Source organism: [Clostridium] fimetarium (genome assembly GCF_900111235.1).
Taxonomy (GTDB): domain Bacteria; phylum Bacillota; class Clostridia; order Lachnospirales; family Lachnospiraceae; genus Clostridium_N; species Clostridium_N fimetarium.
Map to the genome: position 1 here is coordinate 1 of NZ_FOJI01000008.1, position 57671 is coordinate 57671.

The window sequence follows — 57671 nt, forward strand, 5'->3', positions numbered from 1 at the left end:
GCTGTAACAAACTCCATCCGGTGTTCTACAAATTCATCAATATCATCACGGCACGCTTGTTTATATTCCACAATATGTCTCCTCACCTATAAAATCAATAATATTTTATATTGTCTTGATTGTGAATACATAATAAATATAATGGGTAGTTCGTTGTTGGAAGAAACTGAGAATCAGATTACCTTTACAAATTATAATTTCTGGACTTAGCTTATGCTAAGTCTAATTTGTGACAACCGTATTTTTGTCTGCTATCAAAAAATAATTGGATAAGGCTTTTATAATATGGAATAAAGACACCCTCATCGTCCATAGAATTTGATTTTTTTATATTATTTATGAAGTAACCAATTCCGCTAATTTAGCCGCAACATCTTCCATTGATTCCTCAATAGTACTTAAACCACTTCGCGAGCCAAGTAACGGACTAACTTCTCGTAAAGCCTCAAAAGTCGTATTATGTAAAATAGGGACAAGTAAATCACGAGCTAGCAAAGCTGAAAGTTCTTTATCTGCTATTCCTTCACCCTTAACACGTTTAAGAAATGAGGGTGTAACCAATACAATACCGACACGAGATTTTACCAACCCTTTATCAATTTCACGAAGTAATGATGAACCTAAAAAAACATCCTTTTCACTAAACCAAGCAGTTACACCTTTTGATTCAAGTATATCGTGTAATTCTTTAGCAGCACCATTACGGTCTTCCCAAGCGTGACAAAGAAAAACATCTCGTAAATCTGGTAATTCCGGACGCTTCTCAATATTTTCACGCACAGGATTAAGTGTTCGAATTTCCGCAGGAGTATATAAAATAGTAGAACCAACCGAAGACCAACGTGCTTTCTTCCTAATTTGTCCGCCACCACTACTACGACTTGTAGAACTGTTTGATAATGAAGAATACTGTGAAGAATATGCGGGATAAGTGTTGTAACCTCGATAACTACCTCCACACGCTGGGCAGTTTGCCCTTCCACTTGCTGTGTGATGACCATGAATTGGTGCTGTGCATCTTGCCATAATTTTAGTCCTCCTATTTTTTTTAAAATTTATTCGTCTGTGTGTTATAAAATTTCAATTTCTAGTTTCGTTTCTCATTATATTGCTTATGCAATCATAATTATATGTCCTTTTTCCGGCTCTGCATCTTTCGAAAATTGCGCACCAGCAGTGATCCATGCGAATAGTGGCAAGAAGGTTTTTGAGTTGTGTTTAAACATAAGTAAACGCCCTCTTGTCGCTGTTCATTGGGTGAAGCCCGTTGAACTTTATCGCTTACTTGTTTGAATAATTCATTCCTTTCTCATACCTTTTCTAGCCTTACCATACCAGTATAGTAGTCGGGTGACAACCATTCCTACTCAGAGAGTTTTCATCGGTGCATCACTTAATTAGTATTCAAATGGAAAGTTTAAATTTTAGGTAACAATGGTAGGTTTGCTTTTTCATACTGTTCTACAATGAAATCTGCATAACTAGAATATCCATGCTCGTATAAATATTTCATAAATATTCTCCACGGTGGAATATTACTTATGTAAATATTTACATTTGAAGTAGACAATCCACCACCTTGTGATGTTGATAGCCCACCATATTGTGCCGTAGATAATCCACCATATTGTGCCGTTGACAATCCCCCGTATTGAGCCGTTGACAATCCCCCATATTGCGAAGTAGAGAGTCCTCCGTACTGTGATGTAGACATACCACCATACTGTGATGTAGAGAGTCCTCCGTATTGAGACGTTGATATACCGCCATACTGTGATGTTGATAGTCCACCATATTGTGATGTTGATAATCCACAATATTGCGAAGTAGATTGATTACGAGGCCATTTACACATCTTAACCCCAGATTGTTCATATAATTTAATCATGTTCATCCTCCTTTCATTCAAGCAATATTGCTCTACCATTTTTATTTGTCAGGTCATATTAACGTAGCACCTAATCATCCGTAAACTTTATAAGCTTCCCATTATTGCGATTATAAGTAACTCAATTCCATTTAAAATCTCAATATACTAATAACATAATGTATCAATTCATCTACAGTATTACAATTGCATTTAAATAAAATGTTAATAAAAAAACAGCAAAAAAAAACAGATTTCCTTTTGGGGAAAACTGTATTCTATCAAACTATTTTAATTATAAAATCCCCTAATAAAAACAAATAGCACTATATTCCCCAATATTTTGCACTAAATTCATTTTATTACAAATGTAATTTTATTACAAGGTAATAATAGTAAAAGCGACTTTATTCCTTATAATTAATAGCCTTCTTGACTCCCCTTGATTTGAACTTCACCGAAACACCACATTCTTTTCATTCCGTTTAATTTATCATCTTCCAATCTCTAAATCCCATTTTTTCAGCCGCCTGATATACCGGCAACATAATATTACATAAAGTATTGCAAAACTCCATTTTCTCCAGATTCGGTTGGTACAATTGTCTTCTGACTTCCGATTCATTTAGATTATTATTCGCACATTTCTCAAATGCGTCATGAACAGAATCATATTTCCAAACCATTTCATATGCGAAGTATTCTATTTTACATAATGATTTAAAATAAATATCCCACGTTGGTAAGTTATTGCTTTTGGCATTATTAATACTTCTTGTTGTTGGATTAAGATTCCACAGTTCATCATGTGTTACATAGGACCAAGGAATGAAGTGATCAATTGAAATGGTATCTTTATCAGTCAAGCGATTTCCTCCATATATTTCTGTGACCGGATGAATCATAATAATCACTTAGGATTTATAACCTCTCGTTGATATTCTCTCAAAAATATTTCAATTCCTTTTTCTAATAATGGAATTATTTTTCCAACCTTAATCTCTGAACTCAAATAGTCAAATAGTTCATCTTTCTTAAAAACAATCTTTTCATCTATTGAATCGGTTACAATTAACTAGACAGATTTTTAAGGGCATATATTCTTAATTCATATAATGAAAGGAAGTCAAAATTATGTCCGAGAAAAAACAACCTATACCACGTCGTACTTTTAATGACGAATTCAAGAATTAATTAGTTCGGCTATATCGCTGTGGCAAACGTAAATGTTTTAAACTTTGTATTCTTAATATGCATGTAATACAAAAGGCAACACCTTTAATTATAGACCTTTAATAAAATCTAAACTCAAGAATAAGTTCTTCTTTAGTTTTTTTATTTGTAACTTTCTTATATAAAGTAATATCTCCATCACTGCTTATCTTTATAGGTGACATATTCCCATAACTAACTGCAGATCTTGCCGCTGTTGACCTAGCTCCACTTACTTCCTTTATCCCCTTAGCTGTTTCAATTATTGCTCCAAACGCTTTTACATCCCCATTATTTGAATCTATTATTAATGCTCCATCTATAGATGCTAATTCAAGAAAAATATTTCTATTCTTTATTTTTCCTGTATTGATTAATGACACCTGTTGTATAGATTTCACTAGTTCTTTTCTAATACCTTTAGATGTAACATGTGTTAAAATGCTCTCTTCGTTTACAACATGCTTTTCAAAATCATTGTCTAATGCAACAATAATTAAAGCACCATGCCTTCTGTAACTTAGATCCCAACATATATCAAATAGATTGCACTTTATTCCATATACAGTATTATTTAATACATCTTTATATAAATTCTTTACGATTGAATCATCGTAAACAACAATATTTCCTTTTCGTATTGAAATAACCATCCCAGTCTGTTTGTATACTATTATATCACCGGAATGTGTTAATGATATTGCAACCTTATCAGTTCCCACTTCATTCGCAAACGGTTGTAAAAAATTAGGTACTGATGAATATGTAGCTTTATCAGTTACTGTCTCCCACATAATAGTTTTATAATCTATTATTCTTAATTCTTTATCCGCCACAAAATAAACATAATTAGATCCCGCCATTACATCTATTAACTTTGCTTCACTTTGCTCAGATAAATTCACCGTTCCTTTTGCTTTCGTATCAATTATAATATTTTTAACTATAGGAAGATTTTCATATGTTCTTCTTTGTAATTTCTCCATATTATCTAATATCTTATACCACTCTAGTTGAGTTAGGGAGGTTTCAATTTCTAACCATTTTGTTGCAATAGCCTTCTCTACATAATTTTCCTCCATTTCGGAACTATACAAATTCAAACCACAAAATGAACTTGACATATCCTCAATATAGCGAAATATATTCCCTATATTTCCTCCTCTTCCGCCTGTATTATATGTAATATATAAAAAATCACATCCATTTAAATTAAGTTTAAATAATCTTCCCCAGTCAATATCCGCTGCATTATTATTTAAAAGTAATTGTGGAATTACATTCTCAACAATTTTTGCCAATTCATATTCTTTCATCCTATATCTCTCCTTTATTTGTAATAAACTCTTCTATTTAGATTACTATTTTCCTAAAGTATTTTACTTCCCATCGGTATAGAAGTAATTATGTTATCCTCAATCTCTTCGAAAATTAATTAAAATGGGAAATTTGATTAAAGGAGTACCTGTAAGAACTAGTGTTAGCGAAGGGCAATGGGAAATAGCTCTCGTTAAGGTAGCCGATGAAGGAAGAATTGTTGGCTTTACATTTCTTGCTTATTTTCTTCTTCATCTTCTATTTATTTTTTTTATATCTTGCAATAAGATGATGGTTGAAACTGGATTGTTTCTCTAACTTTTCTACTTCTGTAAGTTTCTTAATCTCTTGGTTAATAGGACTTAATTCCGTTGAGAGCTTCCCTGCTTCTTTAAATTTCTTAATCTCCTTGTTAATAGGACTTAACTCCGTTGAGAGCTTCCCTGCTTCTTTAAGTTTCTTAATCTCCTTGTTAATAGGACTTAACTCCGTTGAGAGCTTCCCTACTTCTATAAGTTTCTTAATCTCCTTGTTAATAGGGCTTAACTCCGTTGAGAGCTTCCCTGCTTCTATAAGTTTCTTAATCTCCTGGCTATAGGAACTGAACTCCATCGCGATCTTTCCAGCTTCTGAAATTGCATTAATCTGTTGACTAATGGAACTAAACTCCATTGAGCGCTTAACTGCCTCTACATTCTCTATCATTTGAAAATTATCAAGAATATTATCAGAAATTTTCTTTGACTTTTCAGCATCAATTGCTTCTTTCAGTGTCTCGCTAAAATCATTATTACTATGATTAAATAGTGTTACCATTTTGTTATTAAGTATATCGCTAATTGCTCCATTGAGTTCTTGATTCGCAGCCAAGTATATTTTTTTTATTTGTTTATAGACATCTGCAGTAATGTTATGGGCATGCATAATGTTATTACGATAATTTTTCATAGTAACAAAATTTTTCCGCAAGATTGGTGCTATACCGATGCCTAACAATTTATCCCATAAGGCTTTTTCTTCAAAACTAAACAAATCATCTATCAGTTCACTTTTGGTGAATTTCCATGATTTTGCATTTATCTTTGTTTTAGCCATTTTTATAAAATCATCATCTGTAAATATAAGTTCAAATAATGTTCCAAATTCCATTTTCTCAAGATCACAAATCACTGCTGTATCTGTAGCACTACCTGACAGTTTGCTTGCAATGTAAAGTATTTTACGTAATTTCCGCTCAAATTCATTTATTAAAGGATACAGTATTTTATTAAAATAGAAAGCACACTCATTCGTTAGCGTAATACAATTAAAACGCTCTGTAATATCATCATTTATTTTAGACAAATCTAAGGTACTCTGTTCATTTTCTCCAACCATTATAAATTCTGCAATCCAAAAACTAGAATCTTTTATATTTTTAATTGATATATTTAATTTCCCCTCTTTATACCTCAAAATGTCTTCTTTTAATTCTTCGTCTGAAAACAAGTATTCTAAAATCATTTAGATTTTTCCTCCTCGCTACTACCTCATTACTTTTATAATGGTAAATAATTAGCCAATCATTCCGTTTATAGTATATTAATTAATTAGTTGTACATACAATATTAGAGTTGAACAAATAGTAAACTAAACTTCCTACTATTGTTAAGGCAGTTTAGAGTTATTCTGATCTATCCCAAATAAACATAACGGGAAATGTTGCATTTTTATTTTCCAAAAATTATCTTGGTATTTCAGTTGGCAAATATCCTGCAAGGGCATTAATAATATCTCCGTGTTTTTCTCCTCGTAACAGTGCAATAAGCGTTGGGCAGAATGCATTATCATTAAGGCCGAAAAAGTGCCCTATTGTTTTTGCAATGTTCTTTTCATTGAATACCTTGATGACTTGGGTATAGTCATTACCCGACAACACAGTCTGAAATTTCAATTCTTGATTTGCCCTTATTTGCTCATAATCAATAGATTCAAGAAGCGTGTCCAATGATTTCTTCGACTCTGTTTCATTTTTCTTGGAAATCTCTGCGCTCATGAGCATATATTTTATTTCTGCTACAACGGCCTGGCATACCTGACCATTAAGCTGATTTGTAAATCTTTGAATAATATAGTTCTTAACTTCAACAAATACCTCATCGGGATTTCTACCTATATGTATTGCCAATAGACGCAGTAACTCTTCCACTAAAAACAGATTTTCCACTTCGGCAACATTAATGGTAAATATATTGTTTGTCTTATACTTCTCGATTTCATAATCGGAACGAAAATCTCTATCGATAATTCCAAATACTTTGCAATGGTGAAGCACAGGATTATTCTTGAACGCTTTCGTACGTGTTATGACCTGCGTACAGCTACCACATGCAATGACTTGATATTGAGGATAAAGTTCAGTATAAAGTTGTGTATCATAACTGTTCTTTTCGCCTTCAACAAATAGTACATTATTTCTGTTACCTATGATATGCAAGAGTAAATCTTCCGGAAGGTCGTCATTTTCAATTTTTTCAAGTTTCCAATTGAGGCCATCAAATTCACGTATCCAGATTTTATCTGCATCACTATGCATAGCGGCAAATCCAGTATCATGTGTAATATATATAAACAAGCAATCAGGGCGGTGCTGTTCCAAAGTCGACCACAAACGATTCATAATTGAACGATGTAAATGAATTTCAGGCTCGTCCATTATGAGAGTTTTATTAGCAGGAACGCATAACACTTGGGCAGCAAGGTAGAGGACCGAGCGTTCACCATCGCTCATTTGAGTTGCTGAATATACATGTTCATAGCTGTCTTTTTCAAGAACAGCATAGAATTTCGAATCATCTATCCGCAATTTTCTTTGTGGAAATACTTCATTCCAAATAAACTGAAGCTTGTCAATAGCTGTCTTTGACGTTTGTGGTTTCTCCTTATTCTCATCCTCGGCTTTCTTACATTCGGCAATAAAAGTTTCATTTTCATTATTTTTCAGGGCAATCAAAGCTGCTAGTACATTTTCAAAATCGTTCATCATTTTTGTTGTATATGACGCTCCCCAATCCCAACGCACACTTTTTCCAATCTTTTGATTAGATTCATTCGATCCATAAAAAACTAAATCTTCAGCCTGTGAATAACTTCTCAGTGTAATATTTTCATTGAAATTCAAGTTCCTTTGGGCACCAATGCGATGTACATTTTCAAAACTCTGCTGTTCAATCCAAGCACCAAGTTTACTCTTGCCGACACCATTTGCGCCAATAATAATTACTGAATTTGAAGTGGTTCCATATTCTTGCTTTTGCCCTTGTTCATCGGGTAAACAGTATGTAAAATTCATATTTTTGTTCCTTCCTTATATGTAATCTAAAATTTTTCTACTATTATTTCTATTCCGAACTTATCTATATAAAAATGCAAAGTTAATCTATTTCTTTGATTTCTACTCCTAAATCACCATTTGTATTGTTCTCATTATTACAGCTTTCAACTCTTACTTTGCTAAAGTTAATATAACTATATTAACTAGAGTTGCAATTAACATTACTCCTGTCATTATTGTAATCCAAATAGTAGATCTAATCATAATTTTATTAGTATTCTCATTACTACGCCTATTCAGTTCTTCGGCGTAATAGTTTAATCCTACTGATGTATAATTTGCAGTTTGATCATATAGTTCAACTAACTCTTCATCAGGTAACTTTCTCAGTTCTTTAAGTCTTAGGCTCATAATATTTCCTCTTCATTAATAGATTTTTTCAACTGCGCATTATTGCTATAATACGTACCTCATTTCTCTAAAACATGTCTTTCTCTTAATTATTAAACAAAACCTAAATATCCCATTTAAATAACAAAGAAAAGTTACAAACTCATATATCAGGAGTCTATAACTTTAATAATTCATAATATTCAATTATCTTACATATTTTCCCCATAAATTATTATATACCATTTAATGGGAAATTCAACTATATTTTAATAATAGTTATCAGACGTTATCAGATGTTAATTCTACCTTTTAACAATTCTTTTAACAATCCATACAACTTCCTAAAAGTCTGTAATCCCCAATATATACCGCTGCATTTCCAATATATCAAAGAAGCTGACTTCTTTATCTCCTGTTACATCCGCAGCTGACAATTCGATGTTAGTAAGAATTGATATTCCAGAAATATATTTCTGAATGGAATCAATCTTTATTTTTGCCCATAATACGCATTAGCCCCATGTTTACGAAAGAAATGTTTATCTCGAATACAATCTGGTGCAGGTTTTACATTGGGATTGATCAGTTCTGTTTTTGATGCCATCTTAGCCACTTCCTCCAGAACAACAGCATTATGAACAGCTTCAGCTGCGTCTTTTCCCCATGTGAAAGGTCCATGGTTTGTGCAAAGCACACCTGGCGTATACATCGGATTCAACCCACGTTTTTCAAATGTCTCAATAATAACAGTTCCTGTGTTTTTCTCATATGCTTCATCTATCTCTTCAGGCGTCAAACTTCTTGCACATGGTATCTCACCATAAAAATAATCAGCATGCGTAGTTCCATAAAGAGGAATGCTTCTGCCTGCTTGCGCCCATGCGGTAGCTTCTGGTGAATGAGTATGTACTATTCCACCGATTTCTATATATTTTTTATAAAGTTCCAGATGTGTCGCTGTATCAGAGGATGGTTTATACGTTCCTTCGATTTTATTTCCATCTAAATCCATAACCACCATATCATCTACTGTTAGTTTATCATAATCAACACCGCTGGGTTTGATAACGAAATAACCTGTCTCACGATCAATTCCACTAACGTTGCCCCATGTAAATATAATTAGGCCACGTCTTGAAAGTTCCATATTTGCTTCATATACTTGCTTTTTCAGTTCTTCTAACAAAGTAAATTCCTCCTGGTCTTTTACGCACGTAGACTATCTACTGCAGCACGTTCAATTTTAAGTCCGTTCATATATTTTATCATAAATAAGTCAAACCCCTTCACATCTTCTGGATCTGGAATGATTTTCTTTCCCTGATCGCCACAAAACACTTTGTTTTCTAGATAAGTTGCAAGGCTTTCTTCTGTTTCTTTATTTTTCATGTAACAAGCAAGTATCGCAATTCCCCAGGCTCCACCTTCTCCAGCTGTCTCCATAACAAAAACAGGAGTGTTCATTGCTGCTGCCATAATCTTTTGGCCAACGCCTTTTGTCTTGAAAAGCCCACCATGTCCGTACATCTTATCTACACTAATATCCTCTTCTTTAAAGAGAATATCTAAGCCTATTTTTAATGTTGCAAGTGAACTGTACAGATGCGTTCTCATAAAATTAGCAAGATTAAAATTGTCCTCTGCTTTTCTTGCAAACAATGGAATGCCCTCTTTAAAACCAGTTATCGGTTCACCTGAAATATAGTTATAAGCAACTAATCCACCACAATCTCTATCTCCCTCCAACGCTTTATTATAAAGCACCGAAAAGAGTTGATTACGATCCACTGAAATTCCATAACTTTCTGCGAATTCTTCAAATAGATTTACCCATGCATTTAAATCAGACGTACAATTATTACAGTGAACCATTGCAACCGGAGCCCCTTGTGGTGTAGTAACCACATCAATCTGAGTATGCACTTCTTTCAGGGCATGTTCCATGACAATCATTGCAAAAACCGATGTTCCAGCTGATACATTACCAGTACGAACTGCAACACTGTTAGTCGCTATCATTCCTGTTCCTGCATCTCCTTCTGACGGACATACTGGAATTCCTGCTGCAAGATCACCACTTACATCTAATAATTTTGCACCTTCTCGTGTTAAATATCCAGCACTTGCACCCGCTGGCAAAACCTTTGGCAATATATCTGTGAGCTTCCACGAATATGCACACGGTCCAACTATTTCATCAAATTTTGCTAACATATCTGCATTATAATCACAATTCTTACTATCTATGGGAAACATTCCTGATGCATCACCGACGCCCAATACTTTTTCGCCTGTTAATTTCCAGTGAACGTAACCTGCTAATGTTGTAAGATAATCAATGTTTGTAACATGCTCTTCTTTGTTTAAAATGGCCTGGTACAAATGTGCAATACTCCAACGCTGTGGAATATTAAAAGAAAATTCTCTAGTTAACTGGTCAGCCGCCTCTCCCGTACTAGTATTTCTCCATGTACGAAATGGTACAAGAAGTGTATCCTTTTTATCAAATGCCATATAACCATGCATCATGGCCGAAAATCCTATTGAACCGATTTGGGTTAATTTTACCCCATATTTATTTTCTACATCTATTTTCAAATTCTGATAACAGGCTTGTATCCCACTCCATATATCATCTAATGTGTATGTCCATATGTCATTCTCATAACGATTTTCCCATTCATGACTTCCGCTGGCAATTGATATATGATCTTCACCAATTAACACCGCTTTGATTCTAGTAGAACCAAGTTCAATTCCCAATGCAGTATTCCCATTTTTTATTATTTTCTCAATTTCCATGGTTTCTCCTTTTTAGGTGCAACTTACCATATACCCATACACTCTACTTCTATTATATATAAATGGTATATTAGTAGAATGGCATTTTTATCAAATTGACTAGCAAATTTTGATTATTAAATTGACTTTTTGCAATCTAAAACATATAATTTTCATATGATGTGATTTAAATAATAGGAGGATGTAGTGTGAGAAATAAAACATTTGAATTTGAGTCTAGGAAAGATAATTTTACCTGCTATATCCTCGATGAAATAAAGAGCCTTCCGCATTTGCATAATCATGTGGAGTTCATGTATGTCATTTCAGGTAAAACAAATTTAACAATTGGTAATAATACAACATGTTTATCTGCAGGTGATATTGCTATTGTTTTTCCTAATCAGATTCATTGCGGTCAAGTTCTTGAAAAGTGCCAGATTTTGTTTTTTATTTTTACACCTGAATTTTTACCATTATTAAAAACCACCTTAAATACACAAATGCTTTCACAACCAATTGTAAATATATCTGAATTATCCAAACTGGCAAAGGAATCAATAGCAAAAGTACTAACATTACAACAAACATTTCCGAATGATAGCAGTAATTTTAATCGACAGGTACAGTATACGGGGATTTTGTTTATCATTCTAGGAGATATTTTTGATAACGGAACGCTCATTAAATATAGTAATGATAAAAATACAAATATGTATCAGACTATTTTAGAATACGTTGATACATATTGTTCAAAAGACATCTCATTAAAACAAATGAGTCGGGACTTGGGGATAAACATGTATTATATTTCGCGCATTTTCACGCACAACTTCAACATATCATTTACAGATTATATCACTCAGAAAAGGCTGTTATTGGCCTCCTCCTTGCTATTAGAAACAGAAATGAACATCACCTCAGTCATGTATGAATCTGGATTTAAAAGCGAGCGAACCTTTTATAGAAGTTTTAAATTATTTTTCAATAAAACGCCATTGGAATATAAAAAATTCAATTCATAAACTATCCAATACATAAATAATCAATACATAAGCAATCAATACATAAGCAATCAATACATAGACAATCACAATTACGCTTTATTCTAATTCTTCTAATATCTCTTTTAATTTCAATGGATCTCCATTGGACTCTTTCATCGCTTCGCTAATCAAATCATAACCATATTCAACTGTATACGCTGTGGCAAATGCATAAGAGGCTTCTAGTAGTTGTCTGCACCTTTCCTCATCCGGCAAGATGTGTTCAACGCATTTTGTACGAAAGGATTCAACCGCATCAATCAGCAGTTGTAAACTTTCGAGTAAAGAATCTGCAATCAGGGGCATAAATGCATTCAGTTCAAATTCTCCGTGAGATGCCGCCATCGTAATTGCCGAATCATTTGCAATCACCTTCATCGCTACTTGCATTACCATTTCCGGAATGACAGGATTGACTTTTCCAGGCATGATTGTACTTCCCATTTGAAGGGCTTTCAGCGTGATTTCACCAAATCCTCCTTTGGGTCCAGAGCTCATAAGCCGAATGTCATTGGATATTTTCATTAAGTTAACCGCTAGTGATTTCATCAATCCAGACACTTCCACAAACACGTCGTTGTTTTGCGTAATATCCATTGGATATTCAGCAGGTGAAAGACCCATACCTGTATATCCTCTAAGAATCTCTAATATTCCAAACCGGTATTTTCTGTCTGCGTTATTTCCAGCGCCTACTGCTGTTCCACCAAGGTTTACCTGCCTTAATCGTTCTTCCACTTTATATAGTCTCCAACGATCTCTAGAAATTGCTTGTGCATAAGCTCCAAATTCCTGTCCCAAGGTGATTGGAAGGGCATCCATTAATTCTGTACGTCCTAACTTTTGAATATGATCAAATGCATTTTCCTTTTGTTGAAATGTTTGTTGTAATTGAGAACACTTGTCACTTAATACACGAAGCTTCTCAATTGCTGCGATTCTTAGTGCTGTCGGGTAGACATCATTTGTTGATTGGCCCCTATTTACATCATCTAGCGGATGAACATACTGATATTCCCCATACTGATGACCTAGTTTGACTAAGGCAAGATTTGCAAGCACTTCATTTACATTCATATTTGTTGATGTTCCAGCTCCCCCTTGAAGGGCAGATGTAATAAATGCATCTTCATACCCGCCCGCTAGGATTAAATCACAGCATTGTTCAATTGCTTCATAAACACCAGGTTTACCAATTCCAAGCGTTTGGTAGGTATGTGCAGCCGCTTTCTTGATTTGTACGATTGCAGCAATCAGACTTTGATCTGTATTCTTATAATTCAGATTGAAGTTTTCTTTTGCCCGTGCAGTTTGAATTCCGTAAACCACACTATCCCCTAGTGATTTTTCTCCTATTGAATCCTTTTCCATTCTCATTTGGTTTACTCCTCGATTTCTGCCAAAATCTCTGGGAACATGGCAACACTTCTGGTTAAAATCCCTTGCATATAGGCAATTAGGATTCCGTAATTTGTAAATGGAACTTTCATATCTTCTGAACATTTCTGTCTATATTTCATCTCTCTATCATTAAGCATACATCCACCGCAATGCACAACTAGTTTGTATTCATCTAAATCTTCTGGATACTGCGTACCTGATGTAAAATGAAAATCGAACTGCTTCTGGGTGTAGTTTTTAATCCATCTAGGCAATTTTACAGAACCAATATCATCACATTGCTTGTGATGTGTACATCCTTCTGCAATCAAAATTCGATCTCCAGCTTTCAGTTCATCAATGATTTTTGCACCTTTTACAGCAGTTTTCAATACTCCTTTATACCTGGCCATTAAGATTGAAAATGAAGTCAAATATATATCACTCGGTGTATCTGCATTTACTTTTGCAAAGACTTGGCTGTCTGTTATAACGATTTTCGGTTTCTTTCCTAGATTTTCTAAGGTGTTTCTTAGTTCAAATTCTTTTACTACAATTGCAGTTGCATCCGATTCTAATATATCTCTTATTGTCTGCTGTTGTGGGAGAATCAATCTTCCTTTGGGCGCAGATTTGTCAATTGGGACTACCAGAACCGCAAAATCCGAAGGATTCAATATATCACCAATAATGCGGAGCTTGATTTCTTCAGTTCCTATAAGTGATGCGATCTTTTCCTTTAATTTGTCTATATGTTCCCCAGTTTTTGCACTAATCAAAATTTCATTCTCTGTAAGTTTCATTGATGTTTCAGCAATGTCGGATTTATTGAAAGCTACTAGGTAAGGAATATTCTTAGCTGCAAATAGGACAATCAGATTCTGATCATCTTTTGTCAATCCTGCTTGAGCATCAACAACAAGAATCGCAATATCTGTTTTATTCAAAACCTGGCGACTTTTTTTTACTCGTAATTCACCAAGTTCACCTTCATCGTCAATTCCTGGCGTATCAATAATAATAACTGGTCCAAGTGGAAGCAATTCCATAGCCTTATAAACAGGATCTGTCGTCGTTCCTTTTACCTGCGATACAATCGCCAAGTCCTGTCCCGTCACTGCATTGACAACACTTGACTTTCCTGCATTTCGCCTTCCAAAAAAAGCTATGTGAATTCTGTTTGCTGCTGGAGTTTCATTTAATCCCATATCAACCACCTTCCTATGGCTTGCTTTTGCAAGACACCTTATCAAAATTTGAGCCATATATATTATCCTTGTATTTTAAAAGCTATTTCAAACTTACCACTCTCAATCGAAAGTCTGGAGTCCTTAGAATCTAAATCAACGTTTTCTTAGAATCGAAAGTCTCGGTTTCCCTGACTGATTTTTACAAGATTATCAAGTACCACTTCTCTTACCTTTTCTTTTGGAATATTAGATATTTCATCTAATATCATCTTTTCTCCAACAGCCTTCGTCTCCTCAGATGCGTAATCTTCCAAATATTCTTTTAAAGTCATAAGAGCATTTGGATGACAGCAATTCTGAATCTGCCCACTCTTTAGTAACTTCATGAAACGGTCACCCGTTCTGCCTTCCCTGTAACAAGCAGTGCAAAAACTTGGTATATATCCAAGGTCCATAAGCCATTTTACAATTTCATCAAGTGTCCTGTTGTCACTTAATTCAAATTGTTTAGAATCTTCATCCTCTGCCTCTGGTTTAGAATATCCGCCAACACTAGTTTTAGATCCACCGCTCACCTGAGAAATTCCTAGATGAAGCACTTTTTCTCGGCATTCTTGACTCTCTCTAGTTGAAACAATCATCCCTGTATATGGCACACTGATTCGTATACATGCGACAAGCTTTGCAAAGGTGTCATCGTTAATTCCATTATCAAAGCTTGAAGGATCGATATCATCAGCCGGTCTGATTCTTGGAACACTAATTGTGTGTGGTCCTACTCCAAATACCGTTTCTAAATGCTCTGCATGCATCAGTAATGCTGCAAATTCATATCGATATAATTCAAGACCAAAAAGGACACCTACGCCCACGTCATCAATTCCGCCCTCCATCGCTCTATCCATGGCTTCTGTATGATACTCATAATCATGCTTAGGTCCTGTTGGATGTAACAATTCATAACTTTTTTTATGATATGTTTCTTGGAATAAAATATAGGTTCCAATCCCTGCATCCCTTAATTTTGCGTAATTTTCAACTGTCGTAGCCGCTATATTTACATTAACTCGTCTTATTTCACCGTTTTTATGTTTGATGCTATATATCGTCTTAATGGATTCTAAAACATATTCGATTGGATTATTAATAGGATCTTCTCCCAACTCTAGGGCAAGTCTTTTATGTCCCATATCTTGAAGCGCAATCACTTCTCTTTTAATTTCTTCCTGTGTCATCTTTTTTCTTGTGATATGTTTGTTTTTCAGATGATATGGGCAGTATACACATCCATTGATACAATAATTTGAAAGATATAATGGTGCAAACATTACAATTCGATTACCATAGAAATCCTTCTTTATCTGCTCTGCAAGTGCATATATCTCTTGGTTTTTCTCCTCAATATCGCAATCTAAAAGAACAGCTGCTTCTTTGTGCGTCAGCCCTTTTCTAAGACGCGCTTTCTCGATAATACTGTCAATAAGTAGGGCATTGTTTTTGTTTTTCTCTGCATAGGCTAGAGTCGTAAGAACTTCTTCATGATTAATAAATTCTCCTGCTTTTTGTGATTTTGGATTATACATATTTTTTCCTTCTTTCTTCATCGGGTCAGATTCTCTTTCCCTTCAGTCATTCACGCTGAGTATCATTCACGCTACGTAACATTCACGTAGGATGATTTTAAGATTCTATTTTTTCTTTTTTAATTTATCCTGTTTTATTGTAAGCTATGATGGTCACCACGGGAAACAACCACTTCATATCCTATGCCTTCCATTCGTTTCTGCATACAAAATCTGCATTCAGCGGCTTCATCACCGGTACATATTTTATTATCATATAACATATATTTCTCCCTGACAGTTGTCGGTGAAAGATTTGGCATTACTACATTTGCACCAGCCAAAATGCCCTGTTCTCTACCCATTGGATCAATTGTCCCAAGCGCTGTTGTCGAAGGAAGCAAAACTTGTGGTACCATCAATCTAACCAAGCCCAACATAAATAACGTTAGTTCCAAAGTTCCACCAGTTTGCCCAGCAAATGGGGTATCATGATGTGGTATAAATGGCCCAATCCCTACCATGTGAGGTTGTAATTCCTTAATGAAAATCAAATCCTCAACCAGATTATCAACCGTCTGATATGGAGATCCCACCATAAACCCGCAACCAACTTGATATCCAATCTTTTTTAGATCAAACAGACATGCTTTTCGGTTTTCAGGAGACAAATTCTTTGGATGTAACTTTTTGTAATGTTCATTATTAGCGGTTTCATGACGAAGGAGATATCGATCGGCTCCAGCATTAAAAAGCATTTGATAGCTCTCATGACTTCTTTCTCCTATTGAAAGTGTAATGGCACAGTCTGGATAAAGCGACTTGATTGCTCGTATCATATTCACTAATTTGTCATCTGTAAAATAGCTATCCTCTCCACCTTGCAGCACAAAAGTCCTAAATCCAAGTGCATGTCCAGACCTGCAACATTCAAGAATCTGTTCCTGGGTAAGTCTGTATCTATCTGCATTTGAATTGCTATTTCGAATTCCGCAGTAAAAGCAATCATTCTTGCAATAATTGGTGAATTCAATCAAACCACGTATATAGACATCATGATCGTAATTTTCAAACCGAACCTGTCTTGATTTCTCGAAAAGGTATTGGGCTAGATCTGAAGTACGTCCTTTGATTAATTGTTTGAATTCTTCCGGCAAAAGGTTCTGCGTTTCAAATAATTTGTCGATGAGATTTTTCATTTTATACCTCGCTTATATAAGATTTCCCAATCGAAACCTCATTTGTTATAATGGGGAGCTTTGAGTATACTGCCTTTGCACTTACTCCTGGTAATTTCCCAAGTTTTCCTGACAAGGCACTGATTACATCATTCGGTGCATCCACTGCAATGCTAATAATATTGATATGTTTCTCTTTATATGGAATTCCCATTCTTCCAATGATATAGCTTCCATAATCATGCAAAATTCTATTTAACTTCTCAACCGAACCTGCATCTTCCACTATAATTCCTATAATTGCAACTCTCGTTTCCATATTACCTCCTTTTATTCAATGGTAAAAAAAAATACGCCAAAAAGGCGTAGTAATTTCATAAGTAACTATGACATTGCTTAGCCTTTCACCTTATAACCTGTATTCGGTGTCAGATACAACTATTGTAGCGAATCCATCTCAACCGTCAGATAATACTTTCGGCTAGATCATTATGATTATTATAATATATAGTGTTTTATAATGCAACGCAAATTGAATTTACTAGCAATATCAATGCATAATTACCATTCCACCTTTTTCTTTATAACCAGTTTCCCAAAGTTCATTAAGTGAAAGCCAATGGGCATTGCTATATGTAGCGACTTTTATATAAAAATCTTTCTCAAATTCTTCATACCCCACGACTAAGAACCAATGCCAAGCAAAATCTTTAAAATTATGATTCTTATGTTTTAACAAAAGATAAGGTATGGGAATTCCATTATCAATTTGTGTTTTAATCTGCACTGCGGCTTCCTCTTCTTTCATATCACCATTAAATTCTTGCATAAGTAAATCCACTTCATCAACATCGTTAAAATATTCTTGTATCCCATCTATAAACAGTTTTAATGTATTGACTCCTTTCAACCGTGGTCTAAGATATGGTTTCATTTTCATAGCAAACTTAATATAATCTTCTTTATTTAGTTTTTGTATATCATATGGATACAGGTGTGTTTTATTATCATGTAATGCCATTTTCAGGCTAAAATCACATGCTGTAATTGCTGCACATCCACCCAATTTCATCATTGGATCTTTAAACCAATCCTGATTTCCACCAAATGAATTTTCTATATTAAAATAAGATAATTCTTTTCTCATTGTTTAGCCCTCCTTTAATTTTCATATCTTAATTATAAAACATTATTATGAAATATCAACCACTTATTCTATAATCCCACATAATGGCACATTTTCATTTCTCTTGATCCATAAAAGTCCATTCAGGCAGTCTTGTGTTTTACAGGCAATTATACTTTACACCTTCGGATTTCAATTGTTATATGCTTGATCGTAAAAACACATCTGACTGTCAATCTTTTGTTGATCATTCTCAAAATAAATATAAGTTCCATCAGGCTTCAGTAATCTTGATTTCACATTATCTTGAAGCATAATACGGAGCATATCCGTTAAACGATCAGCTATCTTTTCATCTAAAATAGGAGTTGCAATTTCAACTCTATGTGTAGTATTTCTAGTCATCATATCTGCAGATGAAATATAGATTTTTGTATCTTCTCCCTCGCCAAAGCAATAAATCCTTGAATGTTCAAGAAATCTTCCCACTATACTTCTCACTTCAATATTATCGGTATACATCGCTACCCCAGGTTTTAGGCAACATATTCCTCTGATAACCTCCACTAACATACCTTAATTGATTTATCATGTGAGTCTTAAACAAAATGATAAATTTACAATCTTGTATATAATTTAAACATTTTCATGAATTACTATACTAGATTGTAATGTATTTGGAGGTTTTATCTTAATAATACTATGAACGAAAATTACCATCTGAAAATTTAATCTAAATTGGTTAAACGAAAAAGCGTTATATGTAACTAAAACATCTTTTATATAATAAATAACTTAAGTCAACTCTCTATAACCCATCGTAATCATCCAAATATACGCACAGGTCTTAGGAATCATCATCATCCCTAATAGTGGATAAAACTCAGTTCCCAAGACCGTAATGACATAGAATACGAAACTGATTGCAATTGCAAGCCACATAAACCGAAAGTATCTATCCTTTATCAAGAAATTCTTCTTAAAGTATAACACGGCAATCATCCCGCCCATAACAATGAATGGAATGTTGCGATAAATCCCCCATTCATAACTACTGTCATTGACAAACCACCCATTTTGTGGAAAAACGCATAATCCGATTCGCGCAATTGCTAGTCCATATATTATGAACGTAATTATTTTACTGCTTCTTTTGGAAATATTTATATGATTATGTTTTTGCCAAAAGTGATATAGAAGGATATAGAACACTGTCATCGTAATTGAAGTGACCAGTTTTCCAAAGCCAAGTGCCACTGGATAATTTTGAGTACCTCCATTCCACATCGCATATATTCTTGCAATTAGATGGAATGAATCACCAAGTCCGAGAAGTAATGTCATACTACCAAACAAAATATATTCATTCTTCCCTTTTGCATTTTTTAGTATCAGTATTCCAAGTAACCCTGCCGTAACTAGATATGCAATGTCAAATATTGATTCCATGATTGCCTGCATTTTAGTATCCTCCTTAAATTCCCCTTGTCTTTTGTTGTCATAATGTTTACTTTTTCATTTTAGAATATCACATATTTATCTTACAAGAATAGCTTGAAATATCAAGCATCATTATTTTATATCGTAAATATTGTAATCTTATATTTGTATTATAATATTTAGAAATGGTAATGTAAATATAATTGAGTTTAATTTTTCTCAATTAAAAGGCAATCTTAAAGAGGAATTTGTACCACTTTAAGATTGCCCCAAAAATCATCTAACTTGTTGTATCGATTTAGATTTGTTTTTTCCTATTCATTCGCTTTCCTGTGTGAATTCTAACATTATCTATTATTTAAATTACTGATAACATTACTGGTCGTATTACTGATTGCTTTCCGAATAGAATTTTAATGCTTCACCGATAAATTTTGAGGAACCATTTCCATATTTCTTATCAATCACCCTTTTCCTAATAGATTCGGATAAATATTGTTGTGCTGTATAACCCCAATAATTTTCGCCATCATCTATTTCTAAAGCGTCGTTAATTTTTTGGGTTGCATCTACTATCTCTTTAACCATCTCTTGAATCTCATTTGAAGAAGGATCTTTATTTAAATCAGAGACGAGTTTCTGCATTAGTATTTCTAATTTAGGCTTGTAATCTCCCAAATATATAGTTAAAGCTTCACCTATAAATTTGGCGGCACCAACACCATATTTTTGATCAACTTTATTCATCCAATCAGGAAATACTAAAAAGCTTTGTACTATAACGTACCAATAGTCATACTCTGCATTCATTTTAAAAATTTCATAATCCGTTTTCGCTATCGTTGTTATTTCTTTCGCAATCTGCTGGATTTCGCTTGAAGAAGGATCTTTACTTAAATCCGATACAAGGTTTTTATATAATTCTTTTAATTTAGGATGTCTATCTTCCAAACAATCCTTTTTAAACTCATCGATTTGTTCCTCCCTGTTTGAAGCACATGTAGCCTGTAAATTTTTCTTCATTGCTTTTACATATTTTTCAATGCTTCCATATTGATCTATAGCCATTTTAGCTATTTCAGACTCTTTGGCTTTACATTTTTCAATAAATTCATTATATTTTTCCGTACTGCCATATGCTTTTATTATATAATCTTCGTGTTCCTTTTTAAACTCTTCCAGTGCAATATAATATTCACTCATATCAAATTCTTTAAAACTCATATCATTTTCTCCTTTTAATGTTTTATTAATCAGTTCAACCAAATCATTCAATCTATTACATTTTAATATCAGCAATTTCTTCTGATTATTTAAAGTCTGCATGATATTATAATGAGGGCTATACATCATTTCTTTCACTTCTTTTAACGGAATATCAAGTTCTTTATAAAACAAAATTTGCTGCAAAATCATAAGTGCTTCATCATCGTAAAGCCTATAGCCTACATCTGTATGTTCGCTTGGCTTTAATAACCCTATTTCATCATAATAATGTAACATGCGCACACTTATGCCTGTCAAATCTGAAACTTGTTTTACTGTTTTCATTGCAATTCCTCCATATATAATTTCAAGTTTAATCCATCTACTAAACTCTGCCGGCGATTATTTTGTAAATATTTCAAGCTCTATTATCATCTTACACTATGACATGATGTTAGAGTCAACAGTTTTATAATAATATTATATTTTTCATTGTAACACTACCTTTTTTCGCATTGATTTATTCTTTTTATTCTTATAACTCATTTATATAATAAATAAGCCACCGTATAAAAAATGGTAACCCTCAATTGGGTTACCATTCTGTCATTTAATTATATTTGCTTTTCTTTGTTTCTTTGAAATAAATTTTTCCTGTGTCTTTTCCATTTTGTAAAAAGCAAACACTTCATTAATCAAAATAATATCAACATGTCACAAAATATACAACTACTAATTAATCTTATGAAAGTATCTTTATAATAAAGCTATCAACTCTTCCTTAATTGTTTCATAGTGTTTTTCAGTAATTCCAAAATCCATTTCCTTATAACTCCAAGCTGCTCGTCCAATCCCATACTTTTCAAAAACTGCATGAATGTCCTGATACCACTTTATTGTACTGTCTAATGGAGCCTGATTGATCACTCCATATTCTCCGCAATATAGCATCGCATCATTATCCTCCGCCTTTTTAATAGCCTCTTTAAATATCGCTTCAAAAAATGACTGCCCAAGTGCATTCACACCATCCACATATAAACACTCATTAAATGAACCATCAATCATTTTACCAGCCTCCTGATAAACGCCCAATGAATCTGGATATGAAATATGAAAATCAGAAGGCATATTTAAAACCCAGTTTGCTGATTGATGCGTGAAAATCAAAGGATCATAGCAATGAAAATTATATATGACATTCTCATCATACGGAGCGTCTAGCAACTTAACCTTTGTCACACTATTATTGCACACACCACCAACAATGATATAATTTTTCTTCGATATTTTACGGATTTCTTCAATTGTTAGCCGGATAATCTTATTCCAAAGCTGAGCTACATTAGGGTCCACTACTTCATTTAACAGTTCAAATGCTAACATATCCCCCAGTTTTCCATAACGTCTGGTAAGTTCTTTCCATAGATTTACAAACCGAATTTGTAATGCTTCATTCTCAAAAAATCCGTTCTCGTTTTCTTGGAAATCAAAGGAATACCCCTTGGTCTTATGAAGATCTAATACCATATTTAAATGATATTTTCTACACCACTCGATGCAAGTATCAATATATGAAAACCCTTCTTCTATATAAGTTCCATCTTCTTCCTGAATCAATTCATAATCAACTGGAACTCGGATATGATCTAATCCCCACTCTGCAATCTTTGCAATATCCTCTTCTTGAATAAAGGTATCGTAATGCTTTTTCGCAGGCTTACACTGCGATAACCATCCACCTAAATTAACTCCCTTTTGAAAGCCTTCAAATTGTCTCATTTATTATCCTCCTCTAGATGTTTATTTTTCTTCACAAACCTAATTTTATCATGTATAATATAAGATAAATATCACTATTCTGGTATATATGTCAATATCATGGCATGAAATTCTTAGAAAGGAGGATACCAAATGTCCGAAAATATGAATCAGAAATTGGCTTCTCTGCTTTTTTTGCAAAGAGAATTTCAAACAAAACATCCTGTCTATGAAAAGGAACTTGCTTTTTATAGTCTGGTAAAAGAGGGCAATGTAAAAGCATTACATGAAATGGAAGAAGAATTTACTTTTATAGATAAACCAGAAAATGGCGTACTTTCCAATAATCCTAAGCGGAATCTTCTTTATCATGTAATTGTAACCATTGCAATGATAACACGCTTCTGTATTGAAGGTGGCATGGATAGTGAAACTGCTTATACACTAAGCGACCTGTATATCCAAAAAGCAGATAAAGCTTCAAACTATCAAGAATTGAAAAAAATACACAAAGAGGTGTCTTTTGACTTTGCATCCAGAATGAATTCTTTACGTAAAGAAAAATTCTTTTCAAAACACATCATCAAAAGCCTTGATTACATATTTGAGCACCTCAATGAATCCATTACCATTCGTCAGATTGCTGATTCCATTCACATAAACGAAACTTATTTATCGAAATTGTTTAAAAAAGAAACAAGCACGACCATTGGTGAATACATTCAAAGCAAAAAAATTGAAGTTGCAGAAAATATGTTAAAATACTCGGACTATTCCTGCGTAGATATTGCTAATTATCTGGCATTTTCATCGCATAGTTACTTTATTCAAGTCTTTAAAAAACATACCAACTTAACGCCTAGCATCTATAGAAAAATTAATTATAGGAAGAACTGGATCCAATAATCATAATTATTTTCACAACGATTGATTTCTCCTACTACTATCTTAATGACATATATCAACATTTTAGCCTGACGGTAAATAAGTTATCTGTAAAGAATCCTTTGGGTAGTTTTCCTTTCTTGTATAGTCAAATTATAAAATACGCTTATATTTTCTATATTAAGACTTACAAACTCAATAAAATAAAGAGTATTATTGAATCTCCATAATATTGGATTTTCATAATACTCTTCTAACAAGCAAACAATACAATAGACAATTGAATACACAAGCCTCAACTTGACTATGTAAAAAATGATTCTTTGTTCTGTTGTTATCAATATTCTAAAATTTTCTTAATTTGCTTCCATTTAATTCATTTAGAATAATTCCATATTTTTTTGCATAAACACATGCTTCACCGGCTATCTGACCCATATCGATGACGGTCGGGAGTATTCTTACACTTGCCTGCATTAGAAAAGTGGTTGAAATGCATCTTCCTACGGTTATGAGATTTGATACACTGCTATTGATTAACGAACGGTATGGTATTTCATAATATTCACCTGGCTTGAACTTATCCATATGCACAAGTCCTTTGCTTGCCGAATGAACATCTATATACCAATCTCCCTTTGCAATTCCATCTTCAAAGTGTTCCCTATTAATGTAGTCTTCTTCGGTTAAAACATATTTCCCTACAAGCCTATATGATTCTCTGATTCCAAGCATAGAAGCTTCCCTTGCAAGAAAACAGTTTTCAAATCCTGGCATATATGTTTTAAGAAAGCCTACAAGTCTGTGAATCATCTGACGACCTTCTATTATCGCTTTTGAACGGTTAATTACACTTGTATTATTTGTAAGTGTAGAGATGTGAGGACAGTTAAATGTCATACAACCTTCTTTTAGTGGGAGCGAAAAACATTGATAATATCTTAAATCCTCATTTTTCAATATTCCTTCCTCAACACCTTTCTGAAAGATTGGTTCAAGCTTGAATTTCTTTCCTTTTACCATTGCAGATTCAAAAAAATATCCTGTTTTCAAAGGTGAAAACTCATCATTTAAAGAAATACAGTATTCACGGTATTTATCCACATTAATTCCGCCGACCTCAAATCGCAAGGAACTCATTTGATTATTACCATCTTCATCACCTGAAGTAGTTTCAACACTGGCTAATCTTGTAAGAATGGCATCACCACTAGCATCAATAAAATTACGACCTTCAACGGCAGTTATACCTTCCACTGTCATGAGTATTAGGTATTTTATAACATTGTTTTCTTTTATGCAATCAATCAATACAGTATCATATAAAATATCTCCACCAAATCCTATGTACATTTCTTCTAAAATTTCAGCCATAACTTCCGGATTAAACCATACATATTCTGTAATCGAATCTCTTGTTGCGCATCCTTTTTCAATTAACTTTCTTTCGATTTCATAAAAGTTTTCAAAGTGTTCAACATAGGATGGCATCATTGGGCTAACAAGTGCATTTGTCGATGTTCCACCAAGTGAAATTTGCTTCTCAATAATCAATGTTTTGGTTCCGCCCTTGGCCGCACTTATTGCCGCAGATGCACCTGCACTTCCACCACCAACGACAACAGTATCATATCCACCTAATATTTTTATGTCCTTATCGTTATATTTAATACAATTTCTCATTGTCTTCCTAGCTCCTTTACGTGTTCAAATTCATCCTACATCAAACGCACACTGCATCAAGCTCACATTGCATCAAATCCATTCTATCAAAAATTGCACTCTGATTTCTTTTTTCCTGATATTCCATAAGCACATAATCCATTACCTTTGGATGTATATTAAAATCACAACTATATTTTGCAAATATATGTGCTGCTATTTCAGATGTTCTATGAACATTCGATTTTCTGTTCATTACACCAAATATCCTATATTTTACAGGTTTAAGCATTTCCTCAGTTCTACAGTTGTTAGAAAATTCATGAAAATGATAAAATTCATGAGCTAAATGTATCTCAACCAGTTCCTTCATTGAAATATCATATTGAATCCATTTCATTGCTTCCTGTATTTTTCTTAAAGATTTTAAATAAATGTCAATTTTCTTTATATTATCATCATAATATATCTGCGAATGTATATATTCAGACTCACAATCATTATGCATTACAACCACAACTCCATTTTCTTGAAGAATCTGATATAGTTTTCTTTCATTATAGAGCAAAACTGCACTTTTCCCAATATTAATGCTATTTTGAATATAGGATTTTTTGTCTGCTTTGGATATATATTGAAATATAATATCTTGCTTTAACTCACTATAACCCATCAATTCATCTGAAATATCTTCAAGATTATTCATACTTGTCGCCATTCCTGTGGCCTGCTTTTGCAAGACACCTCACCATCAATCTTTTGCTGCAACTGCAATTATCTTATCATTTTCACCAATGAATTCTAATTCCATCTGTGCTAAAGAAAGTAACTGTTCCTGACTTACTACACCACTCAAGTCAACCATCTTCTGTTTAAAAAACAAATATGCTTTTGGAAGTGTGGCCCCTGCATCTGTATATTGTGTCATATCATCGATAAATTCGACATACTTTTTCAAAAGGTCAGTTTTATTCATGATAATCAGTTTTGCATTGTTCTTTTGAAGTCTGATAACCCCTTCTTCATCTACAATACGAACCAAATTCTTCTTAGTTCTAATCAATCCAAAAATGGCTTTTGAAATCTTTTTCACTTCAAATGCGTGCCAACGACCTATTGTTGCAACATAACTAATTACATTTTTTTCAACCTGCGCTGAATCTTGAACAATATCAATAATCTCATCTATTGTTTTTGTTTGTGAATTCAAATCTTTTGTACGCAGTTCTGTTGCACCTGTTGCAATTGCACGAAGAATACTTTTCTGACTATCAATTTCTATTGCTATCTCAACTGTATCAGGATTTGCACCAGCTTTTGTTACAATTTCCATAATATCACTTCTGATTTTTCTAATATCTTCGTGGGTTGGATTTGTCACATTACGTTCGATTTGTTCTCTTACAAGGGCAAGTGCAACTCCAATTGTCGAGATATATGGTGCATTTTTTGCTATTTTTTGCCTTATTCCAAGCTTTTCACCTAGAAAGGGAGTTACTACAGATGCAGAACCACCGCCACCTACTAGGTAAATCAGGTTTTTATTTAAATCATAATCTTTAATTAAGTCTTCTACAATTACTGATATTTTTTTTATTGCAATGTTCATTGTCTGCTGACATGCTTCTTCAACCGTAACACCAGCTTTTTCAGCCAATACTGCCCACGCCTTTGTTGCTACTAACGCATTACCATGAGCATAATCACTCTCTGGAACATATCCAAGAATATTTGCTGCACCAGCCAATGTAAGCGCATACGATTTTTGACCATCACATTCAACAACCACATAATTTGCAACATCATCTTCTCTAGGTGCAATCAATTTCAATTTTGGGTTAATCATATTACTTTCGTCGGCAAAAACTTCATATCCCATATCAGCAATATGCGCAGATCTTGGACCTACATCTGAAATTTTCCCGTGTTCCATTACAATCATACTACCGCCGGCAATTCCTAGTGTTCTTACATCCAGTGATGTAAGATACAGTTTTCTTCCACCTACCTGAGCATTTTTTATCATTACTTTACCATCTTTGATTGCTGAAATATCTGTTGATGTTCCACCAACTTCAAGGAAAATGCCATCCGTTATCTTTTCATACATAAGTGCTCCAGCAACCCCTGCTGCGAGTCCGGATAGCATTGTTAATATCGGCCTTTTTCTAACTTCATCAACGCTCATTACTCCACCGTCACAGCGCATGATCATTAATGGCTTTTTAATATTTGCCTCTCTGACAGATTTTTCAGTCATATTGGCAGTTTCCATCATTTTAGGAATTAATGCAGCATTTACAACTGCAGTTCTAGTTCTTGCCTGAAGACCATATAGCTGTGATATTTCATATCCACCAGTTGCCAAAATTGCGTTTTTATTTGCAGCTTCAATGACTTTCTTTTCATTTTCTGGATTATCAACCGAATATGCTTCCGAAGCCACAACCACCTGTGCTTCACTCTCAATTAGCGTATTTATACTCTCCTGCATATTATTTTCTGTTAATTTTGAAGAATCTAAAAAAGTATGAGTCGTATACAGAAATTTTCCTGGTGCAAGTTCTATATTGCCAACGGTTGTTTCGGTTTTTGCTTTTCCAGCTTCAAATCCAGTCCCCATTCCGAGTACGCCTACTTTAGCGACATCCCCTTCAAGTAATGCATTTGTTGCCTGTGTTGTTCCGTGTGCTATAAAAATCACATCTTCTGGATCAATATTATTTTCTGTTAGGACTTTATTGATTGCCTCAACAATTCCCAATGCAACGCCCTGTTTTGCATGATGTGTAGTTGGGACTTTTGCTTTTGCAATTACCTCATAAGTCTGATTGTCAATGACAACTGCATCTGTAAATGTTCCACCGACATCAATACCAAGTCTCACTTTATTTTTCATACTTTTTCTCCATTCCCGTACATTTCAAGATTTGTGCCTATGGCACAAATCTTGTGTACTTTCTTCTCTATAACATTTAATCTAATATATAAAAATTGCTGTATAAACCAATGTAATCAATGCAATAACCATTGTATATGGTAGTGTTGATTTCAATATTTCATTTACATCAACTTTTGCAAAATCAGCAGTAATTACATTCTGTGTATTAGTTGGATCTGATACACACTGAACAATACTTGTACTTCTAAGTGCCATTCCGATTGCTGCTGGATTCATTGTTCCTGCTGCCAACAAAATATTTGCGATTCCTGAACCTAAACCATACATGTTTAATGGGCCTCTATATAAAGCCAATGGTGACAATACTGCAAACATAATAACATATGCGACTGGTGATGTAGGCAAAACTGCCTTAATAAGTGGTTGCATCAATGCAGTTGTATATGTTGATGTCACACCATTTAAGAGTATACCAATACCCATCATCAAGCCGATTACGCCGGCTACATCCTTCGTTCCTTCAACAACTCCATTTGAAATAACCTGAATAATCTTCTTTGGTGAGGTAACAAGTGTTGTAAATACAATTGCTACAAGTAAACTTGTTTCTGCATTAAACTTCAGTGCAAATACTAATATAATGGGTACAAGTGGTGAAAGCATTGCAACAACATTTACCTTCTTTGGTGCTTCCTTTTCTGGAACTGCCCATGAACTTCTTACTGATTTTTGTTTTACATTTATAAAGATATAAATCAATGTTACAACCGCACTGATTGCACCCATGATTAATGAGGTTGATTTAATCAATCCAATATCCATACCAATTGTATCTATGTACATCTGATAATTTGCTACGTTAAATAATAAACCAATACTAAGTCCCATAAGTACAAGACTTGCCGAAACAACTGGTGCCACACCAGCTGAAAGGAGCAATGGAATGACGATTGTTGAAACCATGATAACAGGACCAGCTCCACTGATTGCGGTAAATATAACTGCCGTTGCTGCTGTGAGTACAACTGCTATTGCAACTGGCTTATCTCCTGCCATCTCTGCAGCTTTTCTGATGATTGCATCTGCAATCCCCTGTTTTTGAATAATCTTTGCAAAGATCGATCCAAAAATTGTTGCCATAATCGTACTTGCTAATTTTGCTGAACCTGATGCAATGACAAAAGCCATAATGGTCTGTCCGCCAGTTCCCGCAGGGGATCTAAACGGAACTCCTGCAATCACTGCAATTACAATGCCTAAAATTGGTAGTGCCAATATCGCTGGCAATTTTTTTGTCATCATTAAAATGATGGCTCCGATAAAAACTAATAAAATCAAAACTACTTGAACATTAATAACATTTCCCATAATAACACTCCTGCTTTCTTTTATTTTAATTGATTAAATCATACAAATCATTTTTACTACTACCTATCTAAAATTGCGTTTAAAGTGGAATCGTATATCGCCTCTCTATTTTTTCTATCCTCTTGAATATAATTGGCATATATAATATCCATGATAATAAGTACAGGAAATTGAGGAGAAATCACATTTCCATATTCTAAATTCTTCTTCACTGATGCTAGTATTACCTCATCAAATTTTAATAAGTATTCACTGCTGTTTTTTGATGTAAGCAAAATCGTCGTTGCCTCTTTCTCTCTTGCACTCTCCATTGCTGATATTACTTCTTTTGTTATTCCACTTATGCTGATTCCAATCACAAGAGAATCTTTGTCAAGTCTCACTGAATTCATCATAAGCAAATGTGCATCTGTAATTGATTCAACATCTACGCCAATTCTCATAAACCGCATTTTGAATTCCTGTGCAGCCAACCCAGAACTTCCCATTCCATAAACGTAAACCCTTCTTTTCGTTGCGATAAGCTTTGTAACTCGTTTAATCTGGTCATTATTTATCAGGTTATAACTTTTATTCAATAACTCCTGATAAGTATTCAGCACCTCCTTTGTATACTCCTCAACTTTCACTTCCTCTTCCATAAAATGCTCTTGGTAGTGGTATATAAATTCACGATACCCCAAGTAACCAATCTTTTTGGAAAATCGTGATAATGATGCCTCTGAAATGAACAGGCTTTTTGCTATTTCTTTTGATGAAAAATCCACTTCTTTTTTATTTGAAATAAAAAAATCAGCAATTGTTTTTTCTACATTTGTAAAGTCATCGTAACATGATTCAATTATTGGAATTACACTTTTCTCATATTCTTTCATTTTTCCCCTAAACTTGTCTTCAATTATTATTTTTAAAATTAAGATATGCTCCTAAAATTCCAGCTTGATTTCCATTTTCTGCAAAAACTAATTTTATTTTTTTCCCAACTTCTTCTATTAAATATTTATCCATACTTTTTCTAATACGCTCATAAAGGTATTCCTTTTGTTTCGTAATACCTCCACCTAAAACTACTACCTCTGGATTTATAACATAACAAATATTTGCTATTCCATACCCTAAGTTATCACAAAACTCATCTATGGCATCCATGCATATGCTATCGCCTGTCTGTGCCATTTCAAAAATTTTAATACCATTTAATTCTTTAATGTCACATGCCTTTAACGATGCCACTTTACTAACAAGTGCACTAGTTGAAGCTGTTTTCTGAAAATTTGAACCATTCATATTCATATATCCAACTTCACCTGCACTGTGAAATGCGCCGTGGAAAATTTTATTATCAATGATAATACAACCTCCAATTCCAGTTCCTATCGTCAGACATAGGCTAACTTTACTGCCTTTTGATGCGCCTATTAGCTGTTCGGACAACCCTGCACAAGATACATCATTTTCAACTTCACATGGTATATGAAACTGGGCTTCTAATATCTTTTTTATCTCAATTCCAGTGTAATTAGGAATACTATCATTTGCATAAATTATTTTTCCATTTAGGTGGTCTACCATACCCGCTGTCGCAATACAAATTCCAGACAATGAATATTCTCTTATATTTAGTTCAATTAACTCCCGCACTTTTTGCATTATGTGCGGTCCGCCGCCTCTGGCTTCGGTTGGTGTTTCATGATTTTCAACTATTTCACCATGTTCATTCATGATTCCATATTTAATCATTGTTCCACCAATATCAAATGAGATATATTTTTTCATATGAACTCCTTGACTATTGCTTATTGTTATATAGTTTCTTAACAGAACTTTTTAATCGTTATTACCTCTAAATTCTTATCATTTCTTAATTCAATGCTTCTGCAAATTTTTTAGTGATAAGCTGTGGTCTTGTTATTGCACTGCCTACTACCACGCTATAACATCCAATTTCTATCACCCTTTTCGCTTTTTGTGGAGTATCAATATTTCCTTCTGCAATCACTTTTCCTTTTACCTTGCTAAGAATGGTTCTTATTATTTCAAAATCATTATTTTCGATTTTTAAATTTTTGCTATAATCAGTATAGCCAACCAGTGTTGTTCCTATAAAATCAAAGCCTAATTTATCTGCATGTATTGCTTCTTCAATAGTCGAACAATCTGCAAGCAAACTCTGATCTGGGTATTTATCTCTTATCTGCTTATAAAAGTCGTCAAGTGTCAGATTACTGGGTCTTAATCTATTTGTCGCATCAACTGCAAGCAAATCAGGTTCGACTTTCATCAATTCATCAACCTCTTTCATTGTTGGGGTAATATATATTTGACTATCCTGATAGTCTCTTTTGATAATTCCAATGATTGGCAGATTTACTTTATCTTTAATTTCACCAATATCTTCAACTGAATTCGCTCTTATCCCATAAGCGCCACCTTCTTTTGCTGCGATTGCCATTCTTCCCATAATAAATGATGAATGAAGTGGTTCTGTTTCAAGTGCTTGGCAGGATACTATCAGTTTTCCTTCCAACGTAGATATATCTTTTTTCATATCAATTCCCATGCGTATCACAATCAGTTATTGTGATACTATTAAAATAAAAAGTTGAAAGAATAATTATCTGCATGGCTCCTCTGTCTTTATTTTCTTTCAACCTGATACATCTTTGTATTATTTTTTCAGTCATATCAGCTTGTTAATTTCTATTATTTTCAACTGACTTGTATTGATTGTAGTTTCTTTCCATCAATATAATCTATTTTGCAACTAATTTCAATACGATTATGATTTTGGAATCTACTTTCATGTTTTTTATGCATATGTTATATATATCAGAATATTATCCGATTTAATTTTGTATATGTTTCACAATAGTATCTAAAACTACTTTCTAAATTTATTTTTCTATAGAAAATTCATTCATTGTTGTCTATACTCAGCTTAAGGCTAAACGCCAATACTTATGAAAGAAGATGATACTATGTTAATTTGTACAGCAAATGATTATAATGGTATGAGTAGAAAAGCTGCAAATATAATTTCTGCCCAGATAATAATGAAGCCAAATGCAGTTCTTGGGCTTGCAACAGGCTCTACACCCATCGGAACATATCTCCAGCTCATCAACTGGTATGAAAAAGGAGACCTTGATTTTTCTTTTGTCAGAACGGTTAACTTGGATGAATATAAGGGATTGGATCCGAATAATCTTCAAAGTTATGCCTATTTTATGAAAACAACACTATTTGATCAGGTTAATATCAGGCCTGTAAATACCAACATTCCAAATGGACTAGAAACAGATATTGACTTTGAATGTAAGCGTTACAATACTGTAATTAAATCTTTAGGTGATATCGATCTTCAACTACTTGGAATTGGAACAAATGCTCATATTGGTTTCAATGAACCCAATTCAGCTTTTGAAAAAGAAACTCACTGCGTCAAACTTAGCCCAAATACAATAGAGTCAAATGCAAGGTTCTTCGAAAATGAAGATGATGTTCCTCGCTTCGCCTATTCAACAGGAATCAAAAACATTATGCAATCGAAAAAGATTCTTCTGATTGCATCTGGAAAATCAAAGGCAGACGCACTTTACAATTCAATATTCGGTCCAATAACACCTTCTGTACCCGCATCGATTCTTCAACTTCATAATAATGTTACAATTGTAGCAGATGAAGATGCCCTATCAATCATTAAAGAAAAAGGATTATTGTAGAGCAATTTAAGGGGGTAATATAATTTGAATTAAATAATGTGATTTAAAATAAATTTCGTATCATTGATTTAAATGACTGGATTAGGAGGATAAGTAAAAATGATTATCAAAAATGGCCTTATTTACACTGAAAATTTCAATTTTGAAAAAAAAGATTTGTTTATAGAAAATAATAGGATTGTAGAATCTTACGCAGACCTTAACGACATAACAGAAATTGACGCTTCCGGCAATTACATTATTCCCGGGCTAGTCGACATTCACACTCACGGTTGCATTGGACATGATTTTTGCGACAACGACAAGAATGGCCTTATTGCAATTGCAAAATATCTAAGAAAAAATGGTATTACCTCCTTCTGCCCTACTTCAATGACTCTAGCAAAAGAAGATCTAATCGCTATATATAAAAGTGCATCCACGCCCATGTCAACAGACTGCTCACAAATAGTAGGTCTCAATATGGAAGGTCCATTTATTTCCACTGCAAAAAAAGGAGCCCAAAATGGCAAATTCATTTCGGCTCCAAACAGTGCATTCTTTTATGAATTAAATAATGCATGTAATCATTTAATTAAATTAGTAACAATTGCTCCCGAATCAGAAAATGCATTATCCTTTATTCATGAATTCAAAAATACGGTATCAATATCGTTAGGCCATTCCGAAGCTGACTACGACAAAGCTTCGGACGCACTGGATGCCGGTGCTAATCACATCACTCATCTATACAACGCCATGCCACCATATAACCACAGAGAACCTGGAATCATCGGTGCCGCCTTTGACCATGCTGATACATTTGTTGAGCTTATATGTGATGGCATCCATATCCATCCAAGTGTAATCAGAAGCACCTTTCAATTATTTGGCGACCGTGTCATTCTCATTAGTGATTCTATGATGGCTACAGGAATGCCCAATGGCATATATGAACTAGGTAAACAGACTGTCTATATGCAAGACAAAAAAGCTGTTTTAGAGGATGGTACATTAGCCGGTTCCGCCTCAAATCTTTTTGACTGCATGAGAAATGCAGTTTCCTTTGGCATTCCACTTACCGACGCCGTCAAAGCGGTAACTGCCACTCCGGCCAAAAGCATTGGTATGTATGACGAACTTGGTAGCCTTTCTGTTGGAAAAAGGGGAGATGTTGTGATTATGGATACTGAAATGAATTTAATTCGTGTGATTTAATTATAAAACCGATTTAAATTTCCAGTCTCATAGAACCTACTCAATCAACTTGCAAATAGCTTTTCAATAAAATTATTTTGCTAGCTTCTCTAAAGAATTTATATTTTGATGAAATTACAACTCAGTCGTTGCTACTATATTTTCTTATAAATCATAATATGCAACATATTGATTTCATCATTTGCTCCAAATGTGTAACGTTAGAAGTGGTCAACAGTGTAACACTTCCCCCATGTTGTTTTGTTATGTAATTTAAAACCCACGCATTTGGATCATTTTGTTCTTGAAGAAGCTTTTGAAGCTTTTGTTCATTGTAATAGGTTCTGTATGCATCATTTTCAATGATAGTTGTATTATATTGTCCGCCTAAAAGTGGAGAATAAGCTACGAGTGTCAAATCCTTATACCAGTTTATATAGGATTGTAATTCTTGATCATAGACGACCTGTGGTGAAAATTGAGCATCAATAGTAGGATTTAAATAACTAAATCGTTGCTGAATAGAGCAAAAAAATCGATAACCGTACTTTTCACATATTTGTCTAGCACTTTCGATACGCCAAGTTCTAAAATTACTACATCCAATTTCTTTGATACACCCTTTTTTTATGAGTTCATCTAATGTCTCTAATGTCTCTTCTTGGGGCGTTTTATAATCATCCACATGCAAGTAAAGAATATCAATCGAATCTGTATTAAGATACTCAAGAGATTTATTCACTTCTTCTAAAATAACCTTTCGACTGAGCCCTTGCATATTTGAAAAGTCTCTTTTATTCATATCTTTTGGAAGCGCTCCTAATTTAGTAGAAACAATCAGTTTATCTCTATTTTGTCTTTGTTTCAGCCATTTGCCAATTGTCTTCTCACTTTCACTTCCGTCCCCACCATTCCAAATCGCATAGTTATTGGCAGTATCAATAAAATTACCCCCTAATTCAACATACCTATCCATTATTTCAAATGCTATCGCCTCATCTGTTGTCGTACCGAAATTAATGGCACCAAGACCTAAAAGTGATACTTCTAAGGAGGAATGACCCATTTTAACTTTTTTCATTTTTCTATCCTTTCATAAATCATTTACTACAATAAAATATATACTGTTCAGTTAGTTCTATTATACTTGTATATTAATACGATTGAAATAGGGAACTTTTTTGTGGTATGATTACAAAAAAGTGCCTAAAGGAGATTGATATGAAAGTCAATGAATGGGAAAAGGGTTGTCCCTTATTATTAACACAAAGAATCATATTAGGGAAATGGAAATTATCTATTATTTGGTTTTTAGGAAAATACGGGACAATGCGCTTTACTGAACTTAAGAAAGCCTTCGATGACTCGACCCTAACTCAAAAAATGCTGACACAACATCTTAAAGAATTGGAATCGGATCATTTCGTCATTCGAACCGCCTATAATGAAATGCCACCCCGTGTCGAATACAGCCTCACTGAGGAAGGACTAAACTTCCTACCGGTTTTGCAGCAGATGGAAAAATGGGGAGAATACTACATTGAATTACATGGGGATGGTTATGATACTATGCCACTTTAAATCTTCTGCTAAATTCTATTTTCTGAATGTAGTAAATTAATCGTAGAGCTCATTCGTATCCATAATCGTCTCTCCGTTCACAAAAACATATTGTGTTGTAGCCTCCCCCTCGATCTGTATGACAATTTCAATAATCTCAATGATTTTGAAAAATTATATGGTTATGGTATACTACACTACAATCATATTAAAAACTATAGGAGGTTATTTTATGTCACAAACCACAAAGCGGGCGCTTGAGGCCTCTCTGAAAAACTTATTGCTTCAAAAACCTCTCGAGAAAATAACGATTTCTGATATCGCGGATGACTGTGGAATTAACCGCATGACCTTCTATTATCATTTTAAAGACATTTACGATCTAGTTGAATGGTCATGCGTCGAAGACGCTACCAAAGCACTAGAAGGAAAAAAGACCTATGAAACATGGCAGCAAGGGTTTCTACAGATATTTAATGTGGTCCTTAACAATAAGCCATTTATAATGAATGTATATCATTCTGTCAACCGTGAGCATGTAGAAACATACTTGTACAAGCTAACCTTTAACCTTTTGATTGATGTTATAGAAGAAAAATCGGTTGGTCTGCAAGTTCTTAAAGAGGACAAGGAATTCATTGCCAATTTCTACAAATGCGCTTTTGTCGGACTTATGCTTGAATGGATTAAAAATGATATGAAAGATGATCCACAGCATATGATTGATCGTCTAGACATTTTGATTCACGGTGACATTACACGAGCAATGAACAAATTCACAAATCTGTAACTTCTATTAAAATAGTTAAATAATTATTTTTTTACAACTTTGTCGTTATGATAAATCTTTTATCATAACGACGTTTTTGTTTATTGTACTAATCCCACAAAAATGTATAATGAATTCATAACATTATTCAGAAGGAGGTTTTAATTATGTATTATTCAAGTGGTAATTATGAATCATTTTCACGACCTGTAAAGCCAGAAAATGCAGATCACAAATCAGCATATATCGTGGGTTCTGGGCTAGCTGCTCTCACGGCTGCGTGCTATCTAGTCCGTGACGGACAACTAAAAGGTGACCATATTCACATTCTGGAAAAAGATCCAATTCCTGGAGGAGCATGTGATGGCGCACACTATGAAGGACTCGGTTACATCATGCGAGGCGGTCGCGAAATGGATAACCATTTTGAATGCATGTGGGACCTATTTCGCTCTATTCCTTCAATTGAAACACAAGGTGTCAGCGTTCTTGACGAGTATTATTGGCTCAACAAAAAAGACCCTAACTACTCATTGATGCGTGCTACCGTAAATCGTGGCGACGACGCCGAAATGGAAGGCAAATTCGGTCTTTCTGACAAGGGCTCAATGGAAATCATGCATTTATTCTTCACACCTGACGAAGACCTTTACGACAAGCGTATAACTGATTTATTCAGCGATGAAGTTCTAAATTCGAATTTCTGGATGTATTGGCGTACAATGTTCGCTTTTGAAAACTGGCATAGTGCCCTGGAGATGAAGCTCTATATCAAACGATTCATTCATCACATCGGTGGTCTTCCAGACTTTAAGGCATTACGTTTCACAAAATACAATCAATATGAATCCATGATTCTGCCTATGATCAAATATCTAGAGAGCTTTCATGTTCAATTCCATTACAACACCAAAGTAGTCAACGTTGAATTTGATATTCAAAAAGAGAAAAAACAAGCGACACGTATTGTTATCCTCAATAATGAACAGGAAGAAAATATCGACCTGACTGAAGATGACCTTGTTTTTATCACAAATGGAGGTTGCGTTGAAAATTCAACAATCGGTTCTCAAAATACGCCTGCTCCTTTCAATAAGGAAATCAAACTAGGAGGCGGTTGGGATATGTGGCGTAAAATTGCCGCACAAGACCCATCTTTTGGCCATCCTGACAAATTTTGTTACGATCCGGAACAGACGAATTGGGAAAGTGCCACTGTCACTACACTTGACGACAAAATTCCTCCCTATATTGAAAAAATTTGTCAGCGTGATCCTTTCTCTGGCAGCGTTGTAACCGGTGGTATTGTCACTGTGAAGGATTCAAACTGGCTCTTAAGCTGGACATTTAACCGCCAACCACATTTTCGTTCTCAACCAAAGGGTCAGCTTGTTGGTTGGATCTACGGATTATTTAGCGACAAGCCTGGTAACTATATCAAAAAAACAATGCGTGAATGCACAGGAAAAGAAATCTGTATGGAATGGCTCTATCATATGGGCGTTCCCGAAAGTGAAATTGAAACTTTAGCTGAAAACAGTGCCAACACAGTTCCATGCATGATGCCATATATCGATGCCTTCTTTATGCCTAGAGCCGCTGGAGATCGTCCTGATGTTGTTCCAAAAGGATCCGTTAACTTTGCATTCCTTGGCCAATTTGCGGAAACAACCCGAGACACAATCTTCACAACCGAATATTCAGTCCGTACTGGTATGGAGGCCGTTTACAAACTACTTAACATTGACCGTGGTGTGCCCGAAGTCTGGGGTAGCGTTTTCGACATACGTGACCTACTGAATGCTACCGTTCAAATCCGTGATGGAAAGAAGATAACGGATATGAAGCTTGGCTTCATAGAAAAAATTGCACTGAAACAAGTTCTCAAAAAGGTCCAGGGTACCGATATTGAGAAATTACTAAAGGAATATCATGTAATTTGATAGATATTTTTTGTAATTTGATATCCCTTGTTATGTTATTCAATTAATCACAAACAATAAAAAAAGTGACACAGAAAATGTGTCGCTTTTTTTATTGATAAAATTATACATCTCTAAAAGATCTGATGCCCTCCAGTTATTGCATCATCCATATGCTTGTCCGTACATCTTCTAGTTGCCTCTGCATCACGGTCTTTCATACATTTATATAAGCAAAGTGTATTGTCATATAGCGCTAGATTCCCATAGTGCAGACAGAAACGCTTCCAAAGCTGTGTCACAACTGGTTTAAAAGATATATAAATCAAAGGCATGATGCTGTTTCCGCTAATGACTGAAAGTCTGTGATGGAAAGCAAATGTAGCCGCGATTGTTTCCGGAACAGACTTGGCACCTGCAATTGCCTCCAATAGCCCTTCTAACCCAAATATGTCCTCATCTGTTGCATTTTTTATAACTGAATCCGTGACCAGATGTTCCAGTGCACGGCGTACCTCTAATATTGAGTGAATTTCTGATTGTCCAAGTGTATCCCCATGGTATTCCATAATGGCATTTAAGGTATTGATATTTCCATTCTTACCGTAATCCGCTACAAATACTCCTTTTCTTGGAAGTACCTCCAAAAATCCCTGTTTCACAAGTTCTGCGAAGCCACTGTTTACAACTGAACGACTGACTTGCATCTGTTTTGCAATCTCCCGCTCCGTAGGAAGCTGACTTCCAACACAGAGCTGTCCTGCTAAAATCTGATTACGGATCTGACAAACAAACATGTCTTTTAAGCTCGATGCACATAGTTTTTGAAATTCCATCTCATTCACCTGATTTCTGGCTCTGGTCATACCAGAATCCACTATTATTTTATCATACAATCTTACTAAAATCCAATGAAAAAATTAGTGAAAACCACAGTTTTTTCTCGTTTGATTGCTAGTCTTAATACAATATTCTATAATAATATTATAGGAATATTATTATATTATCAGCCTGCTAATTTATTTGGCTGAACCAGAAACATTATACAGTTTTACCACAATAACTCTAACAATGAAAGGAACGTGACTCATGGAACCATTTAAAATTTTAGAAATAAAAAAGAGCGTCTTTGATGACAACAACCAACAAGCTCAGAAACTTCGCCAAGAACTAAAGGAAAAAAAGATCTTTCTTTTAAATCTGATGTCTAGTCCCGGTTCAGGCAAAACTACAACTTTAACGCACACAATTAATGCGTTAAAGGACGGTTTAAACATAGGTGTTATGGAAGCGGATATAGACTCAGACGTGGATGCTCGCACGATTCAGCAGACAGGAGCAAAAGTCATCCAGCTTCATACCGGTGGTATGTGCCATCTTGATGCAGAAATGACCCGACAAGGACTGGAAGGACTTGATACAAGCGGTACTGATCTTGTGATTTTGGAGAATGTAGGTAATTTAGTATGCCCTGCTGAATTTGATACTGGTGCATCGAGGAATGCGATGATTCTTTCCGTCCCAGAAGGTGATGACAAGCCACTAAAATATCCACTAATGTTCTCTATCTGCGATGTTGTACTAATTAACAAGGTAGATGTAATGCCGTATTTTAATTTCGACATGGAAAAATGTAAGGCTAATATCAAGCTGCGCAATCCAAACGCACAAATCATTCCAATCAGCGCTCTTACCGGTGATGGAATGGAGGAATGGATCAACTGGCTTGGTAACGAAGTGAAAAATTGGTGTGCGGAGTAAATCAAGGATTTATTTTATTATGACAATGTTTGTTGAATATGTTTTATGAATATGTTTCATGACAAGGTTTCATGACAATGGTTCATGACAAGGTTTGTGCCTGCACTGCGTTTGCACAAACTTAATATGCCCAGAATGCAGTGCAGAAATGAGGAAAAATATGAGTGAATTAAGACCTAAAATTGTAAAACTAGCAAAAATGGTAGGTGGTATCGCTGGTGCCATGACTAAAATTGATGGAAACGCTCCGGAATACTACTCTCTAGACTGCGTAGTAACAGATGATATGGCCGATATCGCAATGATTATCGGACTTCGCAAGCCTCGTACTGTAGAATATATCGCAAAACGCTCCGATAAGAGTCAAGAAGAACTTACATCAATTTTAGACCTACTGGCTTATACCGGTGTTGCCAAGGTATGGACGGATAAAGAAGACAAGAAGGATCGCTATTTTGTCAATATGTTCGCACCTGGTATGCTGGAAATGATGGTGAATAACCGCGAGCAGCTTGCTGCATTTCCACAAATAGGTAAGGCATTTGAAGCGTATACCAGACTGCGTCTAGCTCCAATGGCAGCGAAATTTCCACAAGGTATGGCGATGATGCGCGTTATTCCTATTGAAGAGTCAATTAAGGATATACCAAATACACAACCTTGGGAACATCTCTCCTACTATCTTGATAAATATGATACATTCTCCGTATCTGACTGCTCATGCCGCCAGTCAAGACGTGTAATTGACGAGGGCTGCGGCCATTTGGAAAAGGATATCTGTGTTCAAATGGGTGATGGTGCAGAATACTATATTCGAACAGGACGTGGACGTAAAATCACTCGTGAAGAAGCAAAGGAAATCTTGAAATTTGCAGAAGACAACGGTTTGATGCATGAAATGCCACATACGGACGGTCTTGGTGAATCTGCAGCAATCTGTAACTGCTGTAGTTGCTCTTGCTTCTCCTTACGTCTTGCAACACTTTTTAATACTCCCGATGCAATACGTTCCAACTTTACAGCCAAAGTAACGAAAGAAGACTGCGTAGCTTGTGGGCAGTGTGTAGAAAATTGTCCGAGCAATGCCTTAAAGTTAGGTCAGAAGCTCTGTTTGAAAACCCCTATTCCTGAAAAAGAAGAACGTACTGCACGTGATCATGTGTGGAATGAAAGCAACTGGAATGTAGATTACCGTGAGAACCGCGAAGATGTTGCAAAGGAAGGCACATCCCCTTGTAAAACTGCCTGTCCTGCACATATCTCAGTTCAGGGTTATATCAGTTTGGCTGCTCAGGGACGTTACCATGAAGCACTTGAATTAATCAAAAAAGAAAATCCATTTCCTGCAGTCTGCGGTCGTATCTGCCCACATGCTTGTGAAAGTGAATGTACACGTGGTGACATTGACGAACCGATTGCAATCGACGAAATCAAGAAATTCATCGCTGACAAAGAATTAGACGGTTCTATTCGTTACATACCACCAATGCGTTACCACCTTGGTAATAAAGTTGCAGTCATCGGATCCGGTCCTGCCGGACTTTCCTGCGCATACTATCTTGCAATCGATGGATATGAAGTAACTGTTTTTGAGAAAGAAGAAATACTCGGTGGAATGCTAACACTTGGAATTCCATCGTTTCGTTTGGAAAAAGAAGTCCTTAATACAGAAATCGATGTTCTACGCGAAATGGGCGTTACATTTAAAACAGGGATTGAGATTGGCAAAGATATTACAATAAGTCAACTCCGAAAAGATGGCTATGAAGCTTTCTATCTTGCAATTGGTGCACAGGGCGGAAGAAGTCTTGGTATTGAGGGAGAAGACGGCGAAGGTGTTGTTGCAGGTGTAGATTTCCTACGTAATGTTAACTTAGGACGAAAACAAGAACTTTCTGGCAATGTAGTTGTTATCGGTGGTGGAAATGTTGCAATCGATGTAGCTCGTACTGCAACGCGTGAGGGTGCAGCTACTGTTGGGCTTTACTGTCTGGAAAGCCGCGCAGAAATGCCAGCATTACCAGAAGAACTTACAGAAGCACAAGAAGATAAAGTAACCTTCAATAATGGTTGGGGTCCAAAAAGAATCCTAACAGAAAACGGAAAAGTAACAGGCGTGGAATTTAAGCGTTGCATCAGTGTATTTGACGAAGAACATCACTTCGCACCGAAATACGATGAAAGCGATACAATTATCGTAAATGCAGATACCGTACTACTTTCCATCGGACAGTCTATTCAATGGGGTGATCTTCTTGCAGAAAGCAAAGTCGAATTAGGACGTGGAAACACAGCAAAGGCAGATGATTTAACCTGCCAAACAGCAGAACCAGATATCTTTGTCGGTGGTGATTGTTGCACAGGACCAAAATTCGCCATCCACGCAATTGCAGCAGGAAAAGAAGGTGCAATATCAATCCATCGTTATGTACAACCAGGGCAATCTCTTGTCTATGGACGTGACAAACGTGAATACCATGCTTTTGACAAGAACAATGTTGCAATTGGATTACAGGACTACGATAGAGCTCCACGTCAAATGCCAGGACATTCTCCAATCAAAAAAGGTAGTTTCTTAGATGACCGTAATACGTTTACCGAAGAACAATTAAAGAAAGAAACGTTGCGTTGCTTAGGCTGTGGTGCCGTAGAAATAGACAGCTATAAATGTATTGGCTGCGGTATGTGTACTACAAAATGTAAATTTGATGCAATACACCTGGAACGTACCTATAACACAGTTCCCAATACCTATGAAATGCTTCCTATCAAGATTGCAACCAATGCAATTGTACGTACCGGAAAAATTGCTTCTACTCTCATTAAAGAAGGATTTGGTGGAAAGGGTTGATGTATGCATGAACTTGGCGTATTGAACTCAATGGTCCATACCATTGAACGAATCATAAATGAACAGGATTTAACGGAAGTCCAAAAGCTTGTCATCGAAGTTGGTGAACTCTCAGGTATCGTACCTAGGTACCTAGAGCAGTGCTGGCCAGCCGCCGCCTATAAGACCTTTATGGAAAATACGGAACTGGAACTTATCATCATACCAGGTATCGTAAAATGCCGCAGCTGTGGGCGCGTATTTAATGCCGTATACAGTGATTTAAGTTGCCCCAACTGTGAAAGTACTCAGATGGATATTCTAGAGGGCAATGACATTATGATTAAGGAAATTGTGTGTAGATGAGATAACTCATAATTAGTACGTGATTCCTAATTATCTACTATTAACAATAATGCATGCTATGGCATATATTATATTAGTATTTTTTTAATGAGGTAAACTATGTACTATAATTCAAACTATTTTTCTGACTCAATTATGCAGGAAATGGAATCTTCTTCAATGGGATATGTCCGTGTACTGCACGCACTACCAGATGGCCCCAATGTAGATGTATATGCGAATGATATAATGATTGCAAAGAATCTTGCTTATGGAAATCATTCAACATATGCTTCCTTACCAGAAGGCACCTATAAAATAACGCTTCATGTTGCTGGATCTAAAGATTCTCCTATCTTATCCAATATGTTAACCGTTAGTAATAATTCCTACTCAACTGTTGCTGTAATAGACTCATCAAACGCAATAGAATTTCTTAGGATCAAGGACTCTAACGAGCCAATTGAAAGAAACAAATCTATGATCAAATTTGTACATCTTTCACCTAATGCGCCTGCAGTCGATATTACTTTACAAGATGGTACCATTTTATTTAATAATGTTGAGTTTAAACAGGTAACATCATATATCAATGTTCTGCCTGACAATTATACACTACAAGTTAGATTGGCTGGAACTCTTACTGTGGTTTTGACAGTACCAGATGTTAATCTACAACCCAACAAAATATATACAGTATACGCCATCGGATTAGCAGGTGAAGAGCCAGCGCTAGAAGCACTTTTACTGTTAGACGGAAACACAGATGCTCCTATAAAAGCAAGTGGAAAATTATTATATTAAATCACGTCATAATCATGGTCAATCATTATCTCTACTTTTGCACTTGTTTCAATAAATATAATTTTTGCTTAAGAAAAGGTGTAAGCAAACTTAATTGTAAAGATAAAATTGAGACATTAAAAGTCAGATATCGTATTCTACGATGTCTGACTTTTTTAATAACTATTATGAATTACTAATGATTGAACTCAAATCACCACTGAGTGTATGAATCTCCTTAATTGATGTTCCTATTGAAAGCATACTATCATTCTCTAACTCTATTGTGGATACTACTTCCTGCGTTGAGGCCGCATTCTCTTCTGATATACAAGCTACGTTTTCCATATCATTTTGTATTTTAATAAAACTATTTGATATTTTCTCAATCATTTTTGTTTCTTTTAATAAAGATTGATTCGTTTTATTAAAAGCCTCTTTAAATTCACTAAAATAGGAGGAGACTTCACTGATTAGCTCTTCACCTACTTCTGCGGCTTTGCTTCCATCAATGGAATAATCTACAGTAGTTTTTGTCTGTATCGAAATCTCCTGAATTACTCTATTGATATCTTTCACGGTCTTTGAGCTTCCATCTGCTAGCTTTCTAACTTCCTCAGCCACGACTGCGAACCCTTTTCCCTGCTCTCCTGCTCTTGCAGCCTCAATTGCAGCATTTAATGCCAATAGATTGGTCTGCTCAGCAATTTGATTTATATTTTCTAGGAAACCCATAATACTTTCTATCTTTTGCTGTAACTCATCAACTGTAGAATGAGACATATTAACTGTATGTTTAATAACCTTCATCTGATTTTCCATTTGTTCGATCTTTTGAATACCACTTGCAACCTTGAGCGTCATATTCTGTGAGTCTTCATGTATACTATCTGATATATCTTTTGTAATGTTTACATCAGCAACAGCAGCACTCATCGTATCATTAATGTTATTTATATTCTCCGCTTGTTGTTGACTTCCTTCTGCCATTTCATGCATTGCTTTGTTAATATTGATACTGGCTTGTTGTGAGGCATCAATACTTTTATTTACTGATTGAATCGTTTTGTCGAGAACGTATGTATTTTTTTCTACTTTATTCATCGTTTCCTTTAATCTTATCAGTAACTTTCCTGCTTCCTCTTCTTTTTTATTTGCTGAAATAATAAGTTCATTGCCCCACTTTGTGGAGAAAAACAGACAAGCCATGGCACTATTAATCAATACCATTTCATTTAAGAATACTGTCCAGTTGCCTTCTGCCCCAACAATTTGCTGTGGAATAATAATAAATAAAGCAACAAGCATTATATTGATCACAATACCATAATAGATTAAGAGCTCTTTTGCAAAATACAAGGAAATTAGAGTAATCGATGTGAATATAATATAATGTGAATCAAGTCCTCCAGATGCGAAGAACCCCTGCACACCAGCAATTAATATAATGACTGCATATATAAACGCTTTAATTTTGCTATTGATATTAATAAAATAGCAACCAGTTACAATTCCACCAACTATTAAGCATGGAATAACTGTTATAAAAAACTCATTCAATCCAAACCCAATTATTGAAACCAAAATCATTGTCAATACCGCAATCCAAACAGTCATGATGCTTATAAACTCTGCTCTTTTGTTCATACTTAGCTTTTTTAACATATAAATATCTCCTTAAAATTTTAACATCAACCCTAAATACACGTGCATAATTATTCTCTAAATCACTATTCGATTTTCTTCAATCAGGCTTTAACCGCACATATATTTACAATATTTACTAAATAGCGTATAACAGACCATAACACCGACAGTGCTTACTTTCAATGACTTTAGCCCATACGGTAGGTATTAATGCCCAAACGGTAACATTTTCACATTTAGAAAAATGTATTGTATGATAAAATCATTAATCTATAGTTCCTACCGCAAATCTAACAACGAGGCAAGCTTTTACATTTTAAAATGCGAAAGCTTCCCACGTTGATTTAACTATCTTCAATTTTCTATAATTTTTATTCTATTGTTAAAGTCATGTTAAATCAAAATGCATTTATCTATTATTCTGGAAATGATTCTTTCATCCAACCCCTATGCCCACAATGAGAACATTTTAGATATTTTCCTTTTGAGCCGCCATTTAATGTAAACATGTCTTTGAAAAATCCAATCGGAAACTTTTCGTGACAGCTTGGACAAATATAAGCATTAACCCCTGAATGATAAAAAATCAATCCCAACAATAAGGTGATGGCAATTATTAGCATAACAAATGGATAAATACCTCCAACACTAACAGTAATCGGAAAACCTACGAATAAAATCAAGACATAGCATCCCATAAAAATATAAGTCATAATATCCGTTTTTCTATGCTTCCGTTTTTTATCCAACAATGCTTCCATTTCATCAAGGCTTTCGAGTCTTAATGTCCCTGTGTTGTCGATTTCTTCTTTAACCATATTTAACTTTTCTTTTGTTTTCTCTAATGTATGAATTTCGTCTGAGATTTTTTCTTGCTGTTTCATAATAACTTCTAATAAAAGATCATAAGTATCTTCAGTTTCCATTATTTTTTTGATATCTTCCAAGGAAAAGCCCAATGATTTATATAGACACACACAATGAAATTTCTTAAAATCATCTTCTGAATAAATTCGTCTTCCACCTACACTTAACTGTGAAGGAACGACAATCCCTTCCTTGTCATAATACTGAACCGTACGTACACTTACTTTACAAGCTTTCGCAAGTTCTCCTGTTGAATATGTTTTCATATTTGCTCCTATCTGGCGTTTTAGCACCAATCATAATTAGGGATATGAATGATAAAACCATTCTCATTTATCTCCTCATTATAACTATAAATTATTACGTAACGTAATGAGCAATACCTTTCGTAAGATTTTTTTTTTTTTTTAAATAATTAGTTTGCATTGTTAAGATTTATCACAAACATTATATATCATATTATAAAACATAATTTGCAAATATCAACTATATTGTGGGAGCACCTTTTTATATCAATACCAACAAAATGCCTATGCAGATGGAATTTTTTCTGCATAGGCATTTTTGCTGATATTAAATCTATAATTTTATGCTTTACTTTTGGGTATGATTTGTATATCCAACTTTAATTCATCCAATATCCTACATAGAGTAGCAAGTGATGGGCTTGTTTCTTTATTTTCGATTCTTGAAATAGCTTGTTGCTTAAAACCTGTTTTTCTTGCTAATTCCTTTTGCGTGATCCCATTTGCTTTTCTGGCTTTTATCACTTCACCTAAAATTTTATATTCTAGTCTACTATTATCCCATGCCTGCTTGAATTTTGGATCTCTTTCCCTCTCTTCTGATATTAGTTCTTTAATATTTAGTTCTTCTTGAAATACCATACAATCACCTCCGAAATATCCCTTTGCCTTTTTATTTTCTCTCTTATTTATTATATTAAAATTTATTTATATTCTTCTAATTATATTCTCTTTTCATAGTTATAAAATCCATTATTAATATTTTACACTTCAAAGTATTCCTATTCATAGTATTTTTATTCCAATTTCGATTTCTAATTCTTTTGCTCTTTTAATTACTATCTGTTTGTCTATGTTTTCTGTTTTATTCTTTTGCTTTTTACAAGCGTGAAGTAAATAAACTATCTCTTCCCCTTGTACGATATAGAATATTCTGTTGAATTTGTAGAAATACACTTCCTTAATCTTACCTTGCCAGGTTTTTGTATTTAATACATTAAAGTTATTGCTTTCCATAGCTTCTAAAATCGATAATCCATCGATTTTTTCTTTTACTGGTAACTTTTTGATAAAATCTGTTATTACATCTTTTCCACCACCAGTTTTATGTGCTATCAATTTCATATAAATTAGACATCCTCCTTCTTCGTTATAATATCACAATACAACATATTTGTTGTATTGTCAATAAAGTGATTAAACATAACCATTGAATTATTTCTTGTTTTCATTTCTATATATTTTATTAAATTCAGGCGAAGATTTGCTATTTTATGTTCATTGGCTGTTAAATCGTATATTCACCATATTCACAACCAGCCGATTTGAATTCAATGTGGTCTATAAGTGTCTTAACTTTTCTATTCTTATGATATAACTTAATTTCCCCATAACCTGTCCCACCGTTCCATAGACGATTGTGTAGTTTCTTTCCACTTGGCGCTTCATAATTCACAAAAAGCATCTCTTCTACCGGGCACTCAAGTGTTAACTCCATGATAGACTTCTTATTTTGGGCGGTTACCTTCCAAACATTCACTGACTCACCTTCAATGAAACTGAAATTGATTTTAGAACCAGTCCAAAACTTTGAAAAGTTATAGTCATACATTTGACCTTCATAATAGAAGCAACCGAGCAGTTTTCTTCCTAAATCAATTCCTAATACTTTTGGTCTTCCGCCCCCAAACTCAACAGCGGAATTATCCAAAAGTTTTCCAGTCAAAAGACTCTTCATATTACAACTACTAATCCAAAGCCATGGAGAAGTAAAATCGCTTCCCCAGTTCTTGTCAGCATAACCGTAGGATTTTTCTGGGATGATATCATAGATTTCACCATTTAGAGTAACTTCACCACAATATGCTGTCTTTATTCCCTCGGCATGCCAGAACATTTCAAATGCATTCAGAGCAACAAGAATTTTAGCCGCACCATACCCAACATTGAAAGCTATTTTTTTATCAATATGTATATCCCAACTCATATCTCCTGCGTCACACATGTATTCCGGATGTTTTAATGCTTCCTCCTGAGTGATTTTGCAGAAGCCTTTCATGTGTTCTTCGGTAAGTGAACATTCTCCAATTTTGATATCTAATCGACTATTGGAACATAAAAATTGAGAAGTAGGATAGAAATTATGTATTTGACAAGCATCTTTTCCCCAAGTCCCAACCTTTATCAATGCATAGGATGGCTTGATGCCTTCAGATACATTTTGAGGCAGCTGCCCTAGGATTGCTTTGTCTCCTCCAAGTGCTGGGTTACATACAAAATATTCTATGAAAAATGTTTTGGATTTTCCGGTTATCCTATTATACCCAGTAAAATTATGCCACCACCAGTCATATCCATTTTTTGCTAGTGGTCCTCTCAGCATATATAAATCTCTACTCAAATCACTTTTTCTCATAATCAGTTACCTCTTTCATCCTAATCATTTCTCATTTCTACGCAGGTTTCTTTTGTTCGTGAATACTTAAATCATTCAGGCTTTCTACCATTCCAGTAGATTAACATAGTAAAACACCACTACTTCAATAATCAAACACTCCACAATTTTTCTTGTCTAATCACACATTTTGATGTTACACTTGTAACAATATAATATTAATATAAATCTTTACATTGATATTATCAAGTCTATCAACCCCAACTGTTACAAAAGGAGATGTTTTGTTTTATGAGTAAAAATAGAAATTCTGAAAATCTTATAGTGCGTGAAAGTATATTTTCTGCACTCATGCAATTAATGGAGAAGGAAAAATTTGACAATATAACAATTACGGAGATTACGACTCGTGCCGGCGTATCAAGAATGGCTTATTATAGGAATTACGAAGATAAAAAAGAAATCATCCTCTCGTATATGGACGAATTATTTAAAACTTACTGGGAAAACATTTGTAAGAAACCACAAAACGACTTTCAATCAGCTTGTCTTTATTTTAACTACTTTCGTGAAAACAAAAATTTATTGTTTCATATTCTTGATTCTGGACTGACACAGTTCATTTTAGAAAAACATAATCTGTATCTGCAGACGATCTTCAAGGATCTTTACAGCCACATAACACTTGAGTCTAAGAAGGAAAAGTATGTAATTGATTTTTTATCTGGCGGTCTCTTTAAGACCCTAATTAGTTGGGCAGAAAATGGAATGGAAGAAAGCAATGAGTATATGGCAAAAATCGTCTGCGAACTTATGGAATTATAATATTATATACCCCATTATAACCCCCAATTAATATCAATCGAGTTATCTAATGATTTGACATCTTTTATATAGTTTTGGGATGTATTATCATTATATTTAACAGTTACTTCTGTTTTGCCTGTAAGCGTATTATTATCTGTTTTTAGATATATCACACAATCGCTGTTGGATATGTACCAGTTATTTGCATTCAAATAATTAAGTTTTAGTAAGATATCCTTCCCATATTCATCTAATCGCTCTTTAGGAATTGTTACAGTGAATTTATATAACCCATAATTTCCACCAGCAGTATGAAACGTTCCATTGTCAGAAGTTATATCACAATCCTTCTTTTCAAAAGTACATGTTGCAACTAATTGATCAAGCGATAACTCTTTGTCATCAACAAAAACTTTCAAATCAACTGTGATACGATTGCCTTTAAAAAAATATTTTTGACCAATTGGAGTCTGAATCATAATGGATAAACCAATTCCAATAATAATAAAAGCAAATAGTATTATTAATATAATTTTACGCTTTTCCGTCATATTTCCCCCTTCCTTAAACCTATTTTGAAAGCTTTCAAACCACGATACAATTGTATGTATAATTAAATATATTTTATTACTTTTAATAATTTATTTCAAGATATTTATCAAATGAACAAGTTTAATTTATATAAAGATTCACCATTGGGTACCGAAAAAACCGATATTACCTTCTCAAAATTTAATTCTTGAAGGATAATATCGGTTATATCGCATTGATGCTTGTAATGGACAAGGAACAGTAGGGGTAATATAGGTTTACGCAATTCCTTGCCCATCAGTTTATAAATATTTTCTTTCTAATTTCTCCAGGAGTTCAATATAATGAGCCTGTGTCCGATTTTTTGATGCATTTTCTTCAAAAGAATCTGTCTGTTTATTAATGCGCTCTAATATTTCTGGTGCAAGACTTTTTGCTGCAAATGTATATACCACAGCATCTTCTTTCGCTATATGTCTGGTCAAGTGATTCGCATATCCGATCGCATTTGCAATGATATCTAATCTACTTTCGTCATCACCAGATTTCACTCGTATGAGTGCAGCTTTTAATTCAATAATAAATAGTCTTCCCCAATCATGTTCTACCAACATTCCGTGTGTAACTAGGTTTGTTCCCATCTTGCCTAAATGATCTACCATTTCTTTGAAAAGGAACTTTTCCTCTTTTCCATGATGATGTTCATCTGCATATTTAGTAATAAACTCAATCATTTCATCAAAATCGTCATAGGATATTTTTTCACCTAATAATATCTTGTTGCAAGCAATTCTTACAACAGCAAGCATTCTAATGATATATTTATGTTCTTCTACCATTAATTCAATACTATTCATTTATGCAGTCCTCCTTATTATATTGGTTACTTCATCTACCTTTTCATATACAAGCTGAGTTTTCTTTAGAAATCCCATAATAAATGCTTCCCGTAGCGAATAATATATGTCAATGTTTCCACCAACTTCTTCCCAATATTTCGTGTGTACACAGCTATTTCTTTTCCATATTACTTTCTCTTCGCTTTCTTCTAACACGCTATTCGCATGATCACATGGCATCCCATCCAATAAACAATCACTAATTGCCTTATATGCATCAGCTGCACTGCTTGTAATAGTTAACGATGATTTTTCTTCCCCCTTTGTTTCAAAAATAGTTTCTATTTTTGGTAATACCTCTGGGGAATTTTTAATAATATGTGTCACACTATTTGCTAACTTGTATTCAACTTTGGATATACTAGATTGCAACCATCCGTGAATATTTCCTTGATCTATAACCTCTTCTAAAGCCCTTGTTTCTGACTTTCCATATTTTGTATCTAGTCCTTCTTTTAAACCCGGGAATAAATCATTTGTTAATGTTAAAATTTCATCTAGTAATTCTTGCTGTATTTGGATTTTATTATATAGCCAAAAATGAATTGGTCCTAAAAATGCACTCATATTGTTTCTCCTCATCTATTTTTTTTATAAAATTTTTCGAAACCAAACAATTGATATCTTGTGTGTCGGTATTTACTTATTATAATTACTAATTCAATATATATGTGTATCTATAGCTACATTTTTCTGCAATTAAAATAATATTTCCATTTTCTCAATTAAAAAACTAGATGGGATAGTAAATGTTAAGGTTACTCTCCCATCTAGCTTATAATTCAAGATAATATTACTATCCCATAAGAACTTCAACAACATGATCTCTTCCATCATTTATAAGGTCAAAACCATTTCCTTCTAATGTTTTACCATCTATAGTTATTTTCTTAACGCCTCTACATACCCCTTCAGGATTGCTAACTTTAATCTCATAAGTTGCAGTGTGAAATTGATATTTCATTGAATATTCATTCCATTTGCTTGGGATACATGGGTCTACTATAACTGAATCACCATTTCTTTGAAATCCTAGAATATACTCAGAACCTGCCTGATACATCCAACCCGCAGAGCCTGTATACCACGACCATCCACCTCTTCCCATATGTGGGTGAACAGCATAAACATCCGCTGACATCACATAAGGTTCTACCTTATATTGGAAATATTCTCTAAGATCATTGGCATGGCTGATTGGATTAATGAGTTCAAACAGTTCTCCTGCTTTATCTCCATCACCCAATTTTGCAAATGCAATTACTGTCCACGCTGCCGCATGGGTGTACTGTCCTCCATTTTCTCTAACACCTGGAACATATCCTTTTATATAACCAGGTTCTAAATCACCTTTATCAAATGGGGGCGAAAGAAGTTTTATTATACCTTCCTCCCTATTTATCAGGTATTCTTCAAGTGAATTCATTGCCTGCATTGATCTTCTGGGTTCTCCTTCACCTGAAATTACAGACCAGGTTTGCGCAATTGAATCGATTTTGCATTCAATATTTTTTTCTGATCCCAGTATCTGTCCATTGTCAAAATATGCCCTACGATACCAATTTCCATCCCATGCATTTTCAATCGCTTGTGTAACTTTATTTCTAATTTCATTATATTTTTCAGCTCTTTCAGTATCTCCCATTTTGGTGCATATTGGAGCTATTATTTTAAGAACTGAAACTAAAAACCAACCTAACCAAACACTTTCACCAAAACCTTTGTCTCCGACGGTATTCATTCCATCATTCCAATCTCCTGTACCCATAAGTGGAAGGCCATGCTTGCCGAACTTCAAAGATGCATCAACAGCCCGCAAACAATGTTCATATAAAGAAGCTGTATCTAATGAAACATTCGATTTTCCATATCTTTCTGATTCATTTTCCATCAAAGGAGCCTCTTCTAGAAACGTAACCTGTTCTTCTAAAATGTCTTCATCTCCTGTTAATCTTATATATTCAGCGGTCACATAAGGCAACCATAATAAATCATCCGAACAGCGGGTACGAATACCCTTTTCTTGTGGTGCATGCCACCAATGTTGGACATCGCCCTGTGTAAACTGATGTTTTGCATGCAAAAGAATTTGTTCACGAGCAATTTCGGGCCATATTCCTGCAATAGACAAGCAATCTTGAAGCTGATCTCTAAACCCGAAAGCTCCACCTGCCTGATAAAATCCAGACCGTGCCCACAATCTACATGATAGTATTTGATATAAAAGCCATCCATTTAGCATTATATCCATTGAACAGTCAGGAGTTTTAAACTGTAAAACATTCATCTTATCCTTCCAGTTTTGTTTAACTTCTATTAAAGCTTCTGTTGCCTTTTCTGCTTTTGTGTACCGTTGTATAAGTTCGTTCGCCTTAAAAATATCTGAAGTCATTCCTAGAAGGAATATGATATCACGGCTTTCACCAGGTTCTAAGGTAATCTTTACCTGAATTGCACAGCATGGATCCATACCTATGCCGGTTTCTCCAGATAATCCCTTTCGTGCTAGACACTCAGGTTCACTCATATCGCCATTTCCAAAGAATTCTTTTCGATTCCCTGTGACTGAGCGTTTTGTGATTGAACTATCTACAAAACAAATTCTTCCTCCAAAATCTTCGTTGTATGGATTCTCTATTAGAAATGCGCCCGATTCTCCAATACTAGTTTTAATATGCATGGCAGTGCCTTGATCACTTACACCTAGTATCGGTCTCACATAATACGTCAGTGTTAAATTCCTTGCAATTTTTGATTTATTTGTGAGATTTGCTATAGTTATCTTAATCGGATCATTTACTGGCACGAACTGTGTCAGACGCTGTTCAATTCCATGACTTATATGTTCAAATATTGAATATCCAAATCCATGTTTTATTGTATATGGTTCACTTTCTCTTATCGGTAAAGCCGTAGCCGTCCAATTATTTCCTGTTTCATCATCACTAATATATAGGGCTTCACCAGGACCATCCGATACTACATCGTAAGAACATGGTGTCAGTTTATTTTCACGACTATTTTGATTCCAAGTGTAGCCCGAACCTGATTCAGAAACAACAAATCCAAATTCAGGATTCGCAATTACATTTACCCATGGAGCTGGGGTATGATGTTCTCCTTCCAGTTTTATGATATATTCATCACCATCTAAGTTAAATCCGCCTAATCCATTGAAGTATATAAGTTCTTGCTCCTCTAGAACAGTTTTCTCAAATTCCGCTTCTTGACCATTGAACTCCTTTACACCTGGTAGCATCATAACATTTTTCTTATCCACTTGCGCTTCTATGGTATCCTCGTCGCCGACTAATACGATTCGGGCAACCGCATAGAGAAGATTTACATCTTCCGGCTGCATTTTATTTTTCTCAAGCATATAAATATCCTCAGGATTTTCAATTATATTATGTGTCTGACTTGATAGCACAATGTCTGATATCAATGATTGCAGTGGAGATGAATAACTATTTTCCTCCTCATTCAATATAACCAAATCTACTTTCAAATCAATTGAACGCCAATATTCATGTGCTTTTAATACTTGATAAAGTATTTTTACCTTATTGGAACTTTTTAATACAACTAGTACAATCGGTATATCACCTGAAATACTATATTTCCAAAGTGAAGATTGACCTTTTGAATTTTTCAAAATAAAATCTTCATATATTTTTTTCATAGGACTAATAAACAAAATATGTGAAATCAAGTTCTGATATAATTCAATTTCTGTAATTGACATATTTAGATACTTCGTCTCAATTTGACTTCTTGTTAGTGCAAGTCTAAATGCGCCTTCAATTGCATCTGCACTTGCATATTTGTCTACTAACAACATCAGTGTTTCATTGCTTTCAGCCACTACTGACACAAATGAAAGTTTAACTGTCTTACCTGGTTCAACCTTAACTTTCACACGCATACACATCACTGGATCCAACACTGGACCTACTGAATTCATAAGAGGTCTGTTTCTTCCTATCGATATTGGATGTTTCGCTGTATTACCTCGTCCTATCATCTGCATCCTATCCGTCACGAATTGAATGTTTTTAACGATTCCACCTTCTTGAATCACAGAATTTGCAATCCAAAATCCTTCCTCCGTTTCAGCTCTTGTACGTCTTTTTGCAATTATACAGCCTTTTTCTTGATTAAATTCTGTTTCAATAAAAAGATTACTAAAAATTGGCTGTGCTATATCTGCAGCCTGTGGAGCTAGTACTACTTCAAAATAACTTGTAAGTTCAATCTCGCAGGTCTTTTTCCCATTATTCTTAAGTGAAATCCTCCTAATCTCAGAATCATCTCCAGATGCAACTACTACTTCTGTCATTGTTTCAATTTCTCTATCCTGACGCTTAAATGTTATTTTTTCTGGTTGAAATATAACTTCATATTTATCAGGGAGAACATTCAAAGGTGCATACGTTGCAGACCAAATGTAATCTGTCGATACGTTCCTTAGATAAAAAAAGGTTCCAAATGAATCAAGCGTACTATCTTCTCTCCAACGAGTTATTTCCGCCATTTTGTTTTTGCTGTATCCTGTTCCTCTATCTGTAATCATAACAGAATAGTTTCCGTTCGTTAGAATATGAGCTTTTGGCAATACTGGATTAGGACTATCAAAACTACGTATTGTGGATTGTTCATTAAAAATCACCTCTTTAAACTGTGGGACTTTTTCTTTATTTGTCTTTACAAACACAATGTCTGATGGTACCTTTTCCTTAAGCAGAAGGCGCGCTGCATTCATAGCCGGATCCAAATGAAAGCGTTTTTGCATAATATTTTTGTTTATAAAATTGTTAAGTGAAATCAAACTTAACCCTTGGTGATGTGCCATATAGCTCTTTACAATCGTTCGCTTATTTTCATGCCTCAACCTTGCTGGCGTATAATCCGCAGCTTCAAAGAATCCATAAGGACCCTCTATTCCTTCAGCTTTTAAATGTTTGATATTCGAAATCGCACCTTGTGGATCAACTAAAAGTGCTAAGAAGGTGGCATAAGGTGCTGCAACTGCATCTTCTATCATTCCTCTTTTTAAAGCAATCGATGGAACACCAATAGCCTTATACTGGTAATTATTTTTCAAGTCCAACATATTATATTGCGATTCTGAAGTACCCCATGGCATATTTCTTTCTTTACCATATTTTTTTTGACATTTAATGACGAAGGAATATGTTTCATCTAATAACGTATTTTTATATGTTTTCATAATCAAAAGTGGCATCAGATATTCGAACATCGTTCCCGTCCAAGATACTAATCCCTTATAACTGTCTACAACCGTAAGTGATCGGCCAAGTTTAAACCAATGAGATGCAGGAATTTCTCCTCTTGCAATCGTTATATAACTTACCTGTCTCGCTTCCGAAGCGAGCAAATCATAATACGAGTTGGTAAGTTTATTTTCTTCAATATTATATCCAATAGAAAATAAATGTTTCTTTTCAACATATAATGGCAAAAATACAGTATTATCAGACAGATTGTCAATTCTTCCAATTAATTCTAAATAATTTTTTATAAATTGTTCAGAAGCTTCCGTCGTTCTAATCAATAATCTACTTATCTGTTTAAGCCAATCTAATGCACCATTTCCGTTATAACCCTCACTTACTTGAATTTTCGCAATTAGTTCATTTGACAAACTGAGTGCTTGTGTACAATCAAATGGCAGATCTTTAATACTCCTATTTTGTAAAAGTATATCAATAAGCTTATTAACTTCTAAATAATTTTCATATTCGGATCTTTTAAATTCCATTGGGACTTTTTCCATCAAATCAAGCCATGGCATCCATTTCG

The 57671-nt window shown here is 34.6% G+C and carries 50 protein-coding genes (1 of these 50 running past the window's edge); 12 read left to right on the plus strand and 38 right to left on the minus strand.

Going from position 1 to position 57671, the window contains the following annotated elements; translation table 11 throughout:
- Nucleotides 1-336 precede the first annotated feature (336 nt).
- From BMY18_RS10855 to BMY18_RS10895, 10 genes are all read right to left on the minus strand, one after another.
- Nucleotides 337-1026, minus strand: a complete 690-nt coding sequence (locus BMY18_RS10855) for a toll/interleukin-1 receptor domain-containing protein (RefSeq protein ID WP_092453907.1) — start codon at nucleotides 1024-1026, stop codon at nucleotides 337-339.
- A 391-nt stretch (nucleotides 1027-1417) separates the two neighbouring features.
- A complete protein-coding gene (locus tag BMY18_RS10860) occupies nucleotides 1418-1888 on the minus strand; it encodes a hypothetical protein (RefSeq protein ID WP_207647444.1) in 471 nt (156 codons plus the stop codon).
- Nucleotides 1889-2352: 464 nt separating this feature from the next.
- Nucleotides 2353-2733: an HNH endonuclease domain-containing protein gene (locus BMY18_RS10865; protein ID WP_170841378.1), complete on the minus strand. Its 381-nt coding sequence runs from the start codon at nucleotides 2731-2733 to the stop codon at nucleotides 2353-2355.
- A 426-nt stretch (nucleotides 2734-3159) separates the two neighbouring features.
- Nucleotides 3160-4395 (minus strand): diadenylate cyclase, encoded by a 1236-nt coding sequence (locus BMY18_RS10870; RefSeq protein ID WP_092453911.1) that lies wholly within the window; start codon nucleotides 4393-4395, stop codon nucleotides 3160-3162.
- A 259-nt stretch (nucleotides 4396-4654) separates the two neighbouring features.
- Nucleotides 4655-5899, minus strand: a complete 1245-nt coding sequence (locus tag BMY18_RS10875; protein WP_092453913.1) for a hypothetical protein — start codon at nucleotides 5897-5899, stop codon at nucleotides 4655-4657.
- Between the two features lie 220 nt (nucleotides 5900-6119).
- Nucleotides 6120-7727 carry an AAA family ATPase gene (locus BMY18_RS10880; RefSeq protein WP_092453915.1) on the minus strand — a complete coding sequence of 536 codons (1608 nt, stop codon included), beginning with the start codon at nucleotides 7725-7727 and terminating at the stop codon, nucleotides 6120-6122.
- Between the two features lie 153 nt (nucleotides 7728-7880).
- Nucleotides 7881-8120, minus strand: a complete 240-nt coding sequence (locus BMY18_RS10885; RefSeq protein ID WP_092453916.1) for a hypothetical protein — start codon at nucleotides 8118-8120, stop codon at nucleotides 7881-7883.
- Nucleotides 8121-8443: 323 nt separating this feature from the next.
- Nucleotides 8444-8596, minus strand: coding sequence for a dockerin type I domain-containing protein (locus BMY18_RS21795; RefSeq protein ID WP_170841388.1), 153 nt, complete (start codon nucleotides 8594-8596; stop codon nucleotides 8444-8446).
- Complete coding sequence (locus BMY18_RS10890; protein WP_092453917.1) at nucleotides 8593-9288, minus strand: L-ribulose-5-phosphate 4-epimerase; 696 nt, start codon at nucleotides 9286-9288, stop codon at nucleotides 8593-8595. The genes BMY18_RS21795 and BMY18_RS10890 overlap by 4 nt, the downstream gene beginning before the upstream one ends.
- Nucleotides 9289-9308: 20 nt before the next feature.
- Nucleotides 9309-10904: a xylulokinase gene (locus BMY18_RS10895; protein ID WP_092453918.1), complete on the minus strand. Its 1596-nt coding sequence runs from the start codon at nucleotides 10902-10904 to the stop codon at nucleotides 9309-9311.
- 188 nt (nucleotides 10905-11092) lie between these two features.
- Here BMY18_RS10895 and BMY18_RS10900 point away from each other — a divergent pair, with 188 nt between their 5' ends.
- Nucleotides 11093-11908: an AraC family transcriptional regulator gene (locus tag BMY18_RS10900; protein ID WP_092453920.1), complete on the plus strand. Its 816-nt coding sequence runs from the start codon at nucleotides 11093-11095 to the stop codon at nucleotides 11906-11908.
- 78 nt (nucleotides 11909-11986) lie between these two features.
- Here the strand turns inward: BMY18_RS10900 and BMY18_RS10905 are convergent, their stop codons facing one another.
- The 10 genes from BMY18_RS10905 to BMY18_RS10950 form a co-directional block, all read right to left on the minus strand.
- Nucleotides 11987-13306, minus strand: coding sequence for an aspartate ammonia-lyase (locus BMY18_RS10905; protein ID WP_092453922.1), 1320 nt, complete (start codon nucleotides 13304-13306; stop codon nucleotides 11987-11989).
- Nucleotides 13307-13311: 5 nt separating this feature from the next.
- Nucleotides 13312-14517, minus strand: coding sequence for a [FeFe] hydrogenase H-cluster maturation GTPase HydF (gene hydF, locus BMY18_RS10910; RefSeq protein ID WP_092453924.1), 1206 nt, complete (start codon nucleotides 14515-14517; stop codon nucleotides 13312-13314).
- Nucleotides 14518-14663: 146 nt separating this feature from the next.
- A complete protein-coding gene (gene hydG, locus BMY18_RS10915) occupies nucleotides 14664-16082 on the minus strand; it encodes a [FeFe] hydrogenase H-cluster radical SAM maturase HydG (protein WP_092454248.1) in 1419 nt (472 codons plus the stop codon).
- 134 nt (nucleotides 16083-16216) lie between these two features.
- Nucleotides 16217-17260, minus strand: coding sequence for a [FeFe] hydrogenase H-cluster radical SAM maturase HydE (gene hydE / locus BMY18_RS10920; RefSeq protein ID WP_092453925.1), 1044 nt, complete (start codon nucleotides 17258-17260; stop codon nucleotides 16217-16219).
- A gap of 1 nt (nucleotide 17261) precedes the next feature.
- The gene (locus BMY18_RS10925) at nucleotides 17262-17558 is read right to left on the minus strand and encodes a TM1266 family iron-only hydrogenase system putative regulator (RefSeq protein WP_092453927.1); all 297 of its coding nucleotides are present in this window, start codon (nucleotides 17556-17558) and stop codon (nucleotides 17262-17264) included.
- A gap of 231 nt (nucleotides 17559-17789) precedes the next feature.
- Entirely contained in the window at nucleotides 17790-18386 is a 597-nt protein-coding gene (locus BMY18_RS10930) for a hypothetical protein (RefSeq protein WP_092453929.1), read from the minus strand.
- 171 nt (nucleotides 18387-18557) lie between these two features.
- Nucleotides 18558-18887 (minus strand): phospholipase D-like domain-containing protein, encoded by a 330-nt coding sequence (locus BMY18_RS10935; protein ID WP_170841379.1) that lies wholly within the window; start codon nucleotides 18885-18887, stop codon nucleotides 18558-18560.
- A gap of 273 nt (nucleotides 18888-19160) precedes the next feature.
- Complete coding sequence (locus BMY18_RS10940; protein WP_092453931.1) at nucleotides 19161-19826, minus strand: hypothetical protein; 666 nt, start codon at nucleotides 19824-19826, stop codon at nucleotides 19161-19163.
- 366 nt (nucleotides 19827-20192) lie between these two features.
- Nucleotides 20193-21356: a MerR family transcriptional regulator gene (locus BMY18_RS10945; protein WP_092453933.1), complete on the minus strand. Its 1164-nt coding sequence runs from the start codon at nucleotides 21354-21356 to the stop codon at nucleotides 20193-20195.
- 411 nt (nucleotides 21357-21767) lie between these two features.
- On the minus strand, nucleotides 21768-22793 hold the full coding sequence (locus tag BMY18_RS10950; protein WP_092453935.1) for a glycoside hydrolase family 5 protein: 1026 nt from the start codon (nucleotides 22791-22793) through the stop codon (nucleotides 21768-21770).
- A 132-nt stretch (nucleotides 22794-22925) separates the two neighbouring features.
- Between BMY18_RS10950 and BMY18_RS10955 the strand changes: the two genes are divergently transcribed.
- Complete coding sequence (locus BMY18_RS10955) at nucleotides 22926-23678, plus strand: helix-turn-helix domain-containing protein (protein WP_092453937.1); 753 nt, start codon at nucleotides 22926-22928, stop codon at nucleotides 23676-23678.
- A 324-nt stretch (nucleotides 23679-24002) separates the two neighbouring features.
- Here the strand turns inward: BMY18_RS10955 and BMY18_RS10960 are convergent, their stop codons facing one another.
- The 7 genes from BMY18_RS10960 to BMY18_RS10990 form a co-directional block, all read right to left on the minus strand.
- Nucleotides 24003-25340 carry an FAD-dependent oxidoreductase gene (locus tag BMY18_RS10960; protein WP_092453939.1) on the minus strand — a complete coding sequence of 446 codons (1338 nt, stop codon included), beginning with the start codon at nucleotides 25338-25340 and terminating at the stop codon, nucleotides 24003-24005.
- Between the two features lie 40 nt (nucleotides 25341-25380).
- Nucleotides 25381-26037, minus strand: a complete 657-nt coding sequence (locus tag BMY18_RS10965; RefSeq protein WP_092453941.1) for a hypothetical protein — start codon at nucleotides 26035-26037, stop codon at nucleotides 25381-25383.
- Nucleotides 26038-26070: 33 nt separating this feature from the next.
- On the minus strand, nucleotides 26071-28218 hold the full coding sequence (locus tag BMY18_RS10970; RefSeq protein WP_092453943.1) for a hydantoinase/oxoprolinase family protein: 2148 nt from the start codon (nucleotides 28216-28218) through the stop codon (nucleotides 26071-26073).
- A gap of 81 nt (nucleotides 28219-28299) precedes the next feature.
- Nucleotides 28300-29589 (minus strand): transporter, encoded by a 1290-nt coding sequence (locus BMY18_RS10975; RefSeq protein ID WP_092453945.1) that lies wholly within the window; start codon nucleotides 29587-29589, stop codon nucleotides 28300-28302.
- A gap of 59 nt (nucleotides 29590-29648) precedes the next feature.
- Nucleotides 29649-30464 (minus strand): MurR/RpiR family transcriptional regulator, encoded by an 816-nt coding sequence (locus BMY18_RS10980; protein ID WP_092453947.1) that lies wholly within the window; start codon nucleotides 30462-30464, stop codon nucleotides 29649-29651.
- 19 nt (nucleotides 30465-30483) lie between these two features.
- On the minus strand, nucleotides 30484-31365 hold the full coding sequence (locus BMY18_RS10985) for an ROK family protein (protein WP_092453949.1): 882 nt from the start codon (nucleotides 31363-31365) through the stop codon (nucleotides 30484-30486).
- 85 nt (nucleotides 31366-31450) lie between these two features.
- Complete coding sequence (locus BMY18_RS10990) at nucleotides 31451-32137, minus strand: N-acetylmannosamine-6-phosphate 2-epimerase (RefSeq protein WP_092453951.1); 687 nt, start codon at nucleotides 32135-32137, stop codon at nucleotides 31451-31453.
- A gap of 430 nt (nucleotides 32138-32567) precedes the next feature.
- On the opposite strand from BMY18_RS10990, the gene nagB reads away from it, so the two are divergent.
- Nucleotides 32568-33311, plus strand: coding sequence for a glucosamine-6-phosphate deaminase (gene nagB / locus BMY18_RS10995; RefSeq protein WP_092453953.1), 744 nt, complete (start codon nucleotides 32568-32570; stop codon nucleotides 33309-33311).
- A 99-nt stretch (nucleotides 33312-33410) separates the two neighbouring features.
- Nucleotides 33411-34508, plus strand: a complete 1098-nt coding sequence (gene nagA, locus BMY18_RS11000) for an N-acetylglucosamine-6-phosphate deacetylase (RefSeq protein ID WP_092453954.1) — start codon at nucleotides 33411-33413, stop codon at nucleotides 34506-34508.
- 151 nt (nucleotides 34509-34659) lie between these two features.
- Here the strand turns inward: nagA and BMY18_RS11005 are convergent, their stop codons facing one another.
- Nucleotides 34660-35568 carry an aldo/keto reductase gene (locus BMY18_RS11005; protein ID WP_092453957.1) on the minus strand — a complete coding sequence of 303 codons (909 nt, stop codon included), beginning with the start codon at nucleotides 35566-35568 and terminating at the stop codon, nucleotides 34660-34662.
- Between the two features lie 140 nt (nucleotides 35569-35708).
- Here BMY18_RS11005 and BMY18_RS11010 point away from each other — a divergent pair, with 140 nt between their 5' ends.
- The 3 genes from BMY18_RS11010 to BMY18_RS11020 all read left to right on the plus strand — a co-directional run bounded on the left by BMY18_RS11010 (nucleotide 35709) and on the right by BMY18_RS11020 (nucleotide 38759).
- A complete protein-coding gene (locus tag BMY18_RS11010) occupies nucleotides 35709-36068 on the plus strand; it encodes a winged helix-turn-helix transcriptional regulator (RefSeq protein WP_092453959.1) in 360 nt (119 codons plus the stop codon).
- 211 nt (nucleotides 36069-36279) lie between these two features.
- Complete coding sequence (locus BMY18_RS11015) at nucleotides 36280-36837, plus strand: TetR/AcrR family transcriptional regulator (protein WP_092453961.1); 558 nt, start codon at nucleotides 36280-36282, stop codon at nucleotides 36835-36837.
- Nucleotides 36838-36983: 146 nt separating this feature from the next.
- Entirely contained in the window at nucleotides 36984-38759 is a 1776-nt protein-coding gene (locus tag BMY18_RS11020) for an oleate hydratase (RefSeq protein ID WP_092453962.1), read from the plus strand.
- Between the two features lie 113 nt (nucleotides 38760-38872).
- Here the strand turns inward: BMY18_RS11020 and BMY18_RS11025 are convergent, their stop codons facing one another.
- Nucleotides 38873-39604, minus strand: a complete 732-nt coding sequence (locus BMY18_RS11025; protein WP_242941020.1) for a FadR/GntR family transcriptional regulator — start codon at nucleotides 39602-39604, stop codon at nucleotides 38873-38875.
- A 223-nt stretch (nucleotides 39605-39827) separates the two neighbouring features.
- On the opposite strand from BMY18_RS11025, the gene hypB reads away from it, so the two are divergent.
- From hypB to BMY18_RS11045, 4 genes are all read left to right on the plus strand, one after another.
- Nucleotides 39828-40499: a hydrogenase nickel incorporation protein HypB gene (gene hypB / locus BMY18_RS11030; RefSeq protein WP_092453966.1), complete on the plus strand. Its 672-nt coding sequence runs from the start codon at nucleotides 39828-39830 to the stop codon at nucleotides 40497-40499.
- Between the two features lie 160 nt (nucleotides 40500-40659).
- On the plus strand, nucleotides 40660-43350 hold the full coding sequence (locus BMY18_RS11035; protein ID WP_092453968.1) for an FAD-dependent oxidoreductase: 2691 nt from the start codon (nucleotides 40660-40662) through the stop codon (nucleotides 43348-43350).
- A 3-nt stretch (nucleotides 43351-43353) separates the two neighbouring features.
- Nucleotides 43354-43695, plus strand: a complete 342-nt coding sequence (locus BMY18_RS11040) for a hydrogenase maturation nickel metallochaperone HypA (RefSeq protein WP_092453969.1) — start codon at nucleotides 43354-43356, stop codon at nucleotides 43693-43695.
- 99 nt (nucleotides 43696-43794) lie between these two features.
- Nucleotides 43795-44478 (plus strand): DUF4397 domain-containing protein, encoded by a 684-nt coding sequence (locus BMY18_RS11045; protein ID WP_092453971.1) that lies wholly within the window; start codon nucleotides 43795-43797, stop codon nucleotides 44476-44478.
- A gap of 165 nt (nucleotides 44479-44643) precedes the next feature.
- On the opposite strand, the gene BMY18_RS11050 is transcribed toward BMY18_RS11045, so the two are convergent.
- The 5 genes from BMY18_RS11050 to BMY18_RS11070 all read right to left on the minus strand — a co-directional run bounded on the left by BMY18_RS11050 (nucleotide 44644) and on the right by BMY18_RS11070 (nucleotide 49632).
- Nucleotides 44644-46122, minus strand: a complete 1479-nt coding sequence (locus BMY18_RS11050) for a methyl-accepting chemotaxis protein (protein WP_092453973.1) — start codon at nucleotides 46120-46122, stop codon at nucleotides 44644-44646.
- 398 nt (nucleotides 46123-46520) lie between these two features.
- Complete coding sequence (locus tag BMY18_RS11055) at nucleotides 46521-47237, minus strand: MerR family transcriptional regulator (protein ID WP_092453975.1); 717 nt, start codon at nucleotides 47235-47237, stop codon at nucleotides 46521-46523.
- A gap of 321 nt (nucleotides 47238-47558) precedes the next feature.
- Nucleotides 47559-47858 (minus strand): helix-turn-helix domain-containing protein, encoded by a 300-nt coding sequence (locus BMY18_RS11060; protein ID WP_092453977.1) that lies wholly within the window; start codon nucleotides 47856-47858, stop codon nucleotides 47559-47561.
- 144 nt (nucleotides 47859-48002) lie between these two features.
- The gene (locus BMY18_RS11065; RefSeq protein WP_092453979.1) at nucleotides 48003-48341 is read right to left on the minus strand and encodes a type II toxin-antitoxin system RelE/ParE family toxin; all 339 of its coding nucleotides are present in this window, start codon (nucleotides 48339-48341) and stop codon (nucleotides 48003-48005) included.
- Between the two features lie 163 nt (nucleotides 48342-48504).
- Nucleotides 48505-49632 (minus strand): tocopherol cyclase family protein, encoded by a 1128-nt coding sequence (locus BMY18_RS11070; RefSeq protein ID WP_092453980.1) that lies wholly within the window; start codon nucleotides 49630-49632, stop codon nucleotides 48505-48507.
- A 270-nt stretch (nucleotides 49633-49902) separates the two neighbouring features.
- Between BMY18_RS11070 and BMY18_RS11075 the strand changes: the two genes are divergently transcribed.
- Nucleotides 49903-50436 (plus strand): TetR/AcrR family transcriptional regulator, encoded by a 534-nt coding sequence (locus tag BMY18_RS11075; protein WP_092453982.1) that lies wholly within the window; start codon nucleotides 49903-49905, stop codon nucleotides 50434-50436.
- Between the two features lie 14 nt (nucleotides 50437-50450).
- Here the strand turns inward: BMY18_RS11075 and BMY18_RS11080 are convergent, their stop codons facing one another.
- The 4 genes from BMY18_RS11080 to BMY18_RS11095 form a co-directional block, all read right to left on the minus strand.
- Nucleotides 50451-50969 (minus strand): hypothetical protein, encoded by a 519-nt coding sequence (locus BMY18_RS11080; protein WP_092453983.1) that lies wholly within the window; start codon nucleotides 50967-50969, stop codon nucleotides 50451-50453.
- A 282-nt stretch (nucleotides 50970-51251) separates the two neighbouring features.
- A complete protein-coding gene (locus tag BMY18_RS11085; protein ID WP_092453985.1) occupies nucleotides 51252-51806 on the minus strand; it encodes a hemerythrin domain-containing protein in 555 nt (184 codons plus the stop codon).
- The gene (locus BMY18_RS11090) at nucleotides 51807-52415 is read right to left on the minus strand and encodes a hypothetical protein (protein WP_092453987.1); all 609 of its coding nucleotides are present in this window, start codon (nucleotides 52413-52415) and stop codon (nucleotides 51807-51809) included. It lies immediately after the preceding gene.
- Between the two features lie 229 nt (nucleotides 52416-52644).
- Nucleotides 52645-57671: the 3' portion of a GH36-type glycosyl hydrolase domain-containing protein gene (locus tag BMY18_RS11095; RefSeq protein ID WP_092453988.1), read on the minus strand. The gene runs 3706 nt beyond the window's last position; only the last 5027 of its 8733 coding nucleotides appear in the window; its start codon lies off the right edge, out of view; it ends in the stop codon at nucleotides 52645-52647.

Coding starts and splice junctions, on each gene's coding strand:
- BMY18_RS11035 (WP_092453968.1), top strand. CDS start 40,660: ATGAGTGAATTAAGACCTAAAATTGTAAAACTAGCAAAAATGGTAGGT.
- BMY18_RS10870 (WP_092453911.1), bottom strand. CDS start 4,395: ATGAAAGAATATGAATTGGCAAAAATTGTTGAGAATGTAATTCCACAA.
- BMY18_RS10990 (WP_092453951.1), bottom strand. CDS start 32,137: ATGAAAAAAGATATATCTACGTTGGAAGGAAAACTGATAGTATCCTGC.
- nagB (WP_092453953.1), top strand. CDS start 32,568: ATGTTAATTTGTACAGCAAATGATTATAATGGTATGAGTAGAAAAGCT.
- BMY18_RS10925 (WP_092453927.1), bottom strand. CDS start 17,558: ATGGAAACGAGAGTTGCAATTATAGGAATTATAGTGGAAGATGCAGGT.
- nagA (WP_092453954.1), top strand. CDS start 33,411: ATGATTATCAAAAATGGCCTTATTTACACTGAAAATTTCAATTTTGAA.
- BMY18_RS11045 (WP_092453971.1), top strand. CDS start 43,795: ATGTACTATAATTCAAACTATTTTTCTGACTCAATTATGCAGGAAATG.
- hydF (WP_092453924.1), bottom strand. CDS start 14,517: ATGGGATTAAATGAAACTCCAGCAGCAAACAGAATTCACATAGCTTTT.
- BMY18_RS11080 (WP_092453983.1), bottom strand. CDS start 50,969: ATGACGGAAAAGCGTAAAATTATATTAATAATACTATTTGCTTTTATT.
- BMY18_RS10935 (WP_170841379.1), bottom strand. CDS start 18,887: ATGTATACCGATAATATTGAAGTGAGAAGTATAGTGGGAAGATTTCTT.
- BMY18_RS11005 (WP_092453957.1), bottom strand. CDS start 35,568: ATGAAAAAAGTTAAAATGGGTCATTCCTCCTTAGAAGTATCACTTTTA.
- BMY18_RS11050 (WP_092453973.1), bottom strand. CDS start 46,122: ATGTTAAAAAAGCTAAGTATGAACAAAAGAGCAGAGTTTATAAGCATC.
- BMY18_RS10945 (WP_092453933.1), bottom strand. CDS start 21,356: ATGAAAACAGTAAAACAAGTTTCAGATTTGACAGGCATAAGTGTGCGC.
- BMY18_RS10965 (WP_092453941.1), bottom strand. CDS start 26,037: ATGGCGACAAGTATGAATAATCTTGAAGATATTTCAGATGAATTGATG.
- BMY18_RS11040 (WP_092453969.1), top strand. CDS start 43,354: ATGCATGAACTTGGCGTATTGAACTCAATGGTCCATACCATTGAACGA.
- BMY18_RS11015 (WP_092453961.1), top strand. CDS start 36,280: ATGTCACAAACCACAAAGCGGGCGCTTGAGGCCTCTCTGAAAAACTTA.
- BMY18_RS10950 (WP_092453935.1), bottom strand. CDS start 22,793: ATGAGACAATTTGAAGGCTTTCAAAAGGGAGTTAATTTAGGTGGATGG.
- BMY18_RS11065 (WP_092453979.1), bottom strand. CDS start 48,341: ATGAAATTGATAGCACATAAAACTGGTGGTGGAAAAGATGTAATAACA.
- BMY18_RS10905 (WP_092453922.1), bottom strand. CDS start 13,306: ATGAGAATGGAAAAGGATTCAATAGGAGAAAAATCACTAGGGGATAGT.
- BMY18_RS11075 (WP_092453982.1), top strand. CDS start 49,903: ATGAGTAAAAATAGAAATTCTGAAAATCTTATAGTGCGTGAAAGTATA.
- BMY18_RS11085 (WP_092453985.1), bottom strand. CDS start 51,806: ATGAATAGTATTGAATTAATGGTAGAAGAACATAAATATATCATTAGA.
- BMY18_RS10895 (WP_092453918.1), bottom strand. CDS start 10,904: ATGGAAATTGAGAAAATAATAAAAAATGGGAATACTGCATTGGGAATT.
- BMY18_RS10855 (WP_092453907.1), bottom strand. CDS start 1,026: ATGGCAAGATGCACAGCACCAATTCATGGTCATCACACAGCAAGTGGA.
- BMY18_RS10960 (WP_092453939.1), bottom strand. CDS start 25,340: ATGAGAAATTGTATTAAATATAACGATAAGGACATAAAAATATTAGGT.
- BMY18_RS11055 (WP_092453975.1), bottom strand. CDS start 47,237: ATGAAAACATATTCAACAGGAGAACTTGCGAAAGCTTGTAAAGTAAGT.
- BMY18_RS10955 (WP_092453937.1), top strand. CDS start 22,926: ATGTCCGAAAATATGAATCAGAAATTGGCTTCTCTGCTTTTTTTGCAA.
- hydE (WP_092453925.1), bottom strand. CDS start 17,260: ATGAAAAATCTCATCGACAAATTATTTGAAACGCAGAACCTTTTGCCG.
- BMY18_RS10970 (WP_092453943.1), bottom strand. CDS start 28,218: ATGAAAAATAAAGTGAGACTTGGTATTGATGTCGGTGGAACATTTACA.
- BMY18_RS10880 (WP_092453915.1), bottom strand. CDS start 7,727: ATGAATTTTACATACTGTTTACCCGATGAACAAGGGCAAAAGCAAGAA.
- BMY18_RS11090 (WP_092453987.1), bottom strand. CDS start 52,415: ATGAGTGCATTTTTAGGACCAATTCATTTTTGGCTATATAATAAAATC.
- BMY18_RS10875 (WP_092453913.1), bottom strand. CDS start 5,899: ATGATTTTAGAATACTTGTTTTCAGACGAAGAATTAAAAGAAGACATT.
- BMY18_RS11010 (WP_092453959.1), top strand. CDS start 35,709: ATGAAAGTCAATGAATGGGAAAAGGGTTGTCCCTTATTATTAACACAA.
- hypB (WP_092453966.1), top strand. CDS start 39,828: ATGGAACCATTTAAAATTTTAGAAATAAAAAAGAGCGTCTTTGATGAC.
- BMY18_RS11020 (WP_092453962.1), top strand. CDS start 36,984: ATGTATTATTCAAGTGGTAATTATGAATCATTTTCACGACCTGTAAAG.
- BMY18_RS10975 (WP_092453945.1), bottom strand. CDS start 29,589: ATGGGAAATGTTATTAATGTTCAAGTAGTTTTGATTTTATTAGTTTTT.
- BMY18_RS10985 (WP_092453949.1), bottom strand. CDS start 31,365: ATGAAAAAATATATCTCATTTGATATTGGTGGAACAATGATTAAATAT.
- BMY18_RS11060 (WP_092453977.1), bottom strand. CDS start 47,858: ATGGTATTTCAAGAAGAACTAAATATTAAAGAACTAATATCAGAAGAG.
- BMY18_RS10940 (WP_092453931.1), bottom strand. CDS start 19,826: ATGCAGGCAATCATGGAATCAATATTTGACATTGCATATCTAGTTACG.
- BMY18_RS10885 (WP_092453916.1), bottom strand. CDS start 8,120: ATGAGCCTAAGACTTAAAGAACTGAGAAAGTTACCTGATGAAGAGTTA.
- BMY18_RS10860 (WP_207647444.1), bottom strand. CDS start 1,888: ATGATTAAATTATATGAACAATCTGGGGTTAAGATGTGTAAATGGCCT.
- BMY18_RS10930 (WP_092453929.1), bottom strand. CDS start 18,386: ATGAGAAAAGAATTATCTTATTTTAATATAGAAAATTCATTTGGTGGA.
- BMY18_RS10980 (WP_092453947.1), bottom strand. CDS start 30,464: ATGAAAGAATATGAGAAAAGTGTAATTCCAATAATTGAATCATGTTAC.
- BMY18_RS11025 (WP_242941020.1), bottom strand. CDS start 39,604: ATGACCAGAGCCAGAAATCAGGTGAATGAGATGGAATTTCAAAAACTA.
- hydG (WP_092454248.1), bottom strand. CDS start 16,082: ATGTATAATCCAAAATCACAAAAAGCAGGAGAATTTATTAATCATGAA.
- BMY18_RS11070 (WP_092453980.1), bottom strand. CDS start 49,632: ATGAGAAAAAGTGATTTGAGTAGAGATTTATATATGCTGAGAGGACCA.